A 45,675-nucleotide genomic window follows, 5' to 3' on the forward strand; every position below is an offset into this window, starting at 1 on the left:
AAGCCACGAGCTGGATTGCCATACCTTAAGCTAATCATCTTCGTGCGCGCAACTCTATAGGCGTTTTCGGTTTTCTCCAAAGCTCCTTGAGGTAGCGTTTTTCTAGCAATTTTTACCAACTCGTTTTTCATAATACCCATTTTACCACTTATATTTGCTATAATAAAAACAAATGAGGATTTTGGGAATTGAATCCAGTTGCGACGAAACAGCGGCGTCAATAGTTGAAGATGGCGAACGCTTGCTTTCGAATGTCGTCAATTCTCAAATTGATATTCATGCAGAATACGGCGGAGTTATTCCAGAAATTGCCGCTCGTAGTCATTTGGAAGTTGTAAATCCCGTCATTAAAAAAGCTTTGTCTGACGCAAATTGCACTTGGGATGATATCGACGCCATCGCTGTTACTTACGCGCCGGGGCTTATTGGCTCGCTATTAATCGGCACTCTCGCCGCTAGAACTCTCGCTATTATCCATAATAAGCCGCTCTTTAAGATTCATCACGTAGAAGCTCACGTGTACGCCAATTTTATCAATAAGCAATCTGACAATTTATCTCTAACATTGCCGAAACAGCAGCCGTCATTCCCTATGCTTTCGTTGATCGTTTCAGGCGGGCATTCACAACTTGTCCTATTCAAAAATCACGGTGATTATCAGCTTATTGGACAAACTCAAGACGACGCAGTTGGCGAAGCATTCGATAAAGTTGCTAAAATCATCGGTTTGCCGTATCCTGGCGGCCCAGCCATCGCCAAAGCCGCTGAACTTGGCGATCCACACGCATTCCACTTGCCTATCGCCAAATTATCCGGCGAATACGATTTTTCCTTCTCTGGGCTTAAGACAGCCGTTTTGAGAGCCGTTCAGCACGAAGTCGGTAAAGACTTCACTTTTCCCTCTCATGAGCTTCCAGCGCTCGTAGATGACGAATTACGACGTAATATGGCAGCGAGTTTCCAGTATACAGCCATAAAAACTCTCGTAAATAAAACCAAAAAGGCGTTTGACAACTTCCAGCCAGCTTCCGTCGTGATCGCTGGCGGAGTCGCAGCTAACCAAGAATTGCGCCGTCAATTACGCGAAGCTTTGCCAATTGACATCGAATACGCCCCTATTCAACTCTGTACAGATAACGCCGCGATGATTGCCACTCTCGGTTATTTCAGATCTCAAATTGACGAGCCTACAGATCCATACGATATGGAAGTTCAGCCAAGCTTATCAATGACAGCAATATAACGTTGTGAGGATTACAACATGAATCAACATTTTCTACAATCATTAGCCTGGGAAAAATTCCAACAATCTCTCGGTCGAAAAGTCTTTCACAACAGAGGTGGAGGATGGGAATATTTCGCAATATTAGAGCACGGCACGGGCAATTCTCGCCTATATTGCCCCTTCGGTCCAACCGCTATTAACGAAGAAGCATTACGATTGGCGCTAAAAGACTTAGCAGAACTCGGCAAAAAACTAGACGTAACTTTCCTCAGAGTCGGACCAATTAAACCCACCTTCTCTAAGGTATTATCTGATGAGCATTGGAAAAAAGCCACTTATGTCCATTTGCAGCCAGAACATACACACGTTATCAATCTCCAGCAACCAGAGGAAGAGATTATAGCAAGTATGGCGCAACCTGTAAGGAATTGTTATAGGAATTATCACAAAAAAGGCGTAACTGTTCATCAATCTCAAAACCCAGACGATATTAAATATTTCCTAGAATTGATACACGAAGTTGCCAAACGAACCGGCATGTCGCCGCACCCAGATTCATATTTTCATAAGCAAGCTGGTTCCCTACTTCCATCCAAAGATGCTTCATTTTGGTACGCAACATATGATAATAAAGTAATTGCTACTGCCCTATTTTTCGACTCAAAAACAACTCGAATTTACGCACATGCAGCAGCAAATTCTACGCCAGAATATCGCAAACTTAACGCTGGAACTGCCCTGCTCACCGAAGCGATAATCGATGCAAAACATCGTCAAATGGAGAAAGTCGATTTATACGGAATTGCTCCTGAAAATGCACCAAAAAATCACCCGTGGGCTGGCTTTACGAAATTCAAGCGATCGTTCGGCGGCGAAGATGTCTATTCTGGAGCGACTTGGGAGCTGCCACTGAAGCCGCTTCAATATTGGCTATATCGAGCGTATCAAACGATTAGAAAATAACCTTAATTTCATCCATAGCACCACATAAATTTGTGGTATAATTAAAATGTAATATAAACATGTGGAGAAATTAGAGGATTACGTAAATAAGGGCTTTTGCACGTGAAAAGCTACTTTGTTTTCTTTTGTCTTTTTTCACATGAAAAAACCATGGAATAACTTATGCAGCTAGCTAAACAATACATACCAAACGATTACGAACCGAATATTTATGCCCTATGGGAAACCAGTGACGCATTAGAACCAACAGGGGTAGGCAAGCCATATTCAATCATTATGCCGCCACCTAACGCGAACGGCAATCTGCATATCGGGCACGCACTCGATATGAATTTGAAGGATATTCTGATTCGTTACCACCGAATGAAGGGTGACGACGCCGTATTTATTCCAGGTGCCGACCATGCTGGGTTTGAAACTTGGGTTGTGTATGAAAGAGAATTGACGAAGCAAGGGAAGAGTCGCTTCGATTTTTCACGTGACCAATTGTATAGTCAAGTTTGGAATTTTGTACAAGAAAAACGCGGCAATATGGAGCTGCAATTGCGCGCGTTAGGTATTAGCGCATCATGGAAGCATTTGACATTCACTCTGGACGACAAAGTTATCAACACCGTATACGACACATTTAAGAAAATGTGGGATGACAATTTGGTTTACAGAGGTGAGCGAATTGTCAATTATTGTACCAAACACCAAACCAGCTTTGCCGACATCGAGGTAGAACATAAGAACGAGAAAGGGAAGTTGTGGAAAATAGCTTACCCGACATTAGATAAAATTGGCGAGATTATCATAGCTACTACGCGCCCAGAAACTATGCTCGGCGACGTTGCCGTGGCGGTTCATCCAGACGACGAGCGATACAAAAAATTGGTTGGAACTCGCATTTTACTGCCAATTGTCGATAAGGAAATTCCTATCATCGCGGACGAATACGTTGACATGAGCTATGGAACCGGTGCGGTTAAGATTACGCCAGCGCACGACCCGAACGACTTTGAAATTGCAAAACGCCACGATTTGCCTATAGAGTCAATCATCAGTCCAGAAGGGAAGATGATAAACGTGCCAGCGCAGTTCTTAGGGCTAACGCCAGTAGAAGCTCGCGCTCGAGTTTTGGAAGCGTTGGAGGCGCTAGAGCTACGCCGCGGCGAAACTGAAATTGAACACGCAGTTGGACATTGTTATAAGTGTGGCAGCGTGATTGAGCCAATGATTAAAGAGCAGTGGTTTATTAAAACGCAATCACTCGCACAGCCAGCAATTGACGCGCTTAAAAAAGAAGAAATTACTTTTTATCCAGCATCCAAGCGTAAAGAACTCATCGCATATCTTGAGCAATTGAAAGACTGGAATATTTCACGACAAATTCCATGGGGAATACCAATTCCTGCGTTTGTAAATGAAAATGACCCTAAGGATTGGATATTCGACACTCACACCAACGAGCAAAGTATTGTTGTAAATGACACAACATATATCAGGGAAGAGGATACCTTTGATACTTGGTTCTCATCTGGTCAATGGCCATACATCGTAACAGATTACTTAACTGGCGGTGATTTAGCTAATTATTTCCCAACTGACATGATGGAAACTGGTATGGATATTATGCGCGCATGGGTTTCGCGCATGATCATGCTTAGTCTATACCGAACAGGGAAGTTGCCGTTCAAAGAAGTTTATCTACACGGAATGGTTAATGATGAGCACAATCAGAAAATGTCCAAGTCTAAGGGTAACGTTATCAATCCAATGGAATTGGTTGCGGAATTCGGATCTGACGCAACGCGCATGGGAGTTATCGCTGGGCGAGCACCGGCTCAAAGTCAGGCATTTAACCGCGGCTCTGTTATCGCTGCTCGCAACTTCTGCAATAAGCTATGGAATATTGCCAGGTTTGTCGAGGCGCAAATTGGCGATAATCACCAAATTGTCGACTTAGAGCCGCAAACTCCAGCCGATCACTGGATTATTCGCCAATTGAACGACGCCGCCAACAACATTGCTGTTAGAATAGAGCAATATCGCTTCTCAGAGGCATCAGAAACTGTTTACCACACTATTTGGGACGACGTGGCTGACTGGTACATTGAATCATCTAAAACGGCGATCAATCGTCCGTTATTATCTTGGGTTTTGGCAACTTCTTTGAAAATCGCTCATCCGTTTGCACCGTTCGTTACGGAAACTATTTGGCAAACTCTTAATTACACCGACGGCATTTTGATGCGTGAAGCTTGGCCGACTCCAGAAAAGTTTGATCCGATTGCCGCCGAACAATTCGAGCAACTTAAGCTTCTGGTCGCTGAAGGTCGTTGGGTGATTGCTGAACTGCCAGGGAATAAGAAATATCGATTGCTATACGGCAACGACAGTCTTATCGCCGACAATCAAGATACAATTAAGCATCTGATGCGGCTTGAGGCAATTGAACACACAGATCAGCCTCGCGGTCTACGTTTGGCGGCTGCAAACAGGGAAGCGTGGCTAGATATTGATAGCGAAACTCTGTATCAACATCAGGAAAATCTGGAAATGCGCCTAGCCGAAGCACGTCAGAAATTGGCGGGATTAAAGAAGCGCCTGGAAAATCCGACTTACGTTGAAAAGGCGCCAGCCCACCTTGTCGAGGAAACTCGCGAGCAATTAGCCGAGCAAGAAAAAATCATTACTCGGCTTGTTTCGGAACTGGAAGTAATTAGCTTAAAATAGCCTAGCTCACACCTTCAAAATCAAGGTGATATCCGTCAAAAGTATGTTGACCACGAGCAGCATATTTTTGGCGTAATCGCTTCTTATCGTTGTTACGAGGTGTAGTTCGCGGTCGCGCTGAACCTTCTTTCAACACATTTGACAATTGAGCATGTTCTGGATGAGTATGGGGCTTTGTTTCTGGCATTTTTATTTCACCCTCAACGTCACTTTGAACGCTATATGTTTTCCAAGATGATAAAAACGCTTTATCGACGTTGGTATCGTGCAGCAGCACACCAAACGCTACATTCAAACTGACAAACATAGTTGTAACGGTGAAAAACTGTTGTACTAAATTCATTTTTATTCTTTCTTTTTTGTATCTATTTTTAGAATACTGATTACAATGTTAGCATAAGCTTTGTTTTTTGTCAAGTATATTTCCCAGCATAGAAATAGTCATCCTTAATTTTACAGAGAAAATGTTTAGTATAATGGAGTTTATGGGATACCTAATTTCCATTAAGGTCGCACTAATTCTTTTTCCAATTTTGGCTTTTCTTATCACGTTGCCGTATATGATTGCGAACTATCGAAAATACGGCTCCGTCAATAAGCTGCGGACTTTGATTTTCTATTCCTTTATTCTGTATTTATTAACCGTATATTTCTTAGTTATTTTACCGTTACCAAATCCAGAATCCGTTCGCACAACTTACGCAGAAAATCTGAATTTAATTCCGTTTTCATTCGTCGCAGATTTTATAAAGAATAGCCCACTAGTATTAACAGATAGCTCGACTTGGATCGCGGCGATGAAACATCCCACTTTCTACGTTCCTGCTTTCAACGTTTTAATGCTCATTCCGTTCGGAATTTACCTGCGCTACTACTTCAAATGTAGTCTTAAAAAGACATTGTTATTGACAGCTATTTTAAGTTTATTCTTTGAACTAACTCAATTATCTGGACTTTATTTCATCTATTCAGGACCTTACCGATTAGCCGACGTCGATGATATCATCCAGAACACGATAGGTGGATGTGTCGGTTACTTTCTGGGCTGGTTTGCGACATGGCTACTTCCGTCCAGGGAAGAAATAGATGAAAAATCCCTTGAGGCTGGCTCACGAGTTTCTGCAGTCCGCGTTAGTTTATCTCTAATAATCGACGCTGTTATCGTCCGTATTCCTTACACCTTATCAAAAACCCAACTTCCGTTTTCGCTATTTTTAGCCCTCTATTTTAGCCTAATTCCTCTACTGAATGGCAAAACTTTTGGTAGCGCATTATTAAAGTTTGGGCTAACATTTGAAAATAAAAAATGGGTTCGCACAATTTTCAGAGGAATCTTACTCACGATATATTTTCACATCATTCCCGCAGGCTTGTTTTACCTCGCGAATGAATTTAATAAGGAAGCGAATTCGCTATTGTTTCTCTGTCTATTCGCAATTGCGTTCTTAGTGTTCATATTATTCGTATTAATTACAATTGTCGTAGCGTTATTTAACCGACGTTTTATGTTCGATCGCCTTTCTGGCGCAAGTTACGAAAGTACGATTCAAGCCAAACAAGAGAAATAAAAAAATAGGAAACTCGCACGAATCTCCTATTTTTCGACTTCAATAGTACTGTTTTGGCGGAAGGGGAGGGATTCGAACCCTCGGTACGTTTTACCGCACGCCGGTTTTCAAGACCGGTACCTTCAACCACTCGGTCACCCTTCCGTACTATCTATGAATTTTGGCGGAGGAGGGGGGATTCGAACCCCCGCTACAGATCTCTCCATACTAACGATTTAGCAAACCGTCCCCTTCAGCCACTTGGGTACTCCTCCAAATTCACTATTTAGTGTACCATATAAGTGTAATTATTAATAGCTTTATCGTAAATAGGGTATAATAGAATTATGATAAAAGAATACGTCTCTAAAATTACAATAGGATTACTTACAATTGGGTTCGGTATAGTTTTGGCAACCGCTCCAGTTTCCGCATTAGGTGAGGGCGGTGCGCCAGCCGGAATTAACGCAGCACGCGGCGACAATACGCCAGCCAACTTAGCTAACGGTGATTCATCAATCGTAAGACGAGCTATCAACATTATGCTATTCGGCGTCGGCGTCTTAAGTGTTGTTATGCTAATCTTCGGCGGTTTCCGCTACGTAATATCTGGCGGTAAAAAAGAATCCGTCACAAACGCCAAAAACACAATTTTATATGCAATCATCGGTCTACTAATCGCAGTCTTTGCTTACGCCATAATCAACTTCATCCTTGGCGCAGCTTTAAGCGGCGGATCAACCACTAACGTTTAATTGTTCACTAATTCTCATCGTGATATACTAACGTCATGAACGATAGTCCAGAAAACCAAGACTTTGAAACGCCATCACCCGACAGGCTTGATTTAACCGAGCCAATAGCCTGGAACGCGCCAGAAGGCGTGCAAGTCCAACGCGGTAAATTGTGGTACGTGTTTTTCGTCATCGTGTTGATAGGACTAATGGCTTTGGCGATTTTAGTGTTTAAGAACTGGACTTTCGCAGTTTTACTACCAATTATGGCTGTAGCCTTGTTTGTATTATCAAACAAAACCCCACAAGTAATAAACTACGCGATTAGCCCCAAAGGTATTTACATCGCCGATGTTTTACACGATTTTAGCGAATTTCGCGCATTTGGATTAATTCACGAAAACAACCAACATTCGATTCTATTATTACCCGTAAAACGATTCTCACCAGGTTTAACTATTTACTTTTCCGAAGCAGAGGGCGAGAGAATTGTCGATATGCTCGGAGCACGCCTACCAATGCAAGAAATTAAGCCAGACGCCTTAGAGAAGTTTATTCGGCTGATAAAGCTATAGCTTGATTGACTATATTTTATGTGGTAGAATACAAAAGTTCAGTGCTTTATAGCAATGAAGGTACCTTATATTTTTTGTTGCGGCCTTTTCGAAAGGCTGTATGCACCCGTAGCTCAGCTGGATAGAGCGCTGGCTTGCGGAGCCAGAGGTCGTAAGTTCGAATCTTGCCGGGTGTACCAATTAACCTAAGGAGGGGTATGAATTTTATTAAGTACGTAAAATATTCAGGATTGGGAATTATAGCAATCTGTTCGACTGCTATAGCAATTTTAGCTGGGGCAGAGTTCTTTGAATTGATAACTTGGAATGAAGCTAGTAAGTGGATGATTAAATTTTGTCAATTAGGCGGCGTCGGTCTAGCTCTATGTATCGTCTGGAGTATTATCGGCACTATAGTAGCCAAAGACTCAAAGAAGACTGATAAAAAATAATTTCCCGAATTAGTTAGATACGGAGAGGTGCAGGAGTGGTTGAACTGGCCGCTCTCGAAAAGCGGTATGGGGCAACTCATCGAGGGTTCGAATCCCTCTCTCTCCGCCATAGATATTATGAAAATCACCATTATAACAATCGGAAAAAAGCACGAAGCCTGGGTTCAGCCAGGCATTTTTCGTTTTTTAGAGCGCCTACGAGCACCTTTTGCTGCGGAAATGATTATTCTACCGCATTCAAGCTTTGAAGGCGACAGGGCGCGCCAGGAAGAGTCTGAGCGTATTTTTTCACGCCTCAATTCGGACGACTTCGTTATTTTGCTCGATGAGCGCGGAAAAAACCTATCATCACCGGAATTATCTAACTTAATAACCGAACACATCGACAAGCACATTGTCTTCATCATTGGTGGCGCTTATGGAGTTACTAGCGACTTGCGTCAAAAATCCAACATCGTCTGGTCGTTATCAAACTTAGTATTTCCACACCAATTAGTTCGTCTTATTTTAGCCGAGCAATTGTACCGCGCTCAAGAAATCCATCGCGGCAGTCATTATCATCACTCATAGCTTCGGGCGCCCGTGCCTGGCAATAACCGCAATTTCCACGTGTTTGGCGCCATTTTTCTTCAAACATTCTGCCGCCGCCAACACAGTTGAGCCAGTCGTAAAAATATCGTCAATAATGATATATCGCTTATTTTTATCAACTTTACCCGCAATTTCAAAAAACTCCTTTGCTTGACGTTTTCTCTGGGTGGAAGACTTCGTAAAGTGCTGGGTAACGTTATTTCTGCGCCGGAGCAGGGAACAGCACTCTATTTTTCTACGTCGAGATAGTTTAATAGCAATTTTTCGGATATGATCAAATCCACGGCGTCGAATATTCTTAGAAATTGTAGGAATTGGTACGATTACTGTATCTGACGGCAATTCAGGCAGAGCTTCGTCTAAGAACTCGCTCAGTAGATCAGCCGCCGCCTGAACGCGGTTAAACTTATAATCATCAATAATCTTTGCGACAACACCTGTACGTCGCGAAAAACACCAGATCATATCACAGGGAAGGTTATGCTTTTTACATAAGTTGCCATTCTCCAATAAATCGCCGCATAATACACACATATCATACTTCCGACTCGTGATGTATTTTTTACAATCTAAGCATAAAATACCACCCGTTTTACCACACTTATAACAGTGGTGAGGAGCGATAATTGATAATAGCGTGTCAAACATTGTAATTTTTACGTTTTAAGCCTTTCTCTGTTGATTATAACGCACATTACAGTTATACTAATAAAGACTTTGTCAATGAGCCTATTATAAAAGTGGAGGAAATTATGGCCCGAAAGCAAGATGATACATTACTAACAGAGCAGGAATTGGCTGCGGCGTTTATTGACGATGATAACGACGATCTGCTACCTGGTTTTAACGACGACAATAGCAGAAGCAACAGCACATCAGCAACACGATCCGATGACAACTGGGAAGATGAAGCTGATGATGCAATGGGTCAATTGGCTGTTGACGTTTTCGAGACAGAAAACAACCTAGTTATCAAAGCTCGTACTGCCGGCGTAGATCGAAACGACCTAGACGTAAGCATTTCTGACGGCATCTTAACAATTAGCGGTACACTGTCTAGCGGTGACGAGGCAGATGTTCGCCAATGGCACATCCAAGAATGCTACTGGGGCGAATTCAGTCGTACATTAGCATTACCAACCGCTGTAAATGAAGAAGGCGTTAAGGCAGAATTAAAAGATGGCGTTTTGACAATTACTTTTGAAAAGATAAAGCAAGAAAAAGCAAAGAAGATTCAAGTTCTATAAAAAACCATTTCACAGAAATTACCGTCACAAGTTGGCGGTATTTTTTTAGCCACAAAAAAAGAACCTCATCAGCGAGGCTCTTTTTTACCGGTAGGGTAGATTAACCCTTAAACTTATCGATAACCATATTGACGATTGCGTATGCTAAAATAGCGATCACCAAACCGACAATTGCGTACAAAACTGTGTTCTTAGCCGCCTGAACCTTATTGCTATCACCGGCTGAAGTAGTGTAGCGGATACCACCCCAGATAAGCATAATAACGCTCAATGCACCGACGGCAAACAAGAATATATTTACAAATTGCTTAACCAAAGTTTGAGGATCTGAAGCGGTTTCACTCACACCTTCTCCTCTTGCACTGCTTACACCATTAGTTAAGGTAAAATCACTTTCAGCACTTGCAGCTGGAGATACAGCCAAAGCAACAGTTGGTACTACCAGTAGTCCCGCCAAGATTAATTTTAATTTATTCATTGTTATTTTCTCCTTGTTTAATGATATTACTATTATACATTTTTATCTGTTATTTGCAAAACTAATTAGCCCCCACTTCAATTCCGAATTGTCTCAAAATCATCTTAACTATAACCCATGCAAGAACAGCTACAATTAGACCAACTATCGAATAAGTGAGAGTAGTTTGAGCAGACTTCGTTTTTGCGGCATCTCCAGCTGAAGTAATATAGCGAAATCCGCTAAAGATAATCATAGCAACAGATAAAATTCCAACAGTCCATAGTAGAAAATTAATCAATATACTTATTAGTCCACCTTCACCCGCAATGCTTTTATTTTCCATATCCGCCGTAGTAGCAGTTGTTATACCTTTCTTTACGACGCTATTAGCAGCTTGCGCAGAAACGTTTGTCGGAAGAGAAGCTACTGATATGGCTGAAAATCCAAACACCGAACAAGCTACAATTAACGCCGATAATATCATTTTTTTCATTTTTACTCCTTATTATGATTACTAGATTCATCATGTTTGACGGGCTTATTAAACCCATCAAACACAAAATTGACAATCGCCGAAGCAAATACAGAGACTATTAAGCCAACGACAGCATATAAAATAGTACTCCTAGCTTTTGCAGCCTTCTGAGCATCACCACTGGAAAGCGCAAATAAAATACCACCAATAACTATCATAATAATCGAGATAGCACCGACAGCCATAAGTAGAACTTCAACGATAGTTTTTATAATACCGTTCACTTGAGTTTCGCCACTGCCCCTATTTTGGCAATAGACAGACTTGTCACCTCCATTTTCCCCTGAGCAAATATCGATACCGTTAGCCGCAGACACCGCTGGAGTGAACACTCCAAGAAGTCCAATCATTAGTATTCCAGCCGCCAGGATTTTTGTAAAAATCTTCATTTTAAACCTTTCCTATAATATAACCTGTTATAGCAATCGCGTTAGCAATAATTACCAAACCGATGACTGCATATAGAATAGTATTCTTTGCGCTGGCAGTCTTAGCTGGATCGCCAGCAGATAGGGAATAATTTATCCCAGCAATAATCACAATAATAACAGCTACGACACCAGCCACCCAAAATGCCAAATTAACAAACTTCATAATATCTACATCATTATTCTTCGGCACACCAAGACTATCAGCACTCCCCAACAATCCAGCAAAAAATTCCATATATCTCATTTTATACTCCTATATTTGATGATATAAAGTTAACCAACGCAACAGAAGCTAGGGCAATAACCAAACCAATCGCGGCACTCATAATAGTCTTTCGCCCATGTGCGGCCTTATCTGGAGCACCATTACTGGTCATCATCAAGAACCCACCGTATATAATATATCCAACGGTCGTATAGCCAATAAGCTGCAATAGATCATCGACAATATTAAGTACGATTTTCCAAATATAGTTAGCTTGGGAATTAGTATCTGCACCTGGATTTTTAAGGGAACAGTCATTATTAGTTAAACCGCTATACCATGGTTTTAACGTTAAAATTTTTCCCTTATTAGAACACGTATCGTTATCATCCGCAAAAGAAGTATTCGGGAAAGTTACGCTCGCCCCAAACGACCCTATAATCATTAAAGACATTGCTATTATAATTTTCTTCATCAATCGAAAACTCCTCCTGGAATAATAAAGTTAGTAATTGCCACCATGAATGCAAACATTATTATCCCAATGACAGTATTCGTCCAGACTTCACGTGCTTTTTTTATCTTATCAGGACTACCCTCAGAAGTAGTATATAAAAATGCCCCGTATATAACAGCACCAACCGCCGCAACTCCAATACCAGCGGTTAAAATCTTAATGACTTGCTTTATTATGCTAATGATTGCTGTACTGCCATTACCATCACAAGAGATAACAGAGGTTTCCGCGCCGCCGCAGCTGGCAGCCAAAGCTACTTTGGGGATAAAAACGCTCCCTGCGATTGCTGTTGCGATAAATATACTGATTACAATATTTCTTTTTGTCATAAAATTTTCTCTTATACCTAAATTGTAAAATAGTCAAGCGAAAAAAGCAAACATTTTCCTTGAAAAGACAGAAGTAATCTGATAATATAGGGAATATTGATATGCGCTCGTAGTGAAGTTGGCCTATCACGCCTCCCTGTCACGGAGGAGATCGCCGGTTCGAATCCGGTCGAGCGCGCCACAGATGATTCACCCTAATAGGGTGTTTTTTTTATGGAAAATATACCATATTTATTGCATTTCTGTACAATTTATGTTATGATATCGCCAATTGGACTGGAAGGTCTAAGGAGTTTTTATAATAAAATACCTGACAATGTCAGAGAAAGGACCCCAAGCGTTATGGTTTATAGTCCCAATAAGCTTAATAGCCCAAGCGGTTCAGAAGCAAAGCTTTCAACTTCACTTAAAGAAAAAGCCTTAAAGGGCATCGCTACAATGGCGACACTGCTGGCTACAGTAGCTCCGTTGTCAGCCTGCGGTGAGACTCACAGTAAGCCGACTCCAGATACTACAACATCTACAGCGCAGGAAACGCAGAATCCAACATCAACTTTAAGCCCAACCCCATCTCCTGAAGCCAGCACAACTAAGACTGAGAAAGACATACCTCAAGAAATAATCGACAAATATAAAGACATAAATCTATCTGACATCAGAGGTCTTTTAGAAAAAGAAAAAAGCGGCGAAGAAGTTAGCTATAGTGAATGGCGAGCTACTTTCACTAAATTCGTAAACGAAAACTTAATACCAGAAGACAATCGAATATCTGCAGATAAATACGAAGCTGTATACACTAACAAAGATAATCTAGTCGAAGATCTAAGTCCTGTCATCGAAAATAATGTTATAGGTATATTCGCTCTTGGAAGTATACGTCAAGACTCTATTGAACACGGTTATCCTTTCTCTAAAGAAGAAATGAAAATCATAGACAAGGGTGTATTAAATACAATTACAGCCGCTCAAGCTAAGTTCTCCTTAGGTTCTATAACTAAGTATGATAAGAATGAGCATTTTCCTAATATATTCAGGATAAAATATATAACCAATATTAGGGCAGAGGCCATTTTTGAGAGCACGGGTAAAAACTATAAAGGTGAAGAGACGCCATATACCTATTACACGTCTGACCCTTATGAAAAAGGGACCCAGAACCATTGTGACGTTAAACAATCTATCGCAAGATGCATGGAAACCGAAGCTGGCGTAGATCTTGGACCAAATAAATCTCCGTCTGGAACCGGTTCTATATATGGAGCTGCTACTATAGAAATAGCTAAAGTATATAAAATATCCTATGAAAATACTGACGGCAAGCAACGATCTGTACCTTTTGTAGTTAGAACGTTTGTTAACGGCGACACAGATCCAAATAACTTAAATGTCCCCGGAACTCAGGAGGTTTGTAGTAGTTTACATAGCGTAGATTTCACTGACGTCGGCAAAGAAATGTATATGACACCCGTAATAGCTGGTTTTGATATATTGACCGACTCTGACATAGACTTTCCATTCCTGGAAGAAAATGGTGTTAAAGTAGCACCTAGATCCATTCCCGAGGTTGCTGAAGCTATTGAAAATAGAAATAAGTAGATTTTTTAATCTATTCCTTGCATAAACACCTTCATATGTGATTAAATGAAGGTGTTTATGTTTATTGGGAAACAAGCAATTAAAAGGGTGGGTCGGCTTAAGAAGTCTATTATACTTTTATGCATATTTACTCTTTTTATACTACCTATAGCAAATATTTTATCAGCCCATCCCGCATTAGCTTCAAAAGACCCGAGCAGATTTGGCAGCCTATCAGAGAATGACCAATACAAGTTCTTCACGTATGCCTCTGTTATAGCTAATTGTTTCGAGCTAAAAGGCCTAAGTGTGCACCAAGATGTCGACGACCAGATGCTGACTAAAAATGAAATGTTTAGAGATACCGCGTGGATTTATGTGGGCACATATCCAAACGTGAAAAGCTTTTCTAAAGGAGCAATAAACTGCGGAGATACAGGATTTCAACAGGAAGCCTTTAATCTTTTTGGGACTTCGCCAAACGAATTAATGTGTTATATGGGTTATCCCAAGAATGGCCTAAAAGGAAAAAATGATACCGAGGCAAAGCATGAAGAATGTGTTGCTTTAGGATTAACTAACGATTTCACCTATAGTGGTATGCCTAAGGATGGCAAAGAGACTTTCTTAAATGCTCTTAAGGCATTAACTGGATACGATCACACTAAAGCAGAAAAAGACGCTTACATAAAATATAGAAAATATTCAGACTGGATTAAGGGTTGTGTGGATGGTGAAGCAACCAGTAAGTCTGACAACACTTGGAAGGTTTCTGTCGTTAACATAGACACTAAAAAGGTTGATAGGATATACAAACCAAAAGGCAAAACTGAGTACATGTACGACGGAGGATATAACAAATATAATACGCCTGAATTTTCATGCAAATCAATTGAAAGTGAACTGGCAATTGCAGCTAAAAAATATTTAAATGTTCTAAAAGCACAGGCAGTATCTACTGCCTGTGCAGGACTGGCGGGTGAAAAGCTTAAAGCCTGCAAAGACGGCGCAAACCATAGGAGTGATACCGCATACTGTGGAAAAACCTATGATGGTGACGAAGAAAAAATAAATGCCTGTAAACAAGGTCAATCTGCCAAAATTGAAGCCCCAGAAGAAGAAGAGGAAGGTGGCGAACCAAAAAACTCCTGCGGTATTGATGGAGGTTTAGGCTGGCTAATCTGCCCCGTAATGACATTCGTAGCTATGATTAATGACGCAGCCTACGGTGCTATTTCTGGATTTTTAGATATAAAACCAGCAATACTTGGTGACAACAGCAATACTTCCGGAGCAAAGCAAGGTTGGGATTTTTTCCGCAATATAGCCAACGCCATATTCGCCGTAATATTCTTATGGATCATATTTTCTCAAATCTCTAATGTTGGCGTTAGTAATTATGGAATTAAGAAAATCCTGCCTCGCTTAATAATAGGAGCTTTACTAGTTAATTTATCTTATTATCTTTGTCAGATTTTTGTAGACTTATCTAATATATTAGGGCATACACTAAAAGACGCTTTAGAAGCTGGAGCGGGAAAAATAGGTACTGAATCTGAAGCTGCCGGATGGGGTAGTGCCATCGCTGCTACCCTAGTGGGTGTTGGCGGAGTAGCTGCATTTGCCGCCTTAGCTATTGGAATCCCCACTCTTGCTGCTGGATTCTTTGCAATCATGACAGTATTTATTATTCTAGTAGTTAGACAAGCGGGCGTAATACTATTAATATCCATGTCTCCTATAGCCTTCGCGGCGTGGCTACTGCCAAATACAGAAGACTTATTTAAAAAATGGATGAAAATGTTCCGGGGACTGCTATTAGTATTTCCTATAATATCTTTGTTGTATGGGGCAGGAAAATTAGCTGGTGCAGTATTGGCGTCAAGTGCGACAGTTGATCCGAATAATCCAGACGAGACTCTGCAGCTGGTTGCTTTAGCAGCCACTACTATGCCGCTCATTGCCACTCCTTTTGTATTGCAAAACTCCTTAAGTTCGCTAGGTAGTATTGGCGCAAAGATAGGAAAAATGAGTGCTAATGCACATGGTCGATTCGCCGGAAATGTAAAAAGCACAGCAAAAGGACGTGTTGACAATTCTGTTATTGGCGATACGAAAAGAAAATACTCAGACTTCATAAATAGAAAACGCGCAAGCATGCGAGCAGGTGATTTTCGCACAAAGATAGACAATGGTAAGGTTGGTCGATTTATGGGTTGGGATAAAGGTGGAGCACGCGCCCGCGCAACTGTAGCTAAGGCGTTCGAAAGCGACGTTGAAGACGCATCCACAATGTTGCAAGGTATGACATCGGACGATATAACCAATATAGCCAACGGCACAAACACAAAAGCCTCAAAAGCTATGCGCGCAGCTGCCATTGATCATACTATGGCTAATGGTAGTTTTGAAGAACGTATGGAGGTGCTGAGCAGCCTAAAAGGTGTAGATACTTCTATAAAACAACGAGCGATTAAAGGTTCATTTGCAAAGGGAGATAATAATATCATAGGAAACAAATTCGGGAATGATATCCTCGAAGATAAAGTTGGAAATATGACTGATCTAAAGAATATGGCTATAGATAACGCTGCAGGTGGCAATTTACAAGCAGAACATCTTGTGCAAAATGCAGCGGGTACTGAATGGTTAGTTGACGCATCTATGAAGGCGGAGGATAAAAAAACCAACAAAAATGCCACAAGTGCCATATCGAATATTAAAAGTATGGCCCTTAAGGCTAGATTGAACCCAAATACTGCAAAGAATATAAACGGAAAATTGGATAGCACATTCCGTAAAGTTGGCTCTTGACCCCTTCTCTTGACTTTTTCCATCAAAAATGCTAATATAACCTCAGATGGAGTGGTTAATTTCCCGTAAGCAGCTTCTTAATAAGTGGCTGCAGTGGTTTATATTGCTGATAGCAGGGATGCTGGTGGGCATTTTTCTTAATGCCTTAACACACTCAACCTCTGTTTACGCTGTAGACGCAGAATGGAGCGGTCATAATTTAACCTATAATAAAGAAAAATATACAAAGGTAAGTGATGATAAAAAGATCAAACAATTCAACCTACCTGATAATTCGCTTGTTTATGTTAATGAAGATAAGAATAAAAAAGAAACCAAGGTTATTTATTTCCCATCAAGCGAAATATCTTCACTAAGTTCCGCAACCTACGCGGTTTATTCATTTACGCCACCGAACACTTATGAGCAAACCAGCACCTCAACTATTTCAATTGAATCGCCATCTGAAAATTCAACCAGCACTTCCTGTGATGTACAGGGAATAGGGTGGATTATCTGTCCAGTCTCCAACTGGCTGGCTGACGGCATTGATTTTATGTACAGCGCACTTCAGGAGTTCTTAAAAACTAAGCCATTAGAAACAACCAACCAAAATAGTGGAATTTATCTGGCGTGGGTTATTATGCGCAACATTAGCAACGTGGCGTTTATCGTGGCGTTTCTGGTGATTATCTACTCACAATTGACCTCTGTAGGAATTAGCAATTACGGCGTTAAAAAAATGCTCCCTAGGTTAGTAATTGCGGCAGTGTTGGTCAATTTATCGTTCACGTTTTGTGCTGTATTGCTAGACTTATCAAACGTAACTGGTTACGCTTTCCAAGACGCTTTCATGGGGATTAAAAACACAATATCCACCGTAGGAGAAAATACGGGCGTAGGTTGGACATGGTCAGAAGTTATTGTGATGATACTATCCAACGGAGCTTTAGCTGGTGGAGTGGTCGCAACAGTAGCCATGGGGTCAGAGCTGCTACCATTGGCACTATCAGCATTAGTGGGAATAGGTCTAGTGCTTCTCTTAGTGCTTCTAATTATGGCAGCACGTCAAGCTTTAATTGTAATCTTAATTATCATTTCACCTTTAGCCTTCGTTTGTTATTTACTTCCTGGCACAGAAAAATGGTTTAAGAAATGGCGAGACTTATTCTTCACGATGTTAGTATTTTTCCCGGCATTCGCTGTAGTGTTCGGTGGAGCTCAATTGGCAGGAATAATAATTATCCAAAACGCTACAGGAGCAAATGGTGGAATAATGCAGATTTTAGGAATGGTAGTTCAAGTTATACCATTAGCTTTAACGCCTATAATTCTGAAACTTAGCGGCGGAGTATTAGGTAAATTTGCTGGGTTTGTTAATGATAAGAATAAGGGATTATACGACAGAACCAAGAACTATGCTAAAGATCGTCGTGAGACCATTAAAAACAAGAAGTTGGCTAACCCCAATATGGCGCGATTCAACCCAAATCGTTTACGCCGTTGGGCAGATCATAAAGGTAGAGCACTCAAAAAAGATCTGGAAACTTCACAGAAAAATGCCGAGAATTCATTTAGAGATACAGCCAGGTATAAGAAGTTAGACTTAGAGGCCAGGCAGGCTTCCAGGCGTGCAGATCTGTTATCCGCACAAGATGACAATCGCTACACCGAAGCTACGCTGGGTCACGCACCAACTGATACGTATGGGAAGAGACCTCTGTACGATCGTGCTCTACGAACCGTGTCAGCTACCTATGCAACTCGACGAGATTTGAAAGCTCATCAGCAGCAAACTGCATTCATGAATGATATTAAAGACCTAGAAACAGAAATTGCAGTGTCTGGACTAATTAAGAATAACGCTCAACGCCAGCAGCATAGTGAGTTTGCAGAGCAATTGATAAACAGCAAGGAACTTCGAGAGAAGGCTGGCGGCAATGTATTCAAAGATGCAAATGGCAATTTGATTGGTGCAAATGCAGCCTTAGCTTCAGCCATAGCAACCAGCCGTAGCGAATATGCCAAGTCGATTGATGAGGCTCGTCAAATTATAAAGCACTACAAATTAGATGCAAAACAGAGACAGGGATTAGCCCTGGATAAGGTATCTATAAACCTTCCTGGTGGAGTTAATTTATCTGGAGATAGTATATTTGTACGTGAAGCCGCAATTGAGGAGCAGATTAAATACGGTACCGCAGCAGAAGTAGCCGAGCTTCTTAGTGAATTGCCGCCAGAATTCTACTCTTCTGCAGCTTCAGCATTAGCAGAATCCGGTGTAAGGAATAAGGCGTCCTTTATGGGAGGTAAGCTCATCGATGATATGCTGAAGGGTGATATTAATAACAGGGGAGACCTAATGAACCACTTTGCTGAATGGCTACAGGGTGGTAAATACAAGCCTGAAACCTTAGCGTCTACGGATGCTGATGCCGTTAAGTTGTTGATAGAAGCTGTAAATACTACATCTGTGATTACTGATAAGAAACGTCAAGATATCAAGGATGTTATCAATACAATTCTTACCGACAGGAGGTTATCTGCAAACGTAACAGATGCCGCCAAAGAGCAATTTGAGATTTTCCGAAACATACTATAATAGCTGTGATTTTGATATAATATAAGCAGTATGTCGGTGTATAAAGTTCCTCAAGATGTCGAGGCGGAGGACAAACTGCTCGGGCCGTTTAGTTTCCGACAGTTTGTGTTCTTAATTATAGCTGTTATCGGAATCGCTATTGCGTACGGTTTGAGTACAATTTTACTACCTTTGGCAATAATTCCTGTGCCGATAATTATATTCTTTGGAGCGCTGGCTTTACCTCTTAAAAAAGATCAGCCAATGGAAGTTTATTTGGCAGCAGTCATTTCTTTTATGCTAAAACCAAAAAAGCGTCTATGGCAGCCTGATGGAATTGAAAGATTAGTCGAAGTTATCGCGCCAAAAGTCGAGGAGAAGACTTACGGCAATAATTATGATCAAGCCGAAGTCCAGCGAAGATTGTCATATTTGGCGAATTTGGTAGATAGTCAAGGTTGGTCAATTCGTGGCGTCAATAATCCGAATAGCTCGATGCGTGCCGATTTATTCAACGAAGGGCAGGCAGCCAACGACATATTGGATGAAAATAGTGCTACGGCGCAAAATATCAATCACTTAATAAATCAGTCAGATGTTCGTAGGCGACAAGAAGTTATCCAAAAGATGCAAACAGGGCAATCTGCTACGCCGCCTCCTACGCAAACACCTCAACCATCTCAACCAGATAATCCTGCTCCAGCCGCACCACTACAAATGAACCCGTACCCAACAATGCGTCAATCTGTATTGAATCCAGTGCCCGGACGGCCTGCCGCGAGCGCTCCAGCTCAAACTCAGCCGACAACCACGCCGCAAGCTAGCGTAAACGAGGTGTCACCTGCTATAATAGAACTGGCAAATAACCGCGACCTCTCGATTGAAACGATTGCGCGTGAGGCAAATCGAATTCAGCAAGAAAATAAATTATCAGATGAGGAAGTGGTGATTTCACTACGTTAGGTGGGGTTTATGCAACCAGAGTTACAAAATCAACAATCTTATCAGCAGGTTCCGCAAACCAATGCGGCTCTTCCTGGTGTCTCTCAGCAGCCATCAGAGGCAATTGGTTCGGGACCAAATCCAGCCACACCAGCTCCAGATAAAACCCCTGACGACAAGAAGCAAAAAGGACCAATCAGCACCCAGAATACGCTGCTTTTCTCTGAAATGCGCGAAAATATGATTATTATGAGCGACGGCAGTTTTCGGGCGGTAGTGGAATGTGAATCAATTAACTTTGACCTTATGAGTTCACGCGAAAGAGAGGGAATTGAGTTCAGTTATCAAAACTTCATTAACTCTCTGTATTTCCCAATTCAAGTTCTTATCCGTTCACGCCGCGTGGATATTGGTCCGTACCTGGACAGATTAGCTGAAATTCGCCGCAATCAAGATAACATGCTTCTCAACGTCTTAATGGACGATTATATGGATTTCATTGATATTCTGGCACAAGAGGCGAACATTATGGATAAGAGTTTTTATGTTGTCGTTCCATATTATCCAGCTGGCGAGGAAAATGCCTTCAAACAACAGACTAAGGGATTGTTCAATAGTTTCTTCAGCGGGAAAAAAGAAGCGATCGTAACAAAAATTGACCAAGTTACTTACACCAAAGCCAAAGATGAAATTAAAAACCGCATCGATTCGGTTATGAACGGGCTATTCCAAATGGGCGTAAAAAGCTGGCAATTAAATACCAGGCAACTGGGCGAGCTATTCTACACTTCATATAATCCCGACACGTCGTCACGTGAATCATTAGAGGACATTGACCCGAGCGAGCTTACGACCACTTACGTAACTAAGGGAACTGGTCCATCACCGAGAGGAGGAAGGTCATAATGGCAAAGAAGAAATTAGATGCCGTTGATATTGCTGCTCAACAACGAGCAAGGGAGCAAGCCGAAGTCGAACAGGCCTTCTTAACTGGTGTTCGAACTTTGCGTGATTTTATTGCGCCAAGTAGTATTGAGCTTCATTCTGACCATTTTCGACTTGGCTCAAAATATGGCCGCACAATGTATGTTTATGGCTATCCTCGCCAAATCTACACCGGCTGGCTTAGCTCAATTATTAACATCGATGAAGTGCTGGATATCAGTATGTTTATTTATCCAGTCGATACGCAAATTGTCCTGAATAACCTGCGTAAAAAAGTTACCCAGCTGGAAGCAACCATGAATATAAACATGGAAAAGGGAAAGGTGCGCGATCCAGGCTTGGAAGCGGCTTTGCAAGACGCCGAAGAATTGCGCGATCAATTGCAGATTGGCGCCGAAAAGTTCTTCCGCTACGGCTTATATATTACGCTTTACGCCGACAGCTTGGACGAGCTAAACTTCATCCAGCATAAAATTGAAACTATTTTTGGCCAGCAATTGGTGTTCTCAAAAGTGGCTTCCAGCCAGCAAGAGCAGGGATTGAATAGCTCTATTCCACAATTGACTGATGAACTACAGATTCGCCGCAACATGAACACTGGCGCAATTTCAACCAGCTTCCCATTCACTTCAGCCGATTTAACGGACAATAAGGGCGTGCTTTACGGAATTAATATGCATAATAATGGTTTGGTGATTTTTGACAGATTCTCTCTGGAGAACGCCAATATGGTAGTGTTCGCTAAGTCTGGTGCTGGTAAATCATTTACCGTTAAGTTGGAAGCTTTAAGAAGTATGATGGTCGGGGCTGATATTGTGATTATTGACCCAGAAAATGAGTACCAAAAACTATGCGACGCGGTTGGTGGTAGCTATATTCGATTGAGTTTAAGCAGCGACACGAGAATCAATCCGTTTGATTTGCCACGTGTTATTGATACTGATGAGGCAGATGACGCACTGCGTGCTAACTTAGTTACACTGCACGGACTACTCAGGCAAATGCTGGGTGGCGCAGGAGTAGGGGCTGGCGGGCAAGTCGTAGCAGGACTATCGCCAGCAGAAGAAGCTGATATTGATCAAGCATTGATTGACACTTACGCGCGCGTTGGCATTACTTCGGATCCATTGACACATAATTCTACGCCACCGACGATTTCCGACTTATACGACACTTTGCTTCATATGGGCGGAACTGGCCCAAGTCTGGCTCAGCGACTCCGCAAGTTTACCTCTGGAACATTTGCGGGAATATTTTCACAACAGAGTAATATTGATATCAATAATAATATGGTCGTCTTTAACATTCGCGACTTGGAAGATGAGCTGCGACCGACGGCGATGTATATCGTTCTGAACCACATCTGGAATATTACGCGTACCGACCAGAGGAAACGTATGTTGATTGTTGACGAGGCTTGGCAATTGATGAAATATGACGATTCTGCCAACTTCTTATTCTCATTAGCCAAGCGCGCCCGCAAATACCAATTAGGATTAACGACTATCACACAGGACGTGGAAGATTTCGTCGGAAGTAAAATGGGGCGAGCAATCGTTTCCAACTCCTCAATGCAGCTACTTTTGAAGCAATCCGCTAGCGCCGTTGACGTTTTGGCGCAAGTGTTTAAATTGACAGATGAAGAGCAGAAGCGACTAGCCAATTTCCCAGTTGGGCAAGGATTATTCTTTGCTGGACAAAATCACGTTCATATTCAGATTCAGGCTAGTGACACCGAGTATAATTTGATCAATACAAATCCCGTGTCACAACAAATAAAACCGTCAGATTCACCAATCGGCGGCTACGGAGCGGTGTAGAAAAATAGCGAGAAAATATGGCACGAGTTGATTACACGACGGATTCCGAAACTGACAGCAGATTAAATCCTGCTGAGCAGACTAAGTCGGCTGGCTATGATAGCGGGTCAGAGTTAAGTGATCGCGAAAAAGATGTCACAAATGACCTTAAATCTCAGTTTGATAATAAAGATTCGGATTTGAATCCTAATCAAAACGATTCCGCCAGCGCTGCTGTTAATAACCAAGAGTCGTCCGTTCCAGGCAACGGTTTTTATCAGCCATCTAATGACAAAAAACGAAACAATTTAAAATCTACTCTAAAGCTTGCGAAAAAAAGTAGAGGCATAATAGCTATAGTTGGTATTCTACTTTCCTTAGCAGCCACTTTTTCAGCTCTTCTGCCATTAAAATTAAATTCTCTACTGGACAATATAGATCAACAGATAGGAAGCGTTGCTCATTATTCAGTTGAAGAGCGCTTACAATACATAACTACACGCTGGTTGGCTATGAGAGTCATGAAAGAAGCCTATCCGGGAGATGAACACCTAGTTTTTTGTAAAGGCGGTGGCATAATATGTTCACTCACTTCAACAAAATATTCCGCTTGGTTTGAAAAAATGCTTGACGCTAAATTTGAAAAAGAAGGCGTCAATGTAAAAGTAGTCATAAATTCCCATGGACGCTCAGGATTAGGAGGAAAGGCTTCTCATTTCACCATCAAAAGCGTTAACAAAGACCTTGACAGTATAATGAAAGGCATAGAAAAAGAGGTTGGACATAAGGAAATAAGGAAAAGAATTAAGAATGATATAAAACGAGTGCACGGTCGTAATTATTTAATGCGCTTTATATCCAAACGTATTCTATATAATAAATATGGCGTAAAATCGTTTAATATTATACCCGAAAAACACGTTAGAGCATGGAAAGATTTTAAGGCGAAGATTAAGTCTGAATTCGCTTCTCGTGCCATCGCAAAAATATCACCAAAACTTGCCGCCGTCTTATCGTGTATTAATGGTAGAGATGCCTTAGGTTGTGCAGAAACGCTCGATAAGCTTAAAACCAAACTAGATGGAGATGTAGAAAAAAAAGAGAATGCCCTTAAGGAAAAACCCGACGATCCTAAAGCAAAATTGGATTACGAAGCCGCTAAATCCAACAAAGATACTTTTAGCAAACTTACCGATAATCTAGCTAATGGCGACGGTCTTATTGCAAAAATAATAAACAAAGAACTAGTAAAAAAATTCACAACTGCTTCAGCTATCGTAGGAGCCATTGATATGGCTGCTGGCTTCATAGGTGCTCTAGACTCGGGTACTCTTGAGGTTATGGGACGAGCTCAAGTCGCCCAAACCTACGCCTCTTTTGCTTATGATGAAGGCATTAGCCCAGTTGTAGTAAATGATATGATGAAAACTGGAGACTTAGAAGATATTCGCTATTTAGAGCTTGCGACAAGTTTATTTGACGGGGCAGAATCATCACCACTGTACAGTGAAATTCAGGCTGGCGGGATCACATCATCCATACTTCCGATCCTATCCGGAAACAGCGTATCAGCATCTGGCGGAATACGAACTAAATGTACTGTTGACGGCAAAGAGAAGGTTGTTACATTAGATCCAGGCGAACTTGTTTGTCCTGAAAAGAAAGTTGTCCAGGATTATACAGCATTTACCAAAAATCCAGCATGGCAAACACTAGCCGCAGTAGCTAACTTTTGGAATAATTCTATAGGAGCTGTAATTGACGTAGCTCAGGATATAGCATCCCAAATAACGGAACCTATTGTAAACTTTGTAACTCAATTACCTGGAATTAAACAGGTAATGGACTTTTCACAGGACATAATGGGCACCTTAGTGCAATGGGCAATTAGTTACATATTTAATATTCCAAACGTTGGTATTGACGCTCCAGGAAATAATAATTACGAAGGTTTAGTTGGCGCACAGATGGTCTCAACGGCGGATAGTCTAGAAAATGGTAAAACAGAGTCTGGGTCTGGTATCGGTGGTAAATTATTGAGCGATAATGAATTGGCGATGATAGCAACAAAAACAGAGCAAGAAGATAAAGAAGAGTTTGATCAGCAGCCGATGCTAGCAAAGATATTTGATCCAAACTTAAGAAATTCAGTAGCAAATCAAATGCTTGCTATAATGCCAATCGGTAAAAAATCTGCCATTAATTTCTTAGCGAAAACACCAGCCTTATTATTGTCGCCATTAATGCCGAACAGTCGAGCTTCAGCGGCTACTAATAGATTAGCCGTCATGAAATCTATGGGAATACCTTGGTATGGATATACAGATCCTGAAGTATTGAACGCCGATCCAAATAAATACACCGCAGAAACCTGTAAGACATACGATGAAACTCGAAAGAAGAGCTTAGAGAGAGATAGAAGCACAGGGTATGTCGTTCCTGTTTACAAAACCTCCGATCCTTGTGCTTTAGAGGAGGTAGTAGCTGGTATATTAGCGGAGCGTGCGGGCGATACTGATAGTAAATATTACATTAAAGATCCTAGTGGCAGTAGTAATAGTTCAAAGTCTTCATCTTCAACCGGTGAAGCTGTCGGAGAGCCCGAATTAGAAGAGGCACAGCAGACAGGATGGGGTGGTCATAGCAATGGCGAAATTTCAGAATCAGATTTACAAACCCTATCATTTTCTCCTGAAAGTAAAATGAATAAACAGGCCGCGTCGGCTATGGAAGAGATGAATAAAGCATATAAGGCTGATAACGGATCTAACTTAACCATTAATGAGGCATATCGAGATTGCGCAACACAAATTAGATATAGTAAAGAACTAGGATCAAGAGCGGCTCCAGCCCCCCCATGTATATCAAACCACGGTTGGGGTCTTGCTGCGGACATTAATGTTGGAGGTTTTGATTCTCCCGTATACAAATGGCTCGAGGCGAACGCGCATAAATACGGCTACGTTAATCCGCCTTGGGCAAAGCCTGGCGGCAGCAAGCCTGAGCCGTGGCACTGGGAGTATGCAAGGAAGGTTTAATTAAAATGAAAAAGTCTATTATATTTTCTATGATCGCAATATTATTGCTATCGCAAAACACCTCAGCTCTAACGGAGGCTGATTATCCTGCTCAAAATATACGATTATACAGTTCAAAAAGTTCTGCCTGTACCGAAGCAGCAGGATCTGTGTCAGCCGAATTATCTAAAAATATCCCATCGGACTGGGGGAAAATTTTTTCCGCAGCAGCAGAAAAGCACGGCGTTAATCCTAACTTTCTAGCAGCATTATACTTAACAGAACAGGGAAACACTTGGAAACCACTAAACTCTCAATGGGCATCTTCACCGGTTGGCGCTAGTGGTCCTATGCAATTTATGCCGGGAACGTGGAGTGGTCACGCCGAAGACGGAGACGGGGATGGTAAGGCTGACATTATGAACCCTTATGATGCTGTTTTTTCTGCCGCACACCTAGTTAAGTCTCTGAGTACTGATAAAAATACTCCATTAGGCGACATTGGTAGTCCATGGAAGCGGGAGCCTATGACAATTCTATATGCAGCGGGTGCTTACAACTGGGGTGGCGGCAATATTCAAAATCACACATCAGATTCTAGTCCTTTAACTGATGCTCCAACGGAAACTCAAAACTATCTTAAAAATATCTACGAACTATTTAACAGCGACTTTACAAAATCAGGTCACCCAAACTACAAAGATCCGGCACCTTCAGGAGAAGGTGGTAGCGAAAATAGCTCAGCTAATGTGTCAAATTGCGCAAATAGTGGCGGCGTTCATGCCGGAAGTATAGTAGAAACGGCAAAAGGAATGATAAATAAAGACAACCCCGGCACACCCTCACAGGCATATATAGATGCTCGTGCTAAATACAACCCTGAAGCCGGTGGAGATATGAATGACTGTGGAAAGTATGTATCTACTGTTATGCGTGCCAGTGGAGCTGACCCAGACTACCCGCCAGCAGGCACCAGCATCCAAAGAGATTATGTAATGAATTCATCAAAATATACTATCATAAATACTAAATCTCCTAGTGATCTTCAGCCTGGCGATATATTAGTCTACAGCGGTTCGGGATCTTACGGGCACACAATGATATATATCGGAGATCAGGGTGACGGTAATGTCGCAGTAGAGGCATCTCTTGGAGATCATCCTCCTAGATACGCAAATATTGGTCGCGTACAGACTCAATTGGGATATTCAACTAACGTAGTAGCGAGGTTAAATAAATAATTATGTTCAATACTTTTATGCAATTAGATCGCAAAGTTAAGATTGCTATTATTTCATTCGTAGGGTTATCCATTTCACTTATAATCTACGCAGTTTATCTACTGCAATTCGATGCCACGATATATGTATATTCCATACCCGACAACTTGACGATGTCTTATGGCGACGTAAAAAACCAGCAAATTTCATCCAGGAAAGATATTAAAGTAAAGCACGGCAACCATAAATTTACTTTCTCAGCTAACGGATTTGAAAGTTATACTACAGAAATAAATATTAGCAAAAATGAGAAGAAAAACATCATATTCGCCTTAGAACCTATTACAGATGAAGCTAAAAAAGAATATGCAAAAGACAAGTACACCGATATCAAGGAGGGTATAGCTGGTAAAAAAGGTAAAGAAGCTACTCGTCAATTGGAAAATAAAAATCCTGCTATCAAATCTTTACCTATCCACGGCAGAGATTTCTATATATTTCCATGCGACAGATATCGATCTGGAGGAGATAAGACTATAGGAATATGCATAACAGTAACGGACTATTTTAACCGCTCTCAAATTGACGAGGCGTTTGCCAAGCTAAAAGAAAAGGGGATAAACCAAGAAGATTATGACATCAAAGTCAATAATCACATCTGGCCAACAGAGAAAGAGAAATCTACAGGAGTTGCAGTTCAATGTAGAGGCTCGAATCCTGACTGGTGCTACACCTACAGAGATATTTAGCTCTTAAGCGGCATAATAATGTGTGTATAATCAGGATTTTTTACTTGCTCGCGAATTACACACGGCGACAATTTGCCATTAAACGAAAATACGATTTCATCCGCGTCAATAATATTCAAAACCTCAGTTAGGTAGCGTGAATTAAGCGTTACTTGACCATCTGCGGATATTTTGGCTGTTGCCTCTGAGGTGTTCTCGCCAAGTTCAGACGCAATCGAATGAATAGAAAGCAGGGAATTTTCCTCTGATGCAGTAATTGTAATTCCACCGCCAGATTCACGCGCGAATAACGCCGCAATTTTCGTAACTCGACTAAAATCAGACTTCTTAATGACAATCTCAGTTTCAGCAGTCGCTGGAATCAATTGGCGATAATCAGGGAATTTCCCGTCGATCAATCGACTGACAATTTCCATATCTCCCGTCTTAAAACAAACTTGAGAATCGTCAAAAAGAACCGTAATTTTCTTCTCATCGCCGACACTCTTACTGACTTCCGCCAGAGTAGAGGCGGGAATAATAGCCGACACTTCATTGTCTGACTTTATTAGGCGCTTTTCTGCCAGCCTGTAGCCATCAGTAGCAGCCAAGTATAGCGACCCTTCGTAATTGTGCCAATAAACTCCCGTAAGAACTGCTCGCGTAACGTCAGAGCTGACAGCCAACTTCGTTTGGACTATGGCTTTCTTAAGATCCTCAACGTCAATTTCATATTGCATAGCGGTCTTTTCATCAATAGTTGGCAGCTCAGGATATTCATCAGCCACTACGCCATTGATAACTGATGAGAATTTTCCTGAAGTTATATGCAAATGTTCGTTTTTAGTTTCAAGTTCCACCGGGCCGCTTGGTAGGTTTGTAATGAATTCTGATACCAATCGGGCAGGGATTGTAATAGATCCATGATCTTCAATTTTCGCGCCAATGTATTGAGTGGAAGCAATTTCCAAATTCGTTCCAGCAATCAATAATCTTCCTCCGTCAGTACGAAGTAAAATATTATTCAATATCGGCAGTTCATTACGACTTGATGCGATATCTTTGATTAGATTAAGTGCTTTTGCAAGTTTTTCTTGGGTGACTGATACTTTCATTATACTTTCCTTAATTTTTAATTAGTCTTAATAGTAATAGGTGCTGTGGAAACTGGGTAAAAAATGTGTTCAAACAGGGGTGAAGTGGCGATAAAATAGGTGGAAAACTCTGTGTGCTATCTGTGGACTTTATAGTGGATATTTGTGTATTATTCCACTGCCTGCTGACTTGTCGATTTATTTCCACAGATCTGTGTGTTGGTAAGTCACTGCAAAAACACAACATCTGCACAGCTTTTCCACAATTAATGAACATATAATTTATCCTTAATGTCGTTAATTTGTTCGCGAATACTGACATTTGTAAGGCTTTCTTTAGTAATCTTCTCAATTGAATGCATAGCGGTCGTGTGGTCTTTTCGTCCAAGCTCTTGGGCGATTTTCGGAAAACTCATTTTCAGTTCGCTACGCAGAAGGAACATCGCAATTTGTCTTGGCATCGCGATAAATTTATCTCGCCTGGATGAACACATATCTTTTACGTCAATATTATAATAGCGCGCCGTCTTATCAATTATTTGTTTGGCGGTTATATGTTGCGGTCTATTGCGTTTAATATCTCCCAAGATTCCTTCAGCCGCCGCTAAATCAGGAGTGAAATTCTGCATTTCCGCGTAAGCCAGCAATCGATTCAAAGCGCCTTCCAGTTCGCGAATGTTTGTCTTAAAGTTGGTCGCCAGATATTCTACAACATCGGAATCTAGTTCAGTGTTGCTGAGTTCGGCTTTCGCTTTAACAATAGCGCAACGAGTTTCATAATCAGGCATCTGAATATCAATTGCCATACCCCATTCAAATCGACTACGCAAACGATCGGTTAGAGTAGGGATACTTTTTGGCGGTTTGTCTGAGCTAATGATAATTTGCTTGTTGTTCTGATGAAGATCGTTAAATGTATGGAAAAATTCGTCCTGAGTTTTTTCTTTCCCAGCGATAAATTGCATATCATCGACAATCAATACATCGACATTGCGATATTTATCAGAAAAACCTTTTTTCTTGAAACGAATAGAATCCAGAAACTCATTAACAAACGTTTCTGTAGTGATGTAAAGCACGCGCGCCGAAGGTTGTTTTTTAACTATCTCGTTGCCAACAGCCTGCATTAAGTGAGTTTTACCAAGTCCAGAGCCGCCGTAAAGATAGAGCGGATTATATTTTTCTCCTGGGTGTGCCGCGACCGCTTGGCAGGCAGCATAGGCCAAGTCATTACTCGAGCCAACGATGAAGTTGTCAAAGGTATACCTGGGATTAAGATTACTAGAATGAGATTTTTTCGACGGTAGAATCAGCGGCTTTGCTGGTTCTTGTTGCCCACTTTTATCAACTTCACGATTAACGCGCGGTTTTTTATTGCTAGATTCGACGTTATAGGAAATAGACGGGGCATTAATGCCATTATGAGCCAAGGCTTCCAATATTTGCGGATGAAATCGCTTTTCAAGTTGAGTTCTAGCAAAAATATTCGGCGCAATTATAAGAACTTCTTTGTCGGAGATTATTTCCAATTTGGTATTTTTGAACCACGCAGTAAATGACGAAGACGATACAGTTACTTCAATCTCACCTAAAACACCCTGCCAGACCGCATGACTATCCACGAAAATTACTCCCTCAAATTCTGTTAACTGTCTTTACTATAGCAAATAAGGGGAGTTTTCCACAAGTATAAACGGAGTAGAAATGGTACTATTCAAAACAGGGGTGGAGTTTTCCACAATTAAAATTCTCATCTGTTAAAACTGTGGAAAAATATACGTCGATAGTGGAAAAGTCATTGTCGACTTGCAAAAAGTACCGAAAGAATATATACTATTTGTTGATATGCCAAAGCGAACATTTCAACCACACACCCGACACCGTGCAAAGACGCATGGTTTTAGGGCACGAGTTTCTACCAAGGCTGGTAGGCTGGTTTTGAAGCGCCGCCGCCTAAAGGGTCGCGCTAAAATTGCTATTTAATTAATAGCTAAAAATTATCCCGTCGATGAAGGCGGGATTTTTTGATATAATTGTAAAATATGTTACAACAATGTAATCGGTTTCATGGTCATGGCAGTCTTAAGTTTGTCTATAAAAATGGACAGGCGGTTCGTTCGTCTATAGCCACGATAAAATATGTGAAGAATCCGTATCGAAATCACAGCAGATTTGCGGTTGTTGTTAGTAAAAAAGTCCTAAAATCAGCGGTGCGTCGGAATCGTATACGTCGACGTGTTTATGAAATTATTCGCCTGGAACTTCCTAGTATGAAAAACGATCAAGACGTGGCTGTTATTATATTTTCGGCGGAAGTTTTATTGATGCCACATAAAGACTTGAAACAGACAATAAAGAATCTTTTCTCTCAAGCTCAACTGTATAAATAGGCGCTTTTTTGCTATAATTAAGACATGAGTTTTTTTGATGAGTTTATTGTTCGACCGATTTTAAATTTGTTAATGGCTATTTATAGTCTAATTCCGGATTTTGGTGTTAGTGTCATTATCTTTACGATTATTGTAAGACTTTTACTTTGGCCGCTAATTAAGAAGCAACTTCATCAAGCAAAGGCGATGCGTAAAATGCAGCCAGAGTTGATGAAGATCAAAAAACAGTACGCGAAAAATCCACAAATGCGTAACTTAGCGATGGTGGAGCTTTATAAAAAACACAACGTCAGTGCCTTTGGTTCAATTGGCGTTATGATTATTCAGCTGCCGATTTTGATTGCGATGTATCGAGTGGTGCAGATTTTTGTTTCCAGTCGCGCTGATCTAGGAAAATACGTTTATGATTTCATGAAAAATCTGCCGGTTGCTAATAATTTAGTGAATAATCCGGATCAATTTAATCAGAATTTCCTGGGAATTATAGATTTGACGCAACACGCGATATCAAAGAATGGAATTGTTGTTGGCTTGGTTATTTTGGCGACAGTCGCGGCATATTTGCAATATTTAACTTCAAAACAATTGTCGCCCCAATCTGACAGCAATCGTAAGTTGCGTGACATTTTAGCTGAGGCTGGCGATGGAAAAGAAGCAGATCAGGCAGAAGTAAATGCCATTATGACACGAAAAATGATGAAATTTATGCCAGTAATGATGTTCTTCGTGATTGTGTATTTGCCGGCAGCTTTGGCGCTTTATTTGACGACGGCTAGTGCCGTGGGATACCTCCAGAACTATATCATCTTCAAGCAAGACTCTAAAGAAATGCAAGAAATTGCAGATAAAAAATCATCCCAAAAATCTAAAGCATCGACAAAAATCGATAAACGTGTTAAAAAGGCTACAGAGGCTAGGATAACTCGGATCAAGGCTAAGGATTAAGGAGGATTTATGGACCAAATTGAAACGGTTGAATTTGTAAAAAAATATTTAGAGGATTTGCTAACGTTCTTTGACTTGAATCTGGAAGTTTCAGTAAAAATCGAAGATGGAATTGTTATAGCTTCAATTCCACATAGCGAGCGAAGCAGTATTTTAATTGGTAGAAATGCGGAAACACTGCGTAGTATTCAGAGCCTTTTGTCGACAGCTCTTCATCATAAAGAAGCGTCAACTGTTCGGGTGAATTTGGACATTGCAGACTATAAAAAGCAGCACGCTGAAAAAATTGCCGAAAAGGCGCGCGGCTGGATTGAGGAAGTTCGACGAACTGGCGAATCGAAGGTGGTGGACTTGAACGCCGCCGATCGCTGGACAGTGCATCACTTGGCTGGTGAATATAGCGATATTGATACGCATTCTGAAGGTGAAGGTCGCGAACGACGGTTGATTATTAGTCAGAAGAGTTCTTAGCATCTTTAAAGATTATTCTGGAATATAGAACATAATTCCAAACGAGACTGACTGCCGTGGCAGCTAGCTTGCTAATTAATAGGGCAAGTGATTTGTTTAATCCGAAGCTTATAAATATTGGTGTAACAGTAGCGATAACAATTGTTTGAATTACCCATAAACCGAATAGCGTAACTGCCGCGAATAAAAGAAATTGTTTTTTCAAGTTTTGGGATGTTGACTTGAAAGTGTATTTTTTATTTGCAAAAAATGAGAACAAAAAGGCAACGAATGTTGATATAAAATTAGCAAACTCTTTTGGAATATTTAAGAAGATTGTTAGACTAAAAAGTATGCCAAAATCTAGTACCGTATTAGTACTGCCGACGATAAGAAATCTTAATTTATCGGCGTGTTTTTTTAATATTTCCTGCACGATACTCCTCTATTAAATATAATGGTCTGTTTTTTGTCTCAATAAATATCCGTCCTACGTATTCGCCAATTATGCCCAGGGATAATAACTGAACTCCTCCGAGGAATAGGATGACTGCCATTAAGGAAGAATAGCCAGCTCCGGTGGAAACTCCGAACAAAGGGCGAACTAAAAGATATATAATCCAGACAAAAGCAATAAACGAAATGATGAATCCAAAGATAGTTGCCATTCGTAGTGGTGCAGTAGTAAAACTGGTGATTCCGTCGATTGCTAAGTTTAGTAATTTCCGGTAATTCCACTTGGTTTGACCAGCTAATCTGGGATCGCGATCATAAAATATCTCTTTTTTCTTATATCCAATCCAGCTGAAAATTGCTTTTGTGTTACGCTGAGATTCGCGGAATTTTTGTAAAGCCTCAATACATCGGCGATCCAGCAAGCGAAAATCTCCAGTGTCAACCTGAATGGGGATGTTGGTCGATTTCTGCAATATTCTGTAATACCATTGGCTGGTTTTCTTCTTTAGCCAGGTTTCGCCTTGTCGATTGTTACGGCGAGCATAGACATCGTCATAACCATCTTCCCAATACGAAATCATTTCCTGGATGAGTTCCGGTGGGTCTTGCAAATCTGCATCGATAATCACCAGAGCGTCACTTTTTATGTGGTCAATTCCAGCTATCATGGCAATTTCCTTACCGAAGTTTCGCGATAGATTTATATAGCTAATTCGAGAATCTTTTTTTGATTGCTCGGCTATGATTGAAAAAGATTTATCGGTGCTGCCGTCGTTTATAAATAGAAATTCAAATTGATAATTGGACGTATTTTTTGTAAATTCGTCCAAGCGTCTAAATAGTTGCGACAAAACGGATTCTTCGTTGTAGACAGGAATGAGAAGAGTGATGGTTTTCATGGTATTAAATATATTATTTTATTCTGAAAAAATGCTTAAATTTTAATAATCCAGTTTGATTTGGTAGTGGTCCATCGTGAATAATACTATGAATATAGTCGACGGAAACCTTACGATTTTTTTGGATATAAAGACGTTTTTTATAAGCTGCTGGTTTGTGGACGATTGATACTAAAGTGCCTTTGAATGCAGGCCAACCGTTGCCGTGACGGATTGCGCTAGCAAAAATCAACCAATATGTCAGCAAGAATCGTACACCGATATACCAAAATAGTTTACCCGGAACATTTTTAATGAAGACTAACGGCAAGTTTTTAAAAGTATTGTAGACAGCTAATCCGGGAACTTTTTTACTACTAGCGCCAACCTTGTGATAAGCGATAGCCTTGGGTGTGAAGCGAACTTTCCAGCCTGCTAATTGCGCTCGGAAGCTTAAGTCGACATCTTCATAATACATGAAGAAATCTTCGTCAAACATATCTATATCATCAAAGATTTTTACACGATAAATAGCCCCGCCGCCAGTTGCACCAAATATTTCTCCAGGCTTAGTTGGCGCGTTTTTTATGGGCTCGTCACGGTTTCTTGGTCCAGGAAGTCCCCACGTTGTGTAAAAATCTCCAGTTGTGTCAAGAATCTTGCTATTGCGTCTTTGTAGAATTCCAGTAGCAATTCCGCATTCTGGGTATTTTGATAATTGATAAACGAGAGCTTCACACCAGTTTTTATCAGCTATCGCATCCGGATTAAGCACTCCAATATATTCAAAGTTGTTTTTTAGGGCGTAGATTAATCCTGTATTAATTCCTCCCGCGAATCCTAGATTGTCTGAGTTTTTGAGCAAAATAATCTTTTCTTTTTTATGCGACGATATATATTCTTCAAATACAGTAACAGAATTGTCGCTACTATTATTATCTACTATAATAATAGTAGGTTTTAGGGTTTGTTTTATTAATGAATCAACGCACTCTATGGCGTCGTCGGATCCGTTCCAGTTAAGAACTATAATTGCAAGTCTATTCATAATACATTAACTATTATATACTAGTATAGTGATGTGGAAGTCTTTAAATCTCTTAGATCATCGAAATATTATACTATTGAGAGAACTTATTGTAACTGATTTTAAACTTAGATATCAGGGTTCGGTTTTAGGTTACGTATGGAGCGTGTTAAAACCATTATTCTTGTTTGCTATTTTATATGTAGTTTTTGTTCACATACTACGCTTAGATAGAGGAATACCGCATTTTCCTGTGACTATGTTATTAGGTATTGTTTTATGGTCGTTTTTTACAGAGGCAACAAGCAATGGTCTGGGGTCTATAGTAAATAGAGGAGACTTAATCAGAAAATTAAATTTTCCAAAATATATAATTGTAATTTCAGGAACGGTTTCATCATTAATTAATTTATTTATTAATCTTGGTGTAGTTTTAATATTTATTCTACTGAATGGCGTAAGTCTTTCCTGGACTGCATTATTAATAGTGCCGCTTATTATTGAACTATACATATTTTCATTAGGTATAGCTTTATTGCTGTCTGTATTTAATGTAAAGTATCGTGATACTAGTTATATATGGGAAATATTTTTACAGGCAGCTTTTTATGCAGCCCCAATTATTTATCCAATACAGATGGCCTTGGAGCGTAGTCGTGTAGCTGCAGAATTATTATTTATGAACCCAGTTACACAGATAATCCAAGATGCAAGGTATGCTTTGATAAATCAAGATGGGTCAATTATTAGATCTACCGATTTAATACATGACTGGCGTATTATTTTTCCATGGATAGTAATCATTGTTACGGTAATATTAGGAATTTATTGTTTTTCTAAGAGATCACGATATTTTGCGGAGGATATTTAATAATGGCAAAAAATAATGCGGTTGAAATTGTTAACGTAACCAAGACATTTAAAATTCCAATTGAAGCAATAACAATGCTAAAACAGAAAGTAGTAGGATTTTTACTGAGAAAAAAAGGATATAGAGATTTTACGCCGTTAAAAGAAATATCTTTTAATATAAAGGAAGGTGATTTCTTTGGAATAGTTGGAAAAAATGGATCTGGTAAAAGTACCTTATTAAAATTAATAGCGGGTATTTATACGCCCAATGAAGGCAGTATTCACACGAAGGGAAAGCTTGTTCCGTTTATAGAGCTTGGCGTTGGTTTTAATCCTGAGCTGTCCGGTAGGGATAATGTGTATCTAAATGGTGCTTTGTTGGGATTCAGTCGAAAAGAAGTTGACTCTATGTATGATGAAATTGTCGAATTTGCTGAGATGCGTGACTTCATGGAGGAAAAGTTGAAGAATTATTCGAGCGGCATGCAAGTACGTCTAGCGTTTTCGATTGCTATAAAAGCTAAAGGCGATATTTTAATGCTTGATGAAGTTTTGGCGGTTGGAGATGAAGCTTTTCAGAAAAAATGTTATGCATATTTTGATAAATTAAAACGTGAAAAAAAGACCGTAATACTTGTGACTCATGACATGGGTGCTGTGGAACGTTTTTGTAATAAAGCAGTACTACTTGAGGATGGTAAAATAAAGATGCAAGGTAAACCTCATATGGTTGCTGCTGCGTATAGTATTAGTAATGAGCTAGAACATGCTAAGACTCATAAATTTGACCGGACGTCTGCACCTTTTGATGTAAGCATATATAATAGCAAAGGTATCGAAAGTAGTTCTTTTGAGTATAACGAATCTATTACTATAAAGTTATCTTGGAAACAAGAGGGCGTTAAGAACGTTGGAGTTGCTATATTCAGAGAAAATGGAGAATATGTATTTGGTCCTAATACATATCAAGATAAATATAGTATTAAGCATGAGAATAGAGCGGAATATACAGTCAAACTAAATCTTAACGAGGGTGACTATTTTATAAAAGTTGGATTAACTGGAGCAAGAGACATAGATACGATAGCCTTTATAGAAGAAGGTCCTCATTTTTCAGTTCAGCGAGATTACGATGGCGGCCGTTGGGGTGGTGTAACCAAGCTAGATCATAAATGGAAGTAAATATGCTACAGAATCTTAAAAATAAGATAAAAGGCAAAAAGTCTATTTATACGTTCTTATTGACACTATTGTATCCGTATAGGAAATATCTCGACTCAAGGCAGAGAAAAATATACGAGGCATGGAATCGTAAAAATGAAAATATTGTTAATAATGAGAAAATGCGAAATAACCCGCTCATATCTATTGTCGTTCCTACGTATAATACGCCGATAGAATATTTAAGAGACATGATACAGTCAGTAGAGAATCAATCATATACGAATTGGGAACTGATTATTGTAGACGACGCATCTCCTAATAGTTATGTAAGGGATGAAATAAGTAATATATCGAAAGATAATATAAAAATAAAGAGTTTTTTTCTTAAAAAAAATCGGCATATTGCTGGGGCAACAAATTATGGTATTGAGAAAGCCAGGGGTGAATATATAGGACTACTAGACCATGACGATATACTACATAAAGACGCCTTGTTGTCTGTTGTAGAGAAAATAAACGAGGTATCAGGCGTAAAATTCTTATATACAGATGAGATCAAGCTCGACGAAAACGGAAGACAGTATCAACCATTTTTTAAGCCTGATTGGAATGGTGATTTTTTACGTTCCATAAATTATATTACACACTTTGCAGTAATACAAAGAGAGTTCTTAATAAAGTTAAAGTGTGAGGATGGCAATTATAATGGAACTCAGGATTGGGAATTATTTTTAAGAATAACGAGAAATTTGCAACCAAATCATATTGTGCATATTCCGAAAATATTATATTATTGGCGTGTTCATAAAAATTCTACAGCAATGGACTTGGATGCTAAGCCATATGTTGTTGAGGCTCAAAAGAAAGCCTTAGAAGATGACGTTAGGTTGCGTAAGGTGGAAGCTAGAGTAATTCGAGATCCAATGTATGGTGCGCAGTGGTATTTACAGTATTATACGCATAAAGGCGTTAATCTAAGTAATGTATTATTTGATAACACAAAAAATATTGGCGATATTTTAGACAAAGAGCTTTCTGACGTAGTAATATTTTCGGAAAAACCAATAAATTGCATAAATTTTAGAGATGCAATGGGCGATGTTTTAAGGCAAGATATTGGTGTTGTCATTCCAAAGATAATGGACGAAGAGCAGGTAATAAATAACCTCATATCTATTTTAGATAAGAGAATAGTAGAATGTATACATATGTTAAATAGACGATCATTTACTAGGCATATTTATTTAACATCTAAATATAATCTTGGTAAAGCATACGCTCCTATTATACTTGTAGAGAGAAAAAAGCTTAATCTAATTGACAGATCAACAAGAATGGATAGTGAGTCTATAACAGCGGCGCTTTGTAGCAAAGAGATGAGAACGTTATATAATCCATATATAATAATAGGAGAAAAAAGATGATTCGAAGAATTAATAATCTTATAAAGAAGAGTACTCTTATAATTAAAGACGATGGTGCTTTGCGCTTTGCTAAACGTGCAGCAAAATATGCGTATTATAAGAAGTTTCCTGATAGAAAAAATAAAGAATACAAAGATATATTATTTATTAATGGTTGTACGCTACCTCATCCAGAAAGATATCGTGTCGCTCATCAAATTGAGCAGTTAATATCTCAAGGATTAACAGCTGATAGTGTTTTTTACGACAGGCTATCATTAGATCAATTAAAATATTATCGTGGATTTGTATTTTTTAGGTGTCCAATAACCGATACGGTACGTGATTTTATTAAACAAGCTAATTATTTTAATAAAACATGCTTTTTTGATATAGATGATTTGGTAATTGACCAAAAATATACCGACTCAATCGAGTATGTTCAAAAAATGAGCGATGAAGATAAACGTCTATATAATGACGGTGTTGATAGAATGCGTGAGACTTTAACTTTATGTAGCCATGCGATTACAACGACAACTCAACTACAAGAAGAGCTACAAAAATATATTAAGGGTCAAGTGTTAATAAATCGTAACGTGGCTTCTGATGAAATGATTAGTAAATCTAATGCAGCTGTTAAGGCGGTAAATAAAAATGAAGACAAGGTCATTATTGGGTATTTTAGTGGTAGTATTACTCATAATGAAGATTTTGATCTTGTAATACCGAGTCTTATAAAAATATTTGATAAATATCCACACGTATACCTCAAGATAGCTGGCATTCTTGATGTACCTGATATACTTGAGCCATATAAGGATAGAATTATTACATCAGGATTTGTTGATTGGCGCGAACTACCAATGGTCATGGCTGAATGTAGTATAGCTTTAGCTCCTCTTGTTGATACGATATTTAATCGAGCTAAGTCAGAGAATAAATGGATTGAGGCTGCGCTTGTAAAAGTTCCTATTATAGCTAGCGAAGTTGGTGCTTTTTCAGAAAAAGTCCAAGATGGCTCTACGGGAATATTGGTAAAAAATACTGACAAAGAATGGTTTAATGCTATGGATTTGCTTGTGTCAGACAAAAGCCTACGTGATTCTATTTCCAATAGGGCTTATAATGAGGTGACTCGTAATTGTTCTACGGTATATACTGGATATAATATAGCGTCATTTATCCGAGAACGGCTGGCTAGAAATATAGGTTTCGTTTTACCATCAACAGATATATCAGGAGGAGTAATTGTAGCTTTGAAACATGCGGATGTATTACGCTCTCACGGATGGGATGTAACTTTGATTGATGCCGTCAGTAAACATAATTTGAAAATAGCCAAGAAGAGTTATAAATATAGGTATGAGCTACCAGGTTTTAATATTATTATTGCTCATAAGACAAAAATTAAAGCATTTTTTGATACACAAGTAGCTACTTTATGGTCGACCGTTGACGTAATCAAAAAACAAGCAAACGTTCGTAATCGACTGTATTTTGTACAGAATTTTGAAACAGATTTTTATGAGCCAGGAACTGGAGAGCCGCGATTTTTAGCAAACGCCTCTTATTGCGATCAATCTGGAGTGCAATATATAACTATGTCTTTATGGTGTCAGCGGTGGCTAAAAGATATTTTTCATAAGGAATCCAGATATGTTTCTAACGGCATCGATATAAGTTTATACCCATATCGTGAGCGTGATTTTACTGGAAAAATAAAAATATTAGTTGAGGGTGATAGCAAAAGCGAATACAAAAACACAGATGAGGCTTTTCGTATTATTAATGAACTTGATCCTGAAAAGTTTGAAATATCTTATTTATCATACCGTAAAGAACCAAAAGACTGGTATAGAGTTGATAAGTTCTATAATAGAATACCTCCAGAAAAAGTTGGAGAAGTGTATGCTAGCTGCGATATCTTAATAAAAACAAGTATTCTTGAGAGCTTTTCATATCCACCTCTTGAAATGATGGCTACGGGTGGCGTATCTGTAGTGGTTCCAAATGGAGGAAATGTTGAATATCTAAAGGATGGATATAATTGTTTATTCTATAAGCAGGGTGATATTGAAGAGGGAGTTGCTGCAGTTAAAAAGATATTAGATGACAAAGAATTGCGAGATAAGCTTATAGAAAATGGTCTTAAAACAGCTCGAGATTATCAATGGAGTAATCTCGAGCAACAGATAATAGATATATATAGTTAATAAGTATATATTATTTTTCGACAAGTTTTATTCTGATAGCTTCTATATGCGATCCAGGTTTATCTCCCGCTATTTCACCATTCTTTTTCCATTCTTGCCATCCAATCCAGGATAAATGAACTTGGTAATATACATCATACATGCCAGAGTCATTTTCATCCAGGGATAACTTTATGCCGTTCAGGGGTTTGGTTTGACCTGTCGTTCCGCAGATTTGTTTGTCGGATGTCATTGGCGTTGTCGTAGACCAAGGATCATTCGATGATTTTGATGAGCAATATAATTTGATAGTACTTCCATCTGACTGGTAGATAGACTTAGATATACGTATCGCTTCTACTGAAAGTGATCTTCCTGTGGTGCCAGAGATTGAATTTTGACCAACGTCTTTGGTCCAACCTACGTAGCTTACATGAGTGGCATAGTTAAGTTCGTAAATATCCGGAATTGGGGTGTTTCCTGGGTTGTAAAATGCTCCGCCAGGTAAGACTAGAGAATTCTTCGGAGATACACGAATCTGTATAGCTTCTATATATCTAGATGCGCCTGTAGATCCAGCTGGCATGCCATTTTTAGCCCAACCCATCCAACCTGCATGCTGTGAGTATACTCTATACCAAATGTCATATTTTTTTGCCAATTCTCCGGTCAACATGAAGCGAATTGCTTCGATTGATTTAAATTGACCCGTTGTGCCTGATATCTCATTGGCGTTTTTCCATTCTTGCCACCCAATCCAAGAAACGTGAGAGGAATACTGTAAACTTCCAGCTACTCCAGTTTTATTGGCCACAGAAGCCTTAATTGCCTCAATTGGATGATTTTGGCCCATTGTACCGCTAATCATTTCATCAGTAACAGTTGGCTGCCATCCAACCATGCCCACATGAGAGCTAATAGAAACAGATAGTGGCGCGGGATCTTCTTTCGAACTAATATCTCTGAATGATTGTCCTGATTCTTCTGGACCATTGGAGCCTTTATTAACGAGTCTGATCTCTATAGCCTCTATATTATTTCCTTGGCCACCAGTTACACCGGCTGGCATGCCATTTTTAGCCCAACCCATCCAGCCAACGTAGCTCACGTGGACTCGGTAATAGATATCATATTTAGAAGCTAACGATCCTGTTGGCTGTATTTTGATTGCCTGAATAGGGCGATTAAGTTCTGTTGTTCCTGACTGCATGCCGCCGTAAACAGTTGGCTGCCATCCACGCTCCTCGCTGTATGAAGAATATGTAACGTCGCCATCTATGCTGAAAGCTTGCATGGATTTACTTTGACCAGTAAAGCCGGTTATGCCTTTGTTGTGTACTAGTCTCGTCCATCCGTAATAGCTGATATGTGATTTAAAACTAATTAATGGAGTGCTATATTGTGTTGATCCGAACCAGTCGCTCCATACTCTCCAAAAGTTTCGGTTGCCGTAAGAACTACACCCATCACCTAAGCCGTACATATTGTTTAATGCGGCTTGATTTGGTTGATACGGTGTATATGTATATAAAGCAGCGGTTGCTTTACTGGATATATATACATTACCAGCACCGCATCCTTTTTGGACTACATTCCATAATATGGAGTTGGTAGCAAAAGGTTTTTTGTAGGTCCACCACGGTTTTTCCATATTATCAATATACCAACGCATAAGCTGAGCTCCGGATTCAACCTGCATAGAGAATCCTGCATAATTACGGTCACAGCTGGCGCTACCACCGGGACCGCTATCTGGACAGTGAGACCCCATAGCATATGTATATTGACTTTGTAATGGCCAATTATCGGTTGTTAGCGGTCCGGCTGATTCAGTTGCAATCTTAACTAATATCACTTTTGGACTTAAATTGTTACGTTTTGCGGCATCATAAATTATTTGTGCAGCGCTAACGGCCCCTGAGGGAATCGAGCCGCTAAAATTATTAGCAGGGATATAATCTCCTGGAGTATATTTAGGAACTTCATAATAATCCTTGAGGCAAACGTAAGGCGGTCCAGCCCATCCGCGAGAGGCTGCATACTGAGCACGAGTAATATCTCCTCTTCCTCTTTCCGTAGCGCGACCGGTTCCATATGTATCGCAATTTGGGTTTATATTATTAAGAAACGTTTGTATATCAGCGACAGTCATGTCGTTAGAGTTAGTAAAAACAAAATCGTCAACAATATTTCCTGCGCGCCAATCATTGGCAGTTACCGCTTCTGACCTATTGGTAAAAAATAGTAGGCCGCAAAGACTAATTATGGCGACAATAGCCATAGATGCAAAAAATTTATTCTTTGTCATTAAAATTCCCTCACTATAGTTTTAGTTATAGGTTTACCGTTTAATGGTGTTACGGATATAGATATATTCCATTGACCATTTCCTACGGATGATATAGGAACCGAAAATCCAGCACAAGTAGAATATTCTGGCTGATAGATAATAGGGGCTTCTTGAGTATTTTTCTTACCGTTAGAAGCTACCGTTAGGGAGCATTTACCTTGAGAATAGCCATGTTCCTTTAATTTTATAATAATAACTGCGTTGCCGCCGTCTTTATTAGTTGAAAGTTCTATTGATGAGTTGTCTGTTGGAACTGGAGCTGGTTTACTTTTTTCTACAGAATTATCACTATCATCTTTTGGCGTATTTAAGAAGGTTTCTTTATTGTTTTGATTAGTATCCTTTTCAGATTTCTTTTCTTCAACAGTAGGTTCTTTGCCTATGTTAGGTGTGGTATTTTGTGGAAAGATTGAAATAATGCCAAACTTATCAAGAGTAAAAATACTCAGGCAAATTACAGCGATGATTATTATGATCGTTGCTAATATTTGTTTTTTTGAGAGTCTTTTCTTTGTAATTTTCATATTTATGCTATTTTAACACAAATAAGCATAACCGACAAATAAATTTATTTGTATGTCCACACTGTCTCAAAAATATAGAAACTAAGTATTAAGGCTAATCCAAAGAACATAATTAAATTAAATACTTTTTCATTCTTAGTTCTCACATTAATATACTTCTGTAGCCACAATCCTACCGGTACTAACATAACTGCTGTTGCTGTGAAATACCTACCCTGAACACCATCCGCATAATAAGCACCTTCACCAAACCTAAATGGCAATAAGGCCCACGCTGTATACATAGCATACGACACCGCACAAACAAACAACCCAATTGTTACCAAATTATACACTGCCAACTTACCAGTCTGCTCTCCTAATAGCTCCTGGTCTTTCTTATTGTAGTGAAGGAGAGAAAGGAAGAGGAGGGAAAACAGAGGGATAAGTATAAACAGTGGTAAGTGGTACTTGAACGATGAAAAGTCACCGACACTACCGCGTAGTACGACATCTGTATATCCAATAGTTGGGCTGATGTATGTATTAAACAATATAGCAATAAACTTCAATGGATTACTATGTAGAGGGTTGTGCGCTGCTCCGGTGGTGAGCAGAGGTTGACCATATATTTTTTGCCAAATTAGTATACTGATAATCGCGGCGATACCAGTTACTACTAATATAGTCCACTTCTGAATATTAAATGGTAGACGTTCGTTTTTGTCGGGCGAGAATAGACGCTTTGGTAAAAACAGAAGAGGAAATAGCAGTAAGGCATTTACAGATTTGGTTAGGGTAAGGAATACCCCTGTACAGATAAGAGCGATTGTTTGTTTATGCGATAACTTATCCTTTTGGGTGAATAGGTTCAGGATAAAAGCAGTAATTGTAAAGACTGCCACATTTGTCATGCAGTCGCTAGATAGCGACGACGCCATATGAACCATTAGTGGAATAAGTCCAATTGCTGTAAAAGCCCATTTGCCGATACGCACCCACTTGATAATGAGGTAGACGGCAATTGAATAGAAAAGTACGTTAGCAAGACGCCCGAATAAGATAGTTAAGCCTGTAGATCCATTAAATAAACTTGCTATACCGATGCCGATAGCTTGAGGTAAGTGCATAATTGGCGGATAACCAGATGCGCTACTGCATTTATCAATATTAAGAGAGCTGCGATCTATAGGTTTTGAGTAGTCTGATGAAAAATTCCCTTCATAAACTGAACCAGCTCTTTTTGCTACATCTTTAGGAAGTGTACATTGTGATCCAGATTCTACGCGACTCTGAGATATTCCATAGGCGCGTAGATAATGCATGTTTTCATCACTGACTGACAATTGCGGAACTAATATTGCAGATAATATCCCAAAGAATAAAGACAAAGATATAAAGACGTTTTCAGGCTTTTTAATAAAAGATAAGAAATAGGACCAATATTTTTTCATAACTGTTTTTATTCTAGCACATTGTTACTGGATATTATTTAAAACGCCACACTGTCTCAAAAATATAGAAACTAAGTATTAAGGCTAATCCAAAGAACATAATTAAATTAAATACTTTTTCATTCTTAGTTCTCACATTAATATACTTCTGTAGCCACAATCCTACCGGTACTAACATAACTGCTGTTGCTGTGAAATACCTACCCTGAACACCATCCGCATAATAAGCACCTTCACCAAACCTAAATGGCAATAAGGCCCACGCTGTATACATAGCATACGACACCGCACAAACAAACAACCCAATTGTTACCAAATTATACACTGCCAACTTACCAGTCTGCTCTCCTAATAGCTCCTGGTCTTTCTTATTGTAGTGAAGGAGAGAAAGGAAGAGGAGGGAAAA

44 protein-coding genes and 5 tRNA genes (1 of these 49 running past the window's edge) are annotated in these 45,675 nt (G+C 39.8%); 29 read left to right on the top strand and 20 right to left on the bottom strand.

Annotation, left to right across the window (positions count from 1 at the left end; genetic code table 11):
* Nucleotides 1-131, bottom strand: the 5' portion of a protein-coding gene (locus LRM49_RS03645; RefSeq protein WP_243777828.1) for a UDP-N-acetylmuramoyl-L-alanyl-D-glutamate--2,6-diaminopimelate ligase. 1,186 nt of this gene lie to the left of the window's left edge; 131 of the gene's 1,317 nt are visible here — the first part of the coding sequence; its start codon is at nucleotides 129-131; its stop codon lies off the left edge, out of view.
* Nucleotides 132-172: 41 nt separating this feature from the next.
* On the opposite strand from LRM49_RS03645, the gene tsaD reads away from it, so the two are divergent.
* The 3 genes from tsaD (at nucleotide 173) to LRM49_RS03660 (ending at nucleotide 4,906) form a co-directional block, all read left to right on the top strand.
* Nucleotides 173-1,243: a tRNA (adenosine(37)-N6)-threonylcarbamoyltransferase complex transferase subunit TsaD gene (tsaD, locus tag LRM49_RS03650; RefSeq protein WP_243777829.1), complete on the top strand. Its 1,071-nt coding sequence runs from the start codon at nucleotides 173-175 to the stop codon at nucleotides 1,241-1,243.
* Nucleotides 1,244-1,261: 18 nt separating this feature from the next.
* Nucleotides 1,262-2,188, top strand: coding sequence for a lipid II:glycine glycyltransferase FemX (locus LRM49_RS03655; RefSeq protein WP_243777830.1), 927 nt, complete (start codon nucleotides 1,262-1,264; stop codon nucleotides 2,186-2,188).
* 162 nt (nucleotides 2,189-2,350) lie between these two features.
* A complete protein-coding gene (locus LRM49_RS03660) occupies nucleotides 2,351-4,906 on the top strand; it encodes a valine--tRNA ligase (protein ID WP_243777831.1) in 2,556 nt (851 codons plus the stop codon).
* 1 nt (nucleotide 4,907) lies between these two features.
* On the opposite strand, the gene LRM49_RS03665 is transcribed toward LRM49_RS03660, so the two are convergent.
* The gene (locus tag LRM49_RS03665; RefSeq protein ID WP_129743614.1) at nucleotides 4,908-5,249 is read right to left on the bottom strand and encodes a hypothetical protein; all 342 of its coding nucleotides are present in this window, start codon (nucleotides 5,247-5,249) and stop codon (nucleotides 4,908-4,910) included.
* Nucleotides 5,250-5,391: 142 nt separating this feature from the next.
* On the opposite strand from LRM49_RS03665, the gene LRM49_RS03670 reads away from it, so the two are divergent.
* Nucleotides 5,392-6,474 (top strand): VanZ family protein, encoded by a 1,083-nt coding sequence (locus tag LRM49_RS03670; protein WP_243777832.1) that lies wholly within the window; start codon nucleotides 5,392-5,394, stop codon nucleotides 6,472-6,474.
* A 54-nt stretch (nucleotides 6,475-6,528) separates the two neighbouring features.
* On the opposite strand, the gene LRM49_RS03675 is transcribed toward LRM49_RS03670, so the two are convergent.
* Both LRM49_RS03675 and LRM49_RS03680 read right to left on the bottom strand, forming a co-directional pair.
* A tRNA-Ser gene (locus tag LRM49_RS03675) sits at nucleotides 6,529-6,618 on the bottom strand.
* A 17-nt stretch (nucleotides 6,619-6,635) separates the two neighbouring features.
* Nucleotides 6,636-6,728 (bottom strand) — tRNA-Ser (locus LRM49_RS03680).
* A 72-nt stretch (nucleotides 6,729-6,800) separates the two neighbouring features.
* Here LRM49_RS03680 and LRM49_RS03685 point away from each other — a divergent pair.
* The 6 genes from LRM49_RS03685 to LRM49_RS03710 all read left to right on the top strand — a co-directional run bounded on the left by LRM49_RS03685 (nucleotide 6,801) and on the right by LRM49_RS03710 (nucleotide 8,763).
* Nucleotides 6,801-7,208, top strand: coding sequence for a hypothetical protein (locus LRM49_RS03685; protein ID WP_243777833.1), 408 nt, complete (start codon nucleotides 6,801-6,803; stop codon nucleotides 7,206-7,208).
* A gap of 35 nt (nucleotides 7,209-7,243) precedes the next feature.
* A complete protein-coding gene (locus LRM49_RS03690) occupies nucleotides 7,244-7,762 on the top strand; it encodes a hypothetical protein (RefSeq protein ID WP_232736231.1) in 519 nt (172 codons plus the stop codon).
* Nucleotides 7,763-7,864: 102 nt separating this feature from the next.
* Nucleotides 7,865-7,941: transfer RNA gene (locus LRM49_RS03695), tRNA-Arg, on the top strand.
* Between the two features lie 18 nt (nucleotides 7,942-7,959).
* On the top strand, nucleotides 7,960-8,193 hold the full coding sequence (locus LRM49_RS03700) for a hypothetical protein (RefSeq protein ID WP_146555096.1): 234 nt from the start codon (nucleotides 7,960-7,962) through the stop codon (nucleotides 8,191-8,193).
* A 21-nt stretch (nucleotides 8,194-8,214) separates the two neighbouring features.
* Nucleotides 8,215-8,302 (top strand) — tRNA-Ser (locus LRM49_RS03705).
* An 8-nt stretch (nucleotides 8,303-8,310) separates the two neighbouring features.
* The gene (locus LRM49_RS03710) at nucleotides 8,311-8,763 is read left to right on the top strand and encodes a 23S rRNA (pseudouridine(1915)-N(3))-methyltransferase RlmH (RefSeq protein ID WP_243777834.1); all 453 of its coding nucleotides are present in this window, start codon (nucleotides 8,311-8,313) and stop codon (nucleotides 8,761-8,763) included.
* Here LRM49_RS03710 and LRM49_RS03715 read toward each other — a convergent pair.
* Complete coding sequence (locus LRM49_RS03715; RefSeq protein ID WP_243777835.1) at nucleotides 8,758-9,249, bottom strand: ComF family protein; 492 nt, start codon at nucleotides 9,247-9,249, stop codon at nucleotides 8,758-8,760. The genes LRM49_RS03710 and LRM49_RS03715 overlap by 6 nt on opposite strands.
* A 287-nt stretch (nucleotides 9,250-9,536) precedes the next feature.
* On the opposite strand from LRM49_RS03715, the gene LRM49_RS03720 reads away from it, so the two are divergent.
* Complete coding sequence (locus LRM49_RS03720; protein WP_243777836.1) at nucleotides 9,537-10,031, top strand: Hsp20/alpha crystallin family protein; 495 nt, start codon at nucleotides 9,537-9,539, stop codon at nucleotides 10,029-10,031.
* A gap of 100 nt (nucleotides 10,032-10,131) precedes the next feature.
* On the opposite strand, the gene LRM49_RS03725 is transcribed toward LRM49_RS03720, so the two are convergent.
* From LRM49_RS03725 to LRM49_RS03750, 6 genes are all read right to left on the bottom strand, one after another.
* The gene (locus LRM49_RS03725; RefSeq protein WP_243777837.1) at nucleotides 10,132-10,509 is read right to left on the bottom strand and encodes a pilin; all 378 of its coding nucleotides are present in this window, start codon (nucleotides 10,507-10,509) and stop codon (nucleotides 10,132-10,134) included.
* A gap of 61 nt (nucleotides 10,510-10,570) precedes the next feature.
* Nucleotides 10,571-10,984: a hypothetical protein gene (locus LRM49_RS03730; protein ID WP_243777838.1), complete on the bottom strand. Its 414-nt coding sequence runs from the start codon at nucleotides 10,982-10,984 to the stop codon at nucleotides 10,571-10,573.
* 2 nt (nucleotides 10,985-10,986) lie between these two features.
* On the bottom strand, nucleotides 10,987-11,415 hold the full coding sequence (locus LRM49_RS03735; protein ID WP_243777839.1) for a pilin: 429 nt from the start codon (nucleotides 11,413-11,415) through the stop codon (nucleotides 10,987-10,989).
* A gap of 1 nt (nucleotide 11,416) precedes the next feature.
* Nucleotides 11,417-11,692 (bottom strand): hypothetical protein, encoded by a 276-nt coding sequence (locus LRM49_RS03740; protein WP_146555100.1) that lies wholly within the window; start codon nucleotides 11,690-11,692, stop codon nucleotides 11,417-11,419.
* A gap of 10 nt (nucleotides 11,693-11,702) precedes the next feature.
* Complete coding sequence (locus tag LRM49_RS03745) at nucleotides 11,703-12,137, bottom strand: pilin (protein WP_243777840.1); 435 nt, start codon at nucleotides 12,135-12,137, stop codon at nucleotides 11,703-11,705.
* The gene (locus tag LRM49_RS03750) at nucleotides 12,137-12,508 is read right to left on the bottom strand and encodes a hypothetical protein (RefSeq protein ID WP_243777841.1); all 372 of its coding nucleotides are present in this window, start codon (nucleotides 12,506-12,508) and stop codon (nucleotides 12,137-12,139) included. Before LRM49_RS03750 ends, LRM49_RS03745 begins: the two co-directional genes overlap by 1 nt.
* Before the next feature lie 103 nt (nucleotides 12,509-12,611).
* Between LRM49_RS03750 and LRM49_RS03755 the strand changes: the two genes are divergently transcribed.
* From LRM49_RS03755 to LRM49_RS03800, 10 genes are all read left to right on the top strand, one after another.
* Nucleotides 12,612-12,689: transfer RNA gene (locus tag LRM49_RS03755), tRNA-Asp, on the top strand.
* Nucleotides 12,690-12,721: 32 nt separating this feature from the next.
* Nucleotides 12,722-14,104 carry a superantigen-like protein SSL4 gene (locus LRM49_RS03760; protein ID WP_243777842.1) on the top strand — a complete coding sequence of 461 codons (1,383 nt, stop codon included), beginning with the start codon at nucleotides 12,722-12,724 and terminating at the stop codon, nucleotides 14,102-14,104.
* 45 nt (nucleotides 14,105-14,149) lie between these two features.
* Nucleotides 14,150-16,897 (top strand): TrbL/VirB6 family protein, encoded by a 2,748-nt coding sequence (locus LRM49_RS03765; RefSeq protein WP_243777843.1) that lies wholly within the window; start codon nucleotides 14,150-14,152, stop codon nucleotides 16,895-16,897.
* A 46-nt stretch (nucleotides 16,898-16,943) separates the two neighbouring features.
* On the top strand, nucleotides 16,944-19,478 hold the full coding sequence (locus tag LRM49_RS03770) for a TrbL/VirB6 family protein (RefSeq protein WP_243777844.1): 2,535 nt from the start codon (nucleotides 16,944-16,946) through the stop codon (nucleotides 19,476-19,478).
* Between the two features lie 30 nt (nucleotides 19,479-19,508).
* The gene (locus LRM49_RS03775) at nucleotides 19,509-20,420 is read left to right on the top strand and encodes a PrgI family protein (protein WP_243777845.1); all 912 of its coding nucleotides are present in this window, start codon (nucleotides 19,509-19,511) and stop codon (nucleotides 20,418-20,420) included.
* Between the two features lie 9 nt (nucleotides 20,421-20,429).
* Nucleotides 20,430-21,305 (top strand): TraC-like domain-containing protein, encoded by an 876-nt coding sequence (locus tag LRM49_RS03780; RefSeq protein WP_243777846.1) that lies wholly within the window; start codon nucleotides 20,430-20,432, stop codon nucleotides 21,303-21,305.
* Nucleotides 21,305-23,164, top strand: coding sequence for a VirB4-like conjugal transfer ATPase, CD1110 family (locus LRM49_RS03785; protein WP_129631974.1), 1,860 nt, complete (start codon nucleotides 21,305-21,307; stop codon nucleotides 23,162-23,164). Before LRM49_RS03780 ends, LRM49_RS03785 begins: the two co-directional genes overlap by 1 nt.
* Before the next feature lie 17 nt (nucleotides 23,165-23,181).
* Nucleotides 23,182-26,181 (top strand): M15 family metallopeptidase, encoded by a 3,000-nt coding sequence (locus LRM49_RS03790; RefSeq protein ID WP_243777847.1) that lies wholly within the window; start codon nucleotides 23,182-23,184, stop codon nucleotides 26,179-26,181.
* A gap of 5 nt (nucleotides 26,182-26,186) precedes the next feature.
* Nucleotides 26,187-27,401 carry a lytic murein transglycosylase gene (locus tag LRM49_RS03795; RefSeq protein ID WP_275973016.1) on the top strand — a complete coding sequence of 405 codons (1,215 nt, stop codon included), beginning with the start codon at nucleotides 26,187-26,189 and terminating at the stop codon, nucleotides 27,399-27,401.
* A 17-nt stretch (nucleotides 27,402-27,418) separates the two neighbouring features.
* Nucleotides 27,419-28,129, top strand: coding sequence for a peptidase associated/transthyretin-like domain-containing protein (locus LRM49_RS03800; protein ID WP_243777848.1), 711 nt, complete (start codon nucleotides 27,419-27,421; stop codon nucleotides 28,127-28,129).
* Here LRM49_RS03800 and dnaN read toward each other — a convergent pair.
* Nucleotides 28,126-29,223, bottom strand: a complete 1,098-nt coding sequence (gene dnaN, locus LRM49_RS03805; protein ID WP_178143072.1) for a DNA polymerase III subunit beta — start codon at nucleotides 29,221-29,223, stop codon at nucleotides 28,126-28,128. The genes LRM49_RS03800 and dnaN overlap by 4 nt on opposite strands.
* 245 nt (nucleotides 29,224-29,468) lie before the next feature.
* Nucleotides 29,469-30,824, bottom strand: coding sequence for a chromosomal replication initiator protein DnaA (dnaA, locus tag LRM49_RS03810; protein ID WP_243777849.1), 1,356 nt, complete (start codon nucleotides 30,822-30,824; stop codon nucleotides 29,469-29,471).
* Between the two features lie 223 nt (nucleotides 30,825-31,047).
* Here dnaA and rpmH point away from each other — a divergent pair, with 223 nt between their 5' ends.
* Genes rpmH through LRM49_RS03830 form a run of 4 tightly spaced genes read left to right on the top strand, consistent with a single transcriptional unit; the run spans nucleotide 31,048 to nucleotide 33,008 of the window.
* Nucleotides 31,048-31,185, top strand: a complete 138-nt coding sequence (gene rpmH / locus LRM49_RS03815) for a 50S ribosomal protein L34 (protein WP_129631950.1) — start codon at nucleotides 31,048-31,050, stop codon at nucleotides 31,183-31,185.
* Between the two features lie 59 nt (nucleotides 31,186-31,244).
* Nucleotides 31,245-31,592 (top strand): ribonuclease P protein component, encoded by a 348-nt coding sequence (gene rnpA / locus LRM49_RS03820; protein ID WP_129637026.1) that lies wholly within the window; start codon nucleotides 31,245-31,247, stop codon nucleotides 31,590-31,592.
* Between the two features lie 24 nt (nucleotides 31,593-31,616).
* Entirely contained in the window at nucleotides 31,617-32,537 is a 921-nt protein-coding gene (locus tag LRM49_RS03825; RefSeq protein ID WP_243777850.1) for a YidC/Oxa1 family membrane protein insertase, read from the top strand.
* A 9-nt stretch (nucleotides 32,538-32,546) separates the two neighbouring features.
* Nucleotides 32,547-33,008 carry a Jag family protein gene (locus tag LRM49_RS03830; RefSeq protein ID WP_243777851.1) on the top strand — a complete coding sequence of 154 codons (462 nt, stop codon included), beginning with the start codon at nucleotides 32,547-32,549 and terminating at the stop codon, nucleotides 33,006-33,008.
* Here LRM49_RS03830 and LRM49_RS03835 read toward each other — a convergent pair.
* From LRM49_RS03835 to LRM49_RS03845, 3 genes are read right to left on the bottom strand one after another with little or no spacing between them, the layout of a single operon-like run.
* Nucleotides 32,989-33,423, bottom strand: a complete 435-nt coding sequence (locus tag LRM49_RS03835; protein WP_243777852.1) for a GtrA family protein — start codon at nucleotides 33,421-33,423, stop codon at nucleotides 32,989-32,991. The genes LRM49_RS03830 and LRM49_RS03835 overlap by 20 nt on opposite strands.
* Nucleotides 33,392-34,342, bottom strand: a complete 951-nt coding sequence (locus tag LRM49_RS03840; RefSeq protein ID WP_243777853.1) for a glycosyltransferase family 2 protein — start codon at nucleotides 34,340-34,342, stop codon at nucleotides 33,392-33,394. Before LRM49_RS03840 ends, LRM49_RS03835 begins: the two co-directional genes overlap by 32 nt.
* A 13-nt stretch (nucleotides 34,343-34,355) precedes the next feature.
* Entirely contained in the window at nucleotides 34,356-35,369 is a 1,014-nt protein-coding gene (locus LRM49_RS03845; protein WP_243777854.1) for a glycosyltransferase family 2 protein, read from the bottom strand.
* Nucleotides 35,370-35,400: 31 nt separating this feature from the next.
* Between LRM49_RS03845 and LRM49_RS03850 the strand changes: the two genes are divergently transcribed.
* From LRM49_RS03850 to LRM49_RS03865, 4 genes are read left to right on the top strand one after another with little or no spacing between them, the layout of a single operon-like run.
* Nucleotides 35,401-36,219, top strand: a complete 819-nt coding sequence (locus LRM49_RS03850) for an ABC transporter permease (protein WP_243778166.1) — start codon at nucleotides 35,401-35,403, stop codon at nucleotides 36,217-36,219.
* A 2-nt stretch (nucleotides 36,220-36,221) separates the two neighbouring features.
* Nucleotides 36,222-37,382, top strand: coding sequence for an ABC transporter ATP-binding protein (locus tag LRM49_RS03855; RefSeq protein ID WP_243777855.1), 1,161 nt, complete (start codon nucleotides 36,222-36,224; stop codon nucleotides 37,380-37,382).
* 2 nt (nucleotides 37,383-37,384) lie between these two features.
* Complete coding sequence (locus tag LRM49_RS03860) at nucleotides 37,385-38,788, top strand: glycosyltransferase family 2 protein (protein WP_243777856.1); 1,404 nt, start codon at nucleotides 37,385-37,387, stop codon at nucleotides 38,786-38,788.
* Complete coding sequence (locus LRM49_RS03865; RefSeq protein ID WP_243777857.1) at nucleotides 38,785-40,983, top strand: glycosyltransferase; 2,199 nt, start codon at nucleotides 38,785-38,787, stop codon at nucleotides 40,981-40,983. The genes LRM49_RS03860 and LRM49_RS03865 overlap by 4 nt, the downstream gene beginning before the upstream one ends.
* Before the next feature lie 10 nt (nucleotides 40,984-40,993).
* Here the strand turns inward: LRM49_RS03865 and LRM49_RS03870 are convergent, their stop codons facing one another.
* The 4 genes from LRM49_RS03870 to LRM49_RS03885 form a co-directional block, all read right to left on the bottom strand.
* Nucleotides 40,994-43,270 (bottom strand): hypothetical protein, encoded by a 2,277-nt coding sequence (locus LRM49_RS03870; RefSeq protein WP_243777858.1) that lies wholly within the window; start codon nucleotides 43,268-43,270, stop codon nucleotides 40,994-40,996.
* Entirely contained in the window at nucleotides 43,270-43,836 is a 567-nt protein-coding gene (locus LRM49_RS03875; RefSeq protein WP_243777859.1) for a hypothetical protein, read from the bottom strand. Before LRM49_RS03875 ends, LRM49_RS03870 begins: the two co-directional genes overlap by 1 nt.
* Before the next feature lie 44 nt (nucleotides 43,837-43,880).
* Nucleotides 43,881-45,269 carry a DUF2142 domain-containing protein gene (locus LRM49_RS03880; protein ID WP_243777860.1) on the bottom strand — a complete coding sequence of 463 codons (1,389 nt, stop codon included), beginning with the start codon at nucleotides 45,267-45,269 and terminating at the stop codon, nucleotides 43,881-43,883.
* Between the two features lie 34 nt (nucleotides 45,270-45,303).
* Nucleotides 45,304-45,675 (bottom strand): hypothetical protein (locus tag LRM49_RS03885; RefSeq protein WP_243777861.1); only part of this gene is annotated, 372 nt, incomplete at its 5' end.

It is taken from the genome of Candidatus Nanosynbacter sp. HMT-352 (assembly GCF_022819365.1).
Taxonomy (GTDB): Bacteria; Patescibacteriota; Saccharimonadia; order Saccharimonadales; family Saccharimonadaceae; genus Nanosynbacter.

Coding starts and splice junctions, on each gene's coding strand:
- dnaN (WP_178143072.1), bottom strand. CDS start 29,223: ATGAAAGTATCAGTCACCCAAGAAAAACTTGCAAAAGCACTTAATCTA.
- LRM49_RS03720 (WP_243777836.1), top strand. CDS start 9,537: ATGGCCCGAAAGCAAGATGATACATTACTAACAGAGCAGGAATTGGCT.
- LRM49_RS03750 (WP_243777841.1), bottom strand. CDS start 12,508: ATGACAAAAAGAAATATTGTAATCAGTATATTTATCGCAACAGCAATC.
- LRM49_RS03795 (WP_275973016.1), top strand. CDS start 26,187: ATGAAAAAGTCTATTATATTTTCTATGATCGCAATATTATTGCTATCG.
- LRM49_RS03730 (WP_243777838.1), bottom strand. CDS start 10,984: ATGAAAAAAATGATATTATCGGCGTTAATTGTAGCTTGTTCGGTGTTT.
- LRM49_RS03690 (WP_232736231.1), top strand. CDS start 7,244: ATGAACGATAGTCCAGAAAACCAAGACTTTGAAACGCCATCACCCGAC.
- LRM49_RS03870 (WP_243777858.1), bottom strand. CDS start 43,270: ATGACAAAGAATAAATTTTTTGCATCTATGGCTATTGTCGCCATAATT.
- LRM49_RS03685 (WP_243777833.1), top strand. CDS start 6,801: ATGATAAAAGAATACGTCTCTAAAATTACAATAGGATTACTTACAATT.
- LRM49_RS03800 (WP_243777848.1), top strand. CDS start 27,419: ATGCAATTAGATCGCAAAGTTAAGATTGCTATTATTTCATTCGTAGGG.
- LRM49_RS03715 (WP_243777835.1), bottom strand. CDS start 9,249: ATGATCTGGTGTTTTTCGCGACGTACAGGTGTTGTCGCAAAGATTATT.
- LRM49_RS03725 (WP_243777837.1), bottom strand. CDS start 10,509: ATGAATAAATTAAAATTAATCTTGGCGGGACTACTGGTAGTACCAACT.
- LRM49_RS03850 (WP_243778166.1), top strand. CDS start 35,401: ATGTGGAAGTCTTTAAATCTCTTAGATCATCGAAATATTATACTATTG.
- LRM49_RS03855 (WP_243777855.1), top strand. CDS start 36,222: ATGGCAAAAAATAATGCGGTTGAAATTGTTAACGTAACCAAGACATTT.
- LRM49_RS03860 (WP_243777856.1), top strand. CDS start 37,385: ATGCTACAGAATCTTAAAAATAAGATAAAAGGCAAAAAGTCTATTTAT.
- LRM49_RS03830 (WP_243777851.1), top strand. CDS start 32,547: ATGGACCAAATTGAAACGGTTGAATTTGTAAAAAAATATTTAGAGGAT.
- LRM49_RS03785 (WP_129631974.1), top strand. CDS start 21,305: ATGGCAAAGAAGAAATTAGATGCCGTTGATATTGCTGCTCAACAACGA.
- LRM49_RS03740 (WP_146555100.1), bottom strand. CDS start 11,692: ATGGAATTTTTTGCTGGATTGTTGGGGAGTGCTGATAGTCTTGGTGTG.
- LRM49_RS03825 (WP_243777850.1), top strand. CDS start 31,617: ATGAGTTTTTTTGATGAGTTTATTGTTCGACCGATTTTAAATTTGTTA.
- LRM49_RS03655 (WP_243777830.1), top strand. CDS start 1,262: ATGAATCAACATTTTCTACAATCATTAGCCTGGGAAAAATTCCAACAA.
- LRM49_RS03880 (WP_243777860.1), bottom strand. CDS start 45,269: ATGAAAAAATATTGGTCCTATTTCTTATCTTTTATTAAAAAGCCTGAA.
- LRM49_RS03745 (WP_243777840.1), bottom strand. CDS start 12,137: ATGAAGAAAATTATAATAGCAATGTCTTTAATGATTATAGGGTCGTTT.
- rnpA (WP_129637026.1), top strand. CDS start 31,245: ATGTTACAACAATGTAATCGGTTTCATGGTCATGGCAGTCTTAAGTTT.
- LRM49_RS03735 (WP_243777839.1), bottom strand. CDS start 11,415: ATGAAGATTTTTACAAAAATCCTGGCGGCTGGAATACTAATGATTGGA.
- rpmH (WP_129631950.1), top strand. CDS start 31,048: ATGCCAAAGCGAACATTTCAACCACACACCCGACACCGTGCAAAGACG.
- LRM49_RS03700 (WP_146555096.1), top strand. CDS start 7,960: ATGAATTTTATTAAGTACGTAAAATATTCAGGATTGGGAATTATAGCA.
- tsaD (WP_243777829.1), top strand. CDS start 173: ATGAGGATTTTGGGAATTGAATCCAGTTGCGACGAAACAGCGGCGTCA.
- LRM49_RS03670 (WP_243777832.1), top strand. CDS start 5,392: ATGGGATACCTAATTTCCATTAAGGTCGCACTAATTCTTTTTCCAATT.
- LRM49_RS03845 (WP_243777854.1), bottom strand. CDS start 35,369: ATGAATAGACTTGCAATTATAGTTCTTAACTGGAACGGATCCGACGAC.
- LRM49_RS03665 (WP_129743614.1), bottom strand. CDS start 5,249: ATGAATTTAGTACAACAGTTTTTCACCGTTACAACTATGTTTGTCAGT.
- LRM49_RS03790 (WP_243777847.1), top strand. CDS start 23,182: ATGGCACGAGTTGATTACACGACGGATTCCGAAACTGACAGCAGATTA.
- LRM49_RS03840 (WP_243777853.1), bottom strand. CDS start 34,342: ATGAAAACCATCACTCTTCTCATTCCTGTCTACAACGAAGAATCCGTT.
- LRM49_RS03775 (WP_243777845.1), top strand. CDS start 19,509: ATGTCGGTGTATAAAGTTCCTCAAGATGTCGAGGCGGAGGACAAACTG.
- LRM49_RS03770 (WP_243777844.1), top strand. CDS start 16,944: ATGGAGTGGTTAATTTCCCGTAAGCAGCTTCTTAATAAGTGGCTGCAG.
- LRM49_RS03765 (WP_243777843.1), top strand. CDS start 14,150: ATGAAGGTGTTTATGTTTATTGGGAAACAAGCAATTAAAAGGGTGGGT.
- LRM49_RS03780 (WP_243777846.1), top strand. CDS start 20,430: ATGCAACCAGAGTTACAAAATCAACAATCTTATCAGCAGGTTCCGCAA.
- LRM49_RS03865 (WP_243777857.1), top strand. CDS start 38,785: ATGATTCGAAGAATTAATAATCTTATAAAGAAGAGTACTCTTATAATT.
- LRM49_RS03660 (WP_243777831.1), top strand. CDS start 2,351: ATGCAGCTAGCTAAACAATACATACCAAACGATTACGAACCGAATATT.
- LRM49_RS03710 (WP_243777834.1), top strand. CDS start 8,311: ATGAAAATCACCATTATAACAATCGGAAAAAAGCACGAAGCCTGGGTT.
- LRM49_RS03760 (WP_243777842.1), top strand. CDS start 12,722: ATGGAAAATATACCATATTTATTGCATTTCTGTACAATTTATGTTATG.
- LRM49_RS03875 (WP_243777859.1), bottom strand. CDS start 43,836: ATGAAAATTACAAAGAAAAGACTCTCAAAAAAACAAATATTAGCAACG.